Below are 57671 nucleotides of genomic sequence, written 5' to 3'. Positions count from 1 at the left end.
TAACCTAATGCCATTTGTCTCTCAAGTAGCCGTGGGCCGCCGTGAATTCCTATCGGTATTTGGTAGCGATTATCCAACAAAAGATGGGACTGGTGTTCGTGATTACATTCACGTCATGGATCTGTCTGATGGCCATATTGCAGCGCTTGAGAAAGTAGGGCGTAAAGACGGTCTTCATATCTACAACCTTGGCACTGGTAACGGTTCGAGTGTATTAGATATGGTTAAAGCGTTCGAGAAAGCGAGCGGTAAACAAGTCCCTTATAAACTGGTCGATCGTCGCCCTGGTGATATCGCAGAATGTTGGGCAGACCCTGCTAAAGCTCAGAAAGAGCTGGGCTGGAATGCGACGCGTACATTGACTGAAATGACGGAAGATACATGGCGCTGGCAGTCAACGAACCCTAATGGTTTCCCTGGTTGATCTAGTAGTTTCATGAATGATTAATATACAAAAAGATGCTTTAGGGCATCTTTTTTGATCTAAATCGAATAAAAAGTGAATTAGTGGTTAAAAAGTATCATTCTGTATCGGTTGTTGTTATCATGCTCGCGAATTATATGTTTAATGTTAATTTTCTTTGGAGTTAATCATGGAACTAGGCCTAATTATCACTTTCATCATTGCTGCTGCAGTAATGGTTAAGAAAGAGATGGCAGAGAAGTAATTTCACTTTATCCCTTTTCTATACAATTTTTAGTGAAATAATAAAAGCCAGCGTTTAGCTGGCTTTTTAGTATCTGCTGTATACGTTTCTGTGGTTCAGCTTTCTAACGAATTAGAATTCGTATTTAGCGGTGACTGACCAGTTACGACCAGCTTGCGTGTAATCTTTATCTTCTTGTGAGAATCCACGAACATCATTCCATGAATAGTACTCTTCATCCGTAACGTTGAAAAGACCAGCTCTAAGCGTAAGGTCCTTCATCGGCAAGTAGTATGCAGTTAGGTCAACTACTGTTGCAGAATCAGTCGGTAGAATTTCGTCTTTAAGACCCGCGCTATTTATATCACTAGACTTCTTGCCAGCTGTATAACTAATGTTAAGTGATGTACCCCATAACGCTGAAGGAGCATCATAGTTAAATCCAACTACAGCATTCCAAGGATTCACACTGTTAAGAGGGTTACCTTCACCGTCTTCACCTTCTGTGTACGTAGCTGCAACACGGGTACTCACACCTTGTACCGGCATGAAGCTATTCCAAGACAACGTGTTTGAAGCCTCGATACCTTTGATTACTGCTTCATCAATGTTGATATTCTTATAGACTGTCGGATCCATAGGAGAGCCAGAACCACTAACAGGCTGAGTATCAATAAAGTTATCATAGTCGCTGTAGAAGATAGCGATTTCACTTGATGAATAATTTGTGTTGTGGCGCCAACCTAGCTCGTATGAAATACTTTCTTCAGCTTCTAAATCTGGGTTAGGGGCATTAACATAACCGTGAGCTGGATTACCAAATGAATAGTAAAGCTCTTGGAAATCAGGAGCTCTGAATCCTTGGCTAATTTGACCGAAGATCTTATTTTCGTCATTAAGCGTGTAAGTTGTACCTAAGCGTCCAGTTACAGCTGAGTCTGAATATTTTGCATAAGCTTCTTCAGGGTTTCCACTTGGGTTTTGGCTTGTATCACCAGGATCCGTTTCAAAGCCGTCAAAACGAACCCCCGGAGTAATCATCCAATTTCCGATCGTCATTTCATTTTGTGCAAAAAATCCATACTTTCTTTCTGATGCTGAAGGAATATAGAAGATAACTTGGTCTGCACTGATTGAGTTATATTCGTTATTAACGTTTTTAATATCTTTGTCCGAATATGAAGCACCATAGATAAAGTAATTTTCTACATTACCTGTCATGAAGAACTTATCGAATTGCACATCAAGCTGGTAACCTTTATCTTCGTAGATATAGTCCTTTTTCTGAACGTTGCCAGCTGGCGGTAAGAACATACTACCACCCTTAGATGTACGATTAGTTACGCCATTTTCTTCTTTGCTCAACCAGTCAGCTTGCCAAGTCACGGTGTCGGCAAACGCTAAGTTAGCATCCCAAATATGTTTGATACCAATTTGTTGTTGACTAGTCGAATCTTCGCCAGTGTAACCGGTGTAGCTTGAGCTATTTAAATCGGTATCACCTGAATTCTCGATAAAATTACCTGAGAATTCTAAACGATGTTGTTCATTTAATTGATATTGAAGCTTAACCAGTAAGTTGTTGTTTTGAGTGTCTTGCTCATTAGGTGTACCGAAGTTTTCAGTTTGCTCACCATCCCTGCGAGTATAAGCAACTAGCGTTTCAAGATCTCCAATACGATTCGCTAAGGCAACAGATTCGCTAAATGTGTTATCAGATGAAGAGTAGTTGAACTTCGCGTGCCCCCCGAAATCTTTGCCTTTTAAAAAGTCACTTGGGTCTTTTGTTTCAAACGCAGCAATACCACCAATAGCGTCTGAACCGTAAAGAGAAGAAGCCGCACCTTTAACTATCTCTACAGACTTCAACATGTCCGTATCAATATCAACGCGCGAAGAGTTGATGAAGTTATATGACTGAGTACCACTCGGGGTAAATTGGCTAGTTTGTGATACTCCATCAACGATAACCTTTACTCGGTTACCTTCCATACCACGAATATTAATACCTTGAATCCCCTGACGAGAATTCGTAGTGACGGTGACACCTGGTGTGTACTTAAATAAATCGTTTACATCCGTTACCATGTTTTTTTCGATATCTTTATCGTTAATCACAGTTACCGATGCAGCAACATCTTCAAGTTGTTGATTAGTACGAGTCGAAGATACAACAACCTCATCAAATAGGGCATAATCGTCAGCAAAGGCTGATGTTGATGAAAGCGCTAAAACGATTGAAGCAGAGAGTAGGGATTGCTTATACATCTGATAGTTACCTTAGTTCCATAGTATTATCTTGATTTGCGAAAGATAATATTGGATCTAAATGATAATTACTATTATTTGCATTTAAATAATTTTCAATATTATCAACTAATTCATAATTAACAATCTTAAATATCTGTATTAAAAAGACTTTTACAGTTCCATTCATAGCCTGAATGCTTCTGTTTTTGTGATTCAAGTCTCATTTATAAAATAGGAAAGCTATGCATAGTCCAATAACACTTGAAGCATTACACATATTAGATGCCATTGATCGTCGTGGGAGTTTCGCAGCTGCAGCGAATGAACTGGACCGAGCGCCTTCTTCATTGAGTTATCAAATCCAGAAGTTAGAGCAAGACTTAGATATCATGATTTTTGATCGCTCAGGCCACCGTGCAAATTTCACGGAAGCGGGGCAGTTAATATTAGAGCAAGGTAGAATCATTCTTGGTGCCACTGAACAACTCGTTAACGATGCGAGTATTCTTGCTAATGGCTGGGAGCTAGATTTAACCATTGCCTTTGATGGCATCATTCCTATTGCCAATTTCTTCCCGTTGGTCGACGAACTAGGGAAAATCAGCAAAACACGTGTTCGCTTACAAGAAGAGATCTTAGCCGGATGTTGGGAATCCCTGACAGATGGCCGAGCCGATCTATTGGTATGTCCCAAGCTCGACACGATTCCAAACGATATGAAAAGTGACATCATTGGTAAGATGGAAATGGTATGGGTCGCTGCAACAAACCACTACGTGCATAAGCGCTCTGGCGATTTCGATCAAAAAGCGAGGGAAAGTTACAGGGTTATTGCAATTGCGGATACTGCACGCGATCAACCAGCGTTAAGTCGCAACATTCTAGAGAAACAACCTCGTTTAACCGTAACAAGCTTCCCTGCAAAGGTGGAGGCTCTAACAACTGGATTAGGGATTGGCACCTTGCCGAGTAGTATTGCTAAGCCGCTGATTGAATCTGGCGTTCTACAGCAGATTTCGGGTACAGAACCACAGCCGATCGATATCGTCATGGCTTGGCGACGCAACAAAATGGGCGACGCCAAGTCTTGGTGTATCCAACATCTTAAAAAGACATGGGCGTTAAAGTAACGGTAACACCATATCTGCAGTACCATCTTCAAAACTGATATCTAGCTCGAAGCCGAGCTTTTGAGCTAGTGTCAGCATCCCTCTATTCGTTGGCATCGTCATGCCCGACATCTGTTTAGTCTGCTTCGCACGGCAGTAATCAATAACCTTAGTCATAAGAATACGACCTAAGCCGACACCTTTCAGATCGGAACGTATCAGAATCGCGAACTCGGCATCGGTGTTCTCTGGGTTAATTAGCGCTCTCGATACACCAATAATCGCAGGCACACCTTGTTCCTTACGAACCACCACAAACGCGATTTCTCTATCAAAATCAATCTGAGTAAAGTTCGCCAACGCCTCATGATTGAATTCACCAACATCACTAAAGAAACGCTTATACAGATCCTCTTTAGATACGCGATTAATAAAGTCAGCATGAAGCGGTTCATCTTCAGGAAGAATAGGGCGTAGCAACACTTCGGTGCCGTCCTTGAGTACGATATTCTCTTCAAGCTCGACCGGATAAGGGCGAATCGCAAGACGTTCTTGTGGATCGCCTTCGTACGCTTTCAAGATGATATCGGCATCTAATATCGTGAACTTGTCACCATTGGCTAGTACTGGGTGGATATCCAAATCATGTATTTCAGGGCAATCCACTACCATTTGCGATATACGAACCAGCAACTCAGAGAGCCCTTCAATGTCGATCGGGTTAGGCAGTTTTTGCAGGCGAATCTTGCCACTTTTTATCGCCCTAATGATCAAGTAACGCGCCAGTGTCATGTTAAGCGGTGGGAAAGCAGCCGCGGCATCAATCGATTCATCCCACTCAGAGCCACCTTGGCCAAGTAAAATGATAGGGCCAAAGGTTTCGTCCGTTGTAACCTTAACTCGCAGTTCTTGGCCACCTGCAAGTTTAGCCATACCTTGAATCAACAAGCCATGGATATGAGCGGTGGGGAACGACAATTGAGAGCGATCGAGAATTGCCTGAGCGGCATTCGCGACTTCACTACTGTTTCGTAAATTGAGCATCACACCTTGAACGTCCGACTTATGCGCAATGTCTGGCGAGCGAAGTTTTACGGCGACCGGGTAACCGATCGTTTCAGCAATGTGCACCGCTTCACTTGGGTCGGAAGCAATCCAAGTCGGCAACACATCAAGATTGAAGTGCTTGAAAAACTGACTGTTTTGATGGGTATCAAGACTAACTGTTTCTTTATCCAGTAGTTGACGTTCTATCCAATTTTTTGCATCTGCCAAGTCTTCAATGTGCACTTTTTCTGCCGTGGTCGGCGTTTCCATTAACTGACGTTGGTTGCGTCTGTACTCGACCAAGTGCATGAATGCGACCACTGAACTTTCAGGCGTTCGATAGGTTGGGAAACCCGCTTCCGTAAACAGCTTTCTCGCTGGCCTTGCGGTTAACTCACCAGACCAATTCGTTAAGATATTAAAGCGCTTGTGGCGAGGATGCTTTTTAATCGCCTCAATAATTCGCTCTGCTGTTTTGGCTGAATGTGCGACCGCAGAAGGGCTGTGCATGATAAGAATGGCATCCGCTTCATCGCCATCGAGCAAGATGTTTATGGTGTCGATATAGCGTTGATCGCCGGCATCGCCAACAATGTCGATAGGGTTGCTATGAGACCAACTCGATGGCAAAACCTTACTGAGTTTATCGAGCGTATCTTCAGATAACTCTGCGAGCTTACCGCCGCGGTCAAATAGGGTGTCCACGGCCATAATTGCAGGGCCGCCACCATTGGTAACAATAGCCAAGCGCTCGCCACGCAAGGGCACTGAATGAGTCAGTGTCTCTACCGCAGCAAACAGTTCATGTAAGTTCTTAACTCGCAACATACCGCTGCGTCGGATCGCAGAGTCATAGATAATGTCTAAGGTATCGGCACCACCAGTATGTGCCATGGCCGCTGCTCGGCCTTTCGCTGTTCGTCCGCCTTTGAGCACTAGAATTCGTCGGTTGCGTGACGCTGCACGCGCTGCAGAGATAAAGCGCCTCGCATCAGTAATGCTATCGACATAAAGCAATATCGCTTCGGTGTGAGAATCGGTGCTCAGATAATCCAAGAGTTCCGAGAATTCAATGTCACTGCCATTGCCTATCGAGATAAACGCTGAGAAGCCAATCTCTTTGTCGTTCGCCCAATCGAGAATCGTGGTACACACTGCAGCCGACTGAGAAACAAAGGCGATTTTACCTGGCAGCGCAGTTACCGGAGAAAAAGAGGCATTCAAATTTAACCAAGGGACAATAATCCCCAAGCTATTGGAGCCAAGCACCCGAATGTTGTGTTTTTTAGCAATCGCTAGGCATCGTGCATCATACGTTTCGCCATTATCGCTTTGTTGCTGCATGTCGGAAGAAAGCACAATGACAGAGGCTATGCCTTTCTCGGCCAGCTCTTCAAAAATGGCCACATTACGGGTCGCATTGGTACAGAGAATCGCAAGGTCAGGCACGATAGGCAGTGACAAAATGTTCTTGTATGAGAGTACGCCTGCCACCGAGTCATATTTTGGCGTAACGGGCATCACCGCACCTTTAAAATCCCCGTGCAACAAATTGTTCATGACGATATATCCCGCGCGCGTTTCTCGTTGAGAAGCACCAACAACAGCGATTGAACGGGGTTTAAGGAGGGGATCAAGATGATTCATAGACATATCCTAGCAATGCACGTAAGTTCATCGTAACTTACTTTTCACTCGCGGGTTGATGGCAAATTCACCGAATTCAGATGAATAAGCAAACACTGCATAAAGTTTGTGAAATAGGTCACCCACTAATGGTGTATAATCTCAAAGTTAACTTGATTCTAAACCGACGTATCGGCATGATTTATAGTAATTATTATTAAGGATATAGAGCTTTCCATGAAAAAATTTGCAATTGTGACTTTGCCACTGCTCTTGGCTGCATGTGTATCTGACGACTACGTTACAAATGTAACTTCAGATAGTTATCAAGAAGAGTACAAAACGGCAAAAGTTGAAGCTCCAGTTGTATCTCAATCTGAGCAAACAGGCGTTGTTGAAGAAAACGTTGTCAACGTGATCAGAACCGAACCTGTTGAGCAGAAAGTCACTCAAACGACTAAAGCTAAGCCAGTTGCAGTAGTGACAGGCCCAACGAAGAAACAACAAGATATGAACCAGCGTTTTGGTTACACGGTTCAAGTTGTTGCTGTTGGCAGCCAGAGTAAAGTCGATTCTTTCGTGAAAATGCTACCTACGACTTCTCAACCAGTTTGGGAAAACTACAAAATGGTTAACGGCACTAAGTGGTTCACCGTACTTTACGGTGATTACGCAACACGCTTAGAAGCTAAAAAGGCAATCTCAACGCTGCCAACCACTTTCCAAAACTTGAAGCCGTTTGTTAAGAGTATTGATGACATCAAGAACTCTGAATACCCAACGCTTAACAAGTTGAACTAAGTTTTAATTCAGAAAGAGGGAGCAAATGCTCCTTCTTTTGTTTTAAGACCAGCAGTTTTGTTTAATAGTTAATCGCTCGTTCTTTCGAACACAATTTTAACGTTCAAAACACTGTACCTATTTCGACTTTTGTTTATCATTGAAGTCAGTATTCCTAGTTTCAAGGACCGAATTTACCCATGAACACCATTAACATCCTTCTACTTTGTGGCGGTGGATCTTCAGAGCATGAAGTCTCTTTAGTTTCAGCCAATTACCTTTTTGAACAACTGAATAGCGTTGCAGATTTTAACGTTGTCAGAGTTGAAATTAAAAACGAAGGCTGGTGTCTTGATTCAGGTGAATTGGTTTATCTAGATATCAATAATCAAACCTTACGTGGCGACAACCTAGAGTCTAAAGTCGATTTCATTGCGCCTTGTATTCACGGCTTCCCGGGTGAAACAGGTGACATTCAATCATTATTTGAAATGGCTAAGATTCCGTACTTAGGTTGTGGTTCTGAAGCGAGCAACAACAGCTTCAACAAAATCACTTCAAAGCTTTGGTACGATGCACTTGGCATCCCAAACACGCCGTATTTGTTTTTATCAGACAACAACGACCAAGCTCATTCACAAGCGACTCAAGCTTTTGAAAATTGGGGTAAAGTGTTCGTGAAGGCGGCTCGTCAAGGTTCTTCTGTAGGTTGTTACCAAGTTAACCAAGTGGAAGACTTAAGCGAAGCGATCAATAAGGCGTTTACCTTCTCTGATCAAGTGCTGGTTGAGAAATCAGTTGTGCCTAGAGAGCTAGAAGTTGCCGCTTATGAAATCGATGGTGAGCTACACATCAGCAAACCGGGTGAGGTGATTGCACCTAATGGCGCATTTTACTCTTACGAAGAGAAATACAGCTCAGACAGCCACTCAATTACCGAAGTTGAAGCAAATAACTTAACAGATGAACAACTAGAGTTAATTGCAGACAGTGCTCGTAAAGTATTCACCCAAATGAAGCTTCGTCACTTGTCTCGTATCGATTTCTTCTTAACACAAGACAACGAGATCTACCTGAATGAAGTCAACACCTTCCCAGGTATGACACCAATTTCCATGTTCCCTAAAATGGTTGAACATGATGGCCACAAATTCAGCCAGTTCCTAGAGAACTGTGTGAGAACAAGCATTTCTTAGTTGTTCCAAAATATCTTAGCGAGTCTTACACCACTGGCTAAAGAACATAATAGTGCCTTGAGCTTATTGCCAAGGCACTAGTGTTTTAAACTTCATCTTCTCACTCTCAGCCGTCCCCGAATAACCCACATATTGCGCAGGCATTGCAGGGCTGAGCCAACGACCAAAATCCTGAATCTCCCTCACCTTAAGACCTTGTTTTGACAACTCTTGTGCGGCACCCACACGAATCGAATTCCCTGAAAAATGGTGGTTTTCTGCGAGTTGAAGTAAGTCGCTTGCACTTCTTAATATCCTATAGATCGACGAATCATCTAAAGGTTGCAGACTAATGTTCTCATGCTTGTCTATAGCACGAAACACGGGTAACTCGTCTTGTGTCCCAGTAAACGCAAACCAACGCTGAAGTGCAGCACTTGCTACTTGCGACAGCCGATACACTGAATCTTTTATTGTAATCTGGTAATCGTTTTCAACGCACTCGACATTACCCATTGATAACGCCTTAAGTTCTGACCGTTTTAAAGCACACTCAAACATCACATTATAAATGGCGATATCTCTGATCTCTTTTAAGCTCGATTTCTCATTTGAAAGTAACGTGTTTAACTCAGCGAGGTGTGTAGATGTCATGGCATTGGTTTGCTTAGCGTCGCCGGCCATTTGAGCTTGCAAGTGGAGCAGGGCAAAACGAACTTGTCTATGCTTGATTGGGTTGGCAAAGCTCAACACAGTATGCAACAAGCTAAGCGTTGCAGTGTAACGTTTTAAAGATGCGTATTTTCTGTCACTGGATTCCGTCTCAAGAAAACGACGAACAGCAGTAATAGAGGCTGGGAGTGTGTTGATACGGTTTTTAGTACAGAACGCATGGTAGCGATTCCAATCACTGTAGATACCCAGCAGTGAGTTACGAGAGTACTGATATCCTGTTAACTCATCTATAATTTCAATTGTCGCGTGCCTGTTCAATTTTTCAACAAATGAATTAATTGTCACAGAGTCGGTTAAAATAGGGACTTTTTTTCGCAAATTACCGTACCTCGACAGGTGTTTTTACCATATTATGCTTGATATCATTATAAGTATACTTATGATTAATACAGTGAAAACAAAAAGATGATTAATAGATATGGCTAATTCAATTTACCGTAGCGTCCATCTGCAATCGATGGATGCGAATAACACCATTTGGCGTGCTAAGTTAAAAAACAATGTTATTCAGGGCAACCTAGCTGCCGTGAAGAAGAGTATTGATTGGTGGATTGACACGGCGTCTATTATTGACCCTAAAGAGTTCACTGCATTAAATAAGTCGAGAGGAACTGGTGGCCTAACTGAAAACTTCAACGGCTATCAGATCAAAAATGACACCGGTGAGCCTAACGCGTGGTATTGCATGTTTAACGGGCGTCTTATCAAAGGCGGCAAGATTGCAATCCAACGTCATATAGAAGCTTACTTACTCGCAAAACAAAAAGCAGAGCAACAAAAGAAGTAATTTATGAGCCTAGTATATTCAACAGAAACAGGTCGCATTAAACCTGAAGAAGAGAAAGTCCAACGTCCTAAAGGCGATGGTATCGTTCGAATCCAAAAAGAAACCAAAGGCCGTAAAGGCAAAGGCGTTTCTATCGTAACGGGCTTAGACCTAGATGACGCACCATTAAAACTAATGGCAGCGGAACTCAAAAAAGTGTGTGGCTGCGGCGGCTCAGTAAAAGATGGCAACATCGAGATTCAAGGCGACGCTCGTGACAAGCTCAAAGCGCATCTTGAAAAGAAAGGCTACAAAGTTAAATTTGCTGGCGGTTAAGCTCTAACTAATGCCAGGGGTAAAATCGAAGATTATTATCACTGGTTATTAGGTATTTTATGGTAAATAGCTAATATGGTTAAATACACAGTATAAATCAGAGAATAACGACACCAAATAAAGGCAGGGCATCACACAAAGATACCTGCCTTATAAACACCAAAATCAATTTAACATAACGTACATAATACGCACTGAGCTAGGGCTTCTTGAGTAGGCACCATCCATAACGCCAAACCACCACAAGCCATTGATACACCTGACATATTAAGCCCGTTAAACTTTTTTGCGATGTTCTGCCAAGCCACCTGAGCCTTATGATTTTTGCTGCGGTCAGCGGCTAAGTACACTAAGACTTCTTCTTCAGACAAACCAATCCTTTCAGCAATAAAAAGTGCTTCAGTTTCAGTTAGATAGCGAGCTCCGCTTCTAATTGCACTTATCTTCTGACGACTTAACGCTAAGTCATGAGCAATCTGCTTATCTTGTACGTAGTTTTGAGCCTCTTTATAGGCATCTAACAGTTTATTTTGGTACATGGTTGTCCCTCCATTTCCTTCAATTGTATACCGTCAGTCCACAAAAAGCGGTCTTTACAGTCCTGATTTCTGTGTCTTATAGTACACACAAATCAGGACTCACTTGATTTGGCTGTCTAGGTTTGGGCTGTTTGCCCTTGACGCTTATAGCTCGGCTTAGATGGTCACTCCAATTCTCAATAATCAGTCAAGGTGGTTGTTATGTTTAATGTTCTTTTAGTTTCCGGGTGTTTTCCTCGTTACTTTGCAGGTTTTGGAACTTCAGCTTCTGGTAAGCCTTTTGTGATCACTACTGGTCAACATTTTCACAGTAAGTTTCTTTCTGTATCTGATGCTCACAGCATTGTTGAACGTCTCAAAGACTCTTGGCCTTTGGCTCAAGCCTCTTATGTTGTGAGCGATTAGTTATGGATTCAATCTACTTCGACAACGAACCCAATCACGGTATCAACGCCTATTTTCCTTGGGGTCATAACTTCTTCAAGACTCCGCGTGATTTCTTCCAGTTCATGGAAGCTCACTACGGCATGGTGTCATTTCAGGTTGTTGAAATCACAGATGAGAACTACCAAGAGCTTTTAGTTAAGGGTGTGTTCCATGCCATCTAAAAAGCCTCATAAGTTCCATGATGAAATTCGTCCGGTTCAAGTGGATCACTTAGCGTTTTCATTTTCTTACGGTTCGCTTAGACACTTAGATAGTTCTAACGAACAAGACTTTATCAACATGCAGTTTCCTGAGTTTAAAAAGCAAAGCGTCAACGGCCGCCTTAACTCACCAGAAGCTATAGAGAAATCAATCGAGTTACACCGTAACAAGTGTCGGAAGGTTTTGGCTGATAGGTTTGATGAGTTCATGTCTAGAGTCTTTAACTTCCGTATCTCTCCTATGCGTGGCCGAGGCTTACATGGTTATGAAGATTCTATGGTGATTTACGATTCTACTGGAACGGTTGAATGTGGCTTGGTGGGTGTTGGCGGTAATAACGATACGGTTTACGTGCAAATCAATGGTACGGGTTGCGCTAAGTTGTTCGACTTCACCACACACAAACAGGTGCATTGGTGGTTGTCACTGTTGGGTATCACTCGCCTAGCCCGCTTAGATCTCTGCGTGGATGACTACACCGGAATCTTTGACTGTAAGTATGCTGAGAAATGTTTTTATGAGGGAGCATTTCGCACTGCTTCTCGTGGTCGTGGTCCGACAATGGTTCCTCATAAGCGCGTTTCACAATCCGGTGAATTATCAGAGGAAGCCGTTCTTGTTGGCTCTCGTACCTCTGCAATCTATTGGCGTGTGTACAACAAGAAGTTTGAGCAAAACATCGCTGACCCTGAAGTGATTTGGTACCGCAATGAAGTGGAATTGAAGAAGTGCGATTTGGCACTACTCGCCTCGCCTGCTTCGGCCTTTGCTGGTCTCTGTGACTTCTCGGCAAGTATCGACCCTGCCGAACCAATGAAGATTGAGCTTAACAAAAAGAAAGCGGGTCTTGAGTTCTTTGCTCGTATCGCTTGGGTTCGTCGTCAATGTGGTAAGGCACTATCTGAAGTGATTGCAATGACAGATGGTGACTTGGGTGAAGCCTTTGGAATGCTCATTCCTACGCATCATAGACGTGCAAACTTTGAAACCTCGTTGGGTATTCCTGACGAATACACTAAACAGAAAATCGAAATTTTGGAGTCAAGAATATGCCTACAATAACTGGTATTGCTATCAAGCGTTTCCCTAAATCCAACATGGAATTTGCGGAATTGTCTGTCCTTCGCGCCGTTGAAGAAGTCGATAACGAGAAGTTTCAGCAAACGGGTATCGGTTATTCGACTGACATCCCTTACAACAAACAAGCGTTGAAAATTGATGTGGCCTACGCTCGTCAGCTTATCCAAACGCGTGCTTTCGTTGCTAACCGTGACTACGAACTGAGCTTTGGTGCTAACCCAAATGATCCTCTAGATATCTTGGTTACCAAGCTTGTTCCTGTCGATGAAGAAATTAAAAAGCACTTCGATAACTTCATGAAAGCTAAGTAGTTAGGTCTAAGTGCTATGTCTATTTGCGTGACTGTTATTGATGGGATTTTGCAACAATCATCGGGGGATGTTTGTGAGTATGTCTTGGTCTCTAAAGAACAGTTAACGCACTTGGTTGATGGTCAATTTGATTGGTCATTACTTGAATTCGACAAATCATTGTATGAATTCGTTGTCGGTCAGAGCTTGGCAACCTTTGTTGGTGGTCATGTTCTAGGCCGTGTATTAAAACACTTTCGTTAATCCATTTAGGAAAATTATTATGTTGAAATTACGTCAATTGGTTAGCAATAAAATTCTTGTTGCTTCTGTCGCTGTTACTTCTGGCTCTGCGTTCGCTGATGGTAATGCAAATCAAGACGCTATTACTGCTGCCGTTACTTCTGGTAAAGGTATGGTTGAGTTAACTACTTCAGGGGTGATTGGTGTTGCTGCACTTGGTTTCGGTCTAGGTATGGTTATTTCTTGGCTCCGTAAGTAATGATTATCTCCGTTGTTCTTGGCTCTCTAACGTGTGCCTCATTTCTTTATGGGGTTTATACCGGAGTCATAGCAGGTTGATTGATTGGGAGCTTCGGCTCCCTTTTTTATTGGGTATTTTTATGATTAATAAGAAAAGTAAATTTGTTTTATTTTTAACCCTATTTTTTTGTTTTTCTTTTAATTCTATTGCCGAAACTTTCCGTGTAACGTCTGTTAACACTCCGAAATTTGAATGTATCAGTGTCGGTATGGTTATTGATATTAATACTATTTCTTCTTCTTGTTCCGGTTCGGAGTCTTCTTCAAACCGTGGATATACATTGCTCGGTCTTTCATATAACGGTAGATATCTTAAAGCGAGAATCAAAAGTGTTTCGGGTAAGACTTATTACTCAAACACTTATGCGTCTATTTCGGCTTCTTCTTGCGTTCCACCTAAAGAAATAAATGAATCAACTGGTGTTTGTGAGGAACGATGTAAAAAAATGGACGGTAAAAAATTAGGTTCTGTTACTTTTCCCGAAGGTACTCGGGACGTTGCTTCCCTTTGTCGAAATTCTTGCCGCGCTAATTCAGACATTTTTTTCCCTGCGGCTAATCCTCCCTATGGCGTGTTTACCTACACGGGTGATGCTTGTAATGGCGGTGATGGCTCTACTGGCGGTGATGGCTCTACTGGCGGTGATGGCTCTACTGGCGGTGATGGTTCTACTGGTGGTGATGGTTCTACTGGTGGTGATGGTTCTACTGGTGGTGATGGTTCTACTGGTGGTGATGGTTCTACTGGTGGTGACGGTTCTACTGGTGGTGACGGTTCTACTGGTGGTGACGGTTCTACTGGTGGTGATGGTTCTACTGGTGGTGATGGTTCTACTGGTGGTGACGGTTCTACTGGCGGTGATGGCTCTACTGGCGGTGGCGGTTCTACTGGTGGTGGCGGTTCTACTGGTGGTGGCGGTTCTACTGGTGGTAATAACGGCTCAGGCTCTGGTAGTAACAATGGCGGCTCTGGTGATGGCCTTACCAAAGGAGATATCAAAGACGTTCTTGAAGATGTCTTTGGAAAATCAGGGACATTCAACGCTCCAGGACAAGGTGACGGATACGCTACTAATACGGTACTCACCACAGCAGTTGATGATCTAAAAACTGAAATTGATGACCTTGAAAAAACACTTGAAGACAAGCTCAAACAATCCCCTCTGAAACTCGGTCAAATGTCTTTTTCTGACGGTTCATATGATGGTACAAGCTTCTTCCTAAGTCGATGGGATGTTGATGTGGGTTTCAATCTTTTCAGCACTTTAGGATCTAACAATAGCAATATGATTCGAACCGTTATCTTATTCATCGCCACTCTATTAGCTGGCTTTATCTTGCTTTCTTCTGGTCGCTCTAAGGTATAAATCATGGAATATTTCTACAGCGCACTTGATTACATTGTTTCTGTCTTTGGCAGTATTTACGACTTCTTCGCCACCATACCGGACTTGTTTCTGGACGTGTTCACATACGCATGGTTTTGGTTCATTAAGCTCTATATCTACCTAAAAATCCAAATGCTAGAAATGGCCTATAACGTTGCCTCTTTGTTGCTTTCTGAATATGAGGTCTACACGGTGTTGAACATGGCTTTTAACAAGCTTCCCTCAGACTTACGCTTTGCCTGTTACCAGTTCGGCATTGTTGATTCAGTTCGAATTGTTGTTGATGCATTTGCTACGGCATTTGTGCTTAGAATTATGGGTTGGTGATATGGCTGTTTCCTTTCGTCATGGCTCTAACGGGGCTTATAAAACCGCTTACGTAACATGGTTCGAAATCCTCCCTGCCTTGCGTGAGGGTCGTATCGTTGTCACGAATATTGAGGGCTTGAAACCTAAAGAATCTATCGAAGAATTGTTAGGTGAAAAGTTTCCAGATTCAGCACGCTTGATTAGGATCTTTACACGATCTTCTGAGGGGGTAATGCTTTGGCAAAACTGGTTTAACTGGATGCCTCTTGGTGCATTCGTTGTGATTGATGAGTGTCAGGATTTGTATTGTCCCGAAGCAGGATTTAAGCGTGAGAAGTTCTTGCAAAAGCCCTTTTCTGAGTTCGTAGATTACCTACCTAAAGACTTTTCAGAACTGTTCTATTCTCGTTGGCTTCCGGTTGACCCTGATTCTTTTGAAGTGGGTGACGTTGATGATTGTGAACGAACCCAACTTGATGAAAATAACAGACTGCTCTACCCGTTCGATTTCTACGGTGCATTCATGCGACATAGAAAATACCAATGGGATATTGTCATGCTTACACCTGATTACACTGCAATCCCCACTTGGTTAAAAGGGTGTGCCGGTGAAGCTTATTCTCACCGCTCAACGGATACTTTCTTTCGAAGTCGTAAGCCTAGGATTTTTAACCACCCTCCAAAATCCACGAAGACAGCTCCCTCCACTAAAGCCGACATGGCGAGTAGTACCACAAAGAAAGTTCCTGTTGATGTATTCGCGCTTTATCAGTCCACCGGAACTGGAGGCTTTAACGCAACTAAATCCGACATCTCGGTTTTGAAGTCACCAAAATTCATTCTTGCGATCATTATTGGGGTCGTGGCCATTGGCAAATTTCTATGGGATTTATCTTATGTACTATCTGATTCTGATGTGGGTGAAGTTCAAACGGTTGATGCGCCAGCTGCCTCTACCAACTCACCTACTCTATCTACTCCGGCTCACGTTCCAGTATCTGAAAATGTTTCTATCCAAGATGGGGAAAGTTCTGTTCGGGTGGGTTCTAGCAATGTTACTTCTCAAGCTTCTGCTGAAAGTCTTCCTGATGCTGTGAATCCTTTCTTTGATGCTTTTCCAGTATTCAACGGCTCTACAGCGGTCTATCTTACGTCAGTAAGTAGAACGGTTTATCCAAAGGGCTTTGGTGAGTACTCGGACTTTGTCTTTAGAATAGATAAAGGTGTAGACACCTTTTATATACGCTCTGCTGTATTGAATCGCTACGGCTACCGCTTCGAATTGATTGATGATTGCTTGATTCAAGTGCGCTCTAAATCAGTGTCGAGGGTTTTAACGTGTCCACCTACATCGAGTGGCGTTGCTATCGCTTCTGAAAGTAACGATTTGATGAGTGGTAGAGTTGAGGATGTTCAAAGGTCTGTCGATATCTTCAGCATGTGACGAATGACACACTTGAACGGAGGTATGTCAAAAAATGACATACTCGCCCCGCAGGGATAAGGGCACTCGATACAGTTATTGGGTATGACTTCCCCAAATGCCCGAAAAGCAGCGAAGCGTAGCTGACTTGATGAAACCACATCACCGCCCTTCACATTGCCAAGATCACCCTAGCAGAGCCTCACAGCATTAGTGGGGCTTTTTGCTACTGCAACCCATCTAACTAACAACTCTTTCTATTCTGCTCACAGCTTCGCGTGAGTCGTGAGAGCTGAACAGCGAGCGCGACGCTGTGGGCAGCAACCCCCGTGTTGTATCACGGGGGTAAATTCGACGAGACTATCAAGCTCACAGGTCATTCATTTCTCTTCGAGCTCCTTTATCATCTGATTTTTCTCGAAATTAATTCGAAAACTACTTTTAAAGATTTGGTTTGAAGATATGATATCTAATATTTTTTTCCATTGTCATATAGCTGTGACCAATTGCCATCGTCACGTACTACCCACAAATCACAACCTAACCTACATTGGGTTGTCTATTATGTACTGAGAATATAATGAAAAATAACCTAATAGATTGGTATATAGATAACCAACCAGTGTACAAGCGGTTATCAAACAAAGTTGAATCTTTATTATCTGAAGTTTTCGAAACAAGTGGTCTCTCGTATCATCAAATTAGTTCTCGAACTAAAACTTTAGACAGTGTCAGGGAGAAAGGTAGTAATGACAAGTACGATGACCCAATCAACCAGATTCAAGATTTTAGCGGCGTAAGAATAATCACTTACGTCGAAAGTGAGAACGATTCGATTTGTAAAGTAATTGAAGATAATTTCTCAATTGACACTCAAAACAGTTCCAACAAAAGTGACGATTTAGGTATTGATAAAGTTGGTTATAAATCTGTTCATTATGTCGCAAAATTAAAAAAAGACAGGCTAAAGCTCCCTGAGTATAAACAGTTTGAGAATAGACATTTCGAGATTCAGGTTAGGACTATTTTACAACACGCTTGGGCAGAAATTGAACATGACCGAAACTATAAATTTTCAGGGAAACTGCCACCTGATATCAGCCGACGTTTCAAAATACTTGCAGGTGTACTTGAAATGTCTGATAGGGAGTTCAACCAAATATCACAAGAAATAGACACCATTTCAGAAAAATCAAAAATTGCTACTAAGGAAGGTAATTTAAACATTCCGATTACATCTGTTTCAATTGCGCAATACTTACAATCTAAATTCGAGTCTTTCTTGGCCTCTGGATATGAGCTGATACTAGACCACAGCGCGAAAGGGATAGCCGAATTAGAAAGATTAGGGATCACGACATTAGAAGATTTCGACAAATTGATAACAAGTGATGTATTGATGATGATTCCTTTAAAGAACGTTGGCGGTACGAATTCAATTTCCGAGCTCGGAATCATAAGGCTAGCTTTGATCTTGGGCGACTATGAGAAATATTTCTCAACTTTATACCCTCTTGACTACGCCGTATTTACTTATAACTCAGATCATGAAGCCGAAGTGATGGAATATTTTGAGAAGCGGGAAATGGATTGGCATTATATTTCGGAACAATATGGCGTTAGCTTAATGGCACTAGGTTAATTGTTAAAAAGCCGAACCCTCTCGATAAAGGTTCGGCTTCTTTCTCCTTGATATGACCAAAAAGGAGGACTGGATTATTCAAAACAGGACAGTTCTTCGTACCAGTCAAGGTCACCTTATCAACTAGAGTCACATCATGTTAGTTAATGTAATTTAGACTTTGAACTCTCATCGAGAAAATCATACTTTTCTAATCCCTTTTCTTAATTTTGGCTATCGCTCTAGCTAACCCAAGTAAGTGAGTTGAAGTCTTAATCTCTAATTCAGACTGAATTCCCAATAGAGCAATCCCTGCCAAAATTTGTTGTGGCCTCACCACTTGGCCTGTCGGCAGCTCCATACTGTCATATAACATTTTGAACTGTTCCCAATCCTCACTTACGCTGAGTTCCCGACCTTTTGCCATACGCATAAGCCTTTTACATTCGGGTGGCATCGGTTTTCCTTCATCCCAACCCGTGACAGTCCTCACAGTTTTAAAACACAGTTCAGCGACCTCTTCCTTAGTCATTTGGCACTCTAACTCTCGAAAAATGTAATTCTTACTCATTTCGCGATACTTCAATGATAAAACCTCTAAATACAAGAGGTTGCACTGATTCAAGTAGATATGCACGATTGAACATAAGCAGACATAATACGCAGTTGGCTTGTTAGAGCAATTTAGTAATGTCCTCCTAAGCTTACCTATATTGGTCTGCTTAGGAGTTATCCGGATGCTTATTACTATGAGTGAAAAAGATATTCAGCGATTCAAGGTGCTTACTGACGTACGTGAAAAACAACTACGCCAAGTTGACGCTACTATCATTTTGAATCTGTCTGCGCGTCATATCCGACGTTTGGTAAACAAACTTGTATCTCTTGGCGCTCAAAGTCTTACACACGCAGCGCGTGGACGCCCAAGTAATCGACGCTACTCAGAACATTTCAGAATTGAAATACTGAAACTTATCCGTGAGCATTACTCTGACTTCTCACCAACGTTCGCTCTGGAAAAACTGACTGAACGACACAATCTATCCGTCTCTAAAGAAACACTCCGTCAATGGATGATCGCCGACGGACTGTGGCTTCCACATTCACAACGCAAACCTCGAGTCTATCAGCCTCGTTACCGTCGTGATTGCTTGGGCGAACTTATCCAAATTGACGGCTCCCATCATGACTGGTTTGAAGGCCGCAGCGACAAATGTTGCCTATTGGTGTTCATTGATGATGCGACTGGCCGTACGGGCGCGTGCTGAAAGAACTGGCCATAGAACTCATCTGTGCCAACAGCTCCCAAGCCAAAGGCCGCGTTGAGCGAGCCAACCTCACGCTGCAAGGCCGGCTGGTTAAAGAGATGCGCTTACAAGGTATCGACACCATCGAACAAGCCAACGCCTGGCTTCCCTACTTCACCGCCGATTTTAACCATCGCTTTGCTAAGCCCGCTCAATACCCAAAAGACATGCATCGTCCGGTTCGAGAGTCCAAGCAAGAACTCGACGATATTTTCAGTTGGCAAGAAACCCGCAAGCTCTCAAAGTCGCTGACATTTCAATACGATAAAGTGATTTATCTCATTGAACCTACTGAAGAAAACAGCCGACTCGCGCACGAACATGTCAAGATACTCGACTACCCAAACGGTGAAATCGCCATCCAATACGGGCATCGAAAACTCGAATTCAAACCTGCAACAAACCCAAATCGTTGAAAACAAGCGTCTCGAGCCATCAACACAGTGCTCACCGAACCATTAAAGCCTCCATTCGAAAGACTTAACAAGGGGACATTCCTATTGAGTACAAATAAGGACATTTTAAAATGGAATTGACATGATTTGACTACTTTAGCTTTAGTCCTTGAATTTACATAATGTCCTAATTCTCTATCAAAAGTATCTTTAAAATGCTCTAAGTTTTCCCGGATAAGTTGATTAGATTTAGTGATTAATATTTTAGTCATCACAATTCCTGTAACAATCGCGACAACCCTTAAGAAGTTATTTGTCCGAGCTAAAGCCCCGATAGCGACCATAACCCCTGATAACGCGAAAGCTTTCGTTTGTGAAGAAGTAATTAAACCCTGAAGCTTCGCCAAAAAGCTTGAAGGAACGCCATCACTTCGTTTTCCATCGATATGCGTAGTATTCAAGTTGGTATCGCACCATAGCTCGTAATTAGGAATGAAAGACAAAATGAGTGTTACGAATGCTCTCATAGACAATAAAGTGTTTCGATAAAATTAAGCTTGCAAAGTGACACTGCAACATAACTGCCCTCCACTTTAATTGATGAACAGTAACTTTGGTCTTGTGACTCGTTATCACAGCAAGCCATAAAACTTGCACACACCGCTCTGATTACAACAAGACGAGCCACTTTAAATTTAACTGTATAAATATACAGTTAAATTATAACCCCCGTAACAACCGTACTTTTTGAGAAAATAACATTCAGAATCAAGAGTCTGCGTTCAATTTTTAAACTTGAATTTGGTCTAATGGTGCGCTTTCCTGTATAACCGTCAATTCTGGATAAGTTCTGGGTGTAGCAATTTTATCAATGCTAATACTCTAATCTCCGATTGCGCCAACTCTAAGGCATTGCGCATTACATTCGAATCACGTGTACGGGTTAGTATCATGAGCGACAAAGCATTCCGAAAACTCAACATATTCCTTTCGATTTTTTGCCTAACAATCACGCTAGTGTCGTTGAGCTCTTTTAATACGCTCATGAATAAGAGCTACGTTATTACACCTGACAAATACCCTACACGCGTTAACACAGACAGAGACCACGATGGTGGCACCGTAGGCTTATTACATAAGACAGAAGATGGAATTGAGTTACAGTGTGACTTTGAACGAACCTATAGCTTGCCCTTCTGTGAAATTGAATTCGTTATATCGACACAAGGTAAAGGGCTCGATCTCTCTACGTTCGATTCGGTCACCATTAATATGGATTACCAAGGCCAAGAAGACCCAAGGTTTCGCTTCTACATTCGTAATTACGACAAGAATTACAGCGTGAAAGGCGATGCTATGTCGAATAAGTTCAATCGCTTAGACTTCTCGTTACCAGATAAAAACAACATCGACTTAAACTACTTCAACGTCCCTTTTTGGTGGATTGACCATTACAACCAACCTATTACTAGTAGCGCGGTAGACATTACAAACGCGGTGTCTGTTGAGCTCGGGCTTGGAGCCAGCACGCTAGATGGACACCATTCACTTAAGATCTCGAGCATTGTTTTCTACGGTAAAATCATCAGCAAAGCTTTGTTAGGCGAACTCTTAATTGGATTATGGGTGACCTATGCCATCTGTTATGTAGGTTGTGCGTTACACATCGCACAGCGAAGCAAAACGCGTGCAGCAGAGCAACAACACCATTTGACCGAAGAAATTGAAGAGCTCAAGGTAAAGGCCACAACCGATCCGTTAACCGGATGTAGAAACCGAACCGAAGCGTTAGATACCTTCTATGACTTCGAATGGTTGGCGCAACAAGGAAAAACGATTCACATCGCGTTGTTTGATTTAGACCATTTTAAGCAAATCAACGATCAACATGGCCATGAAGTGGGTGACAAAGTACTTATTCAGTTTGTCGCAACGGCGAACGAGAGCCTTGGTGACCAGTACTTGCTTTATCGCTGGGGTGGTGAGGAGTTTCTACTCGTTTGCCTGGAACAAACTGCGCTACAGTGTAACGAATCTATCGATAGTTTTTACCGAGCAATGGACCAAAGCCCTTGGCCTAAAGCGCTTAAAGTAACGGCTTCGACTGGAGTAACGCAGCTTAAGGAGCATGAATCGATACGTACTGCCATCAAACGTGCAGACAAAGCGCTCTACCAAGCGAAAGACAACGGACGAAACCAAGTCGTTACGTTTTATTAAGGCTCGCTAGACTGGGCTGCAGCTACACATTCAACTCAGGCCACTACTCAATCAACACGCCATTAATACCCTGTCGATATCTACTCTCCACTTAAGCACCTGTTAGATTCTTAAGTGCTGACCAAACAAGCCCATAAGCTTTGCTGTCTCGTCAGAACTCAAATCGATTCGTATTCCTATAAGCGCGCTCTCGCCATCGGCTATAACACCGTTTGCTAGAAAACCGTTTGCTATAACACCACCTGTAATAACGCCATCAATAGCATTATCAGGTTGATACTTATCGTTCCTGAATCGCTCTATAAACAGCTCTTCAGTACACCTCTAAGCTTCCTAACCACTTGTTTTAAAAATCCACATATTTGGCTAGTAAAGCGTGCTCTATCCAGTGGTAAGTCACTCGCGGTATCGGTTTTGAACATTACCGTCGCTACTTATCTCGCACTGTTTTTAGATGAAATCCTCATTTGTCTACTTGTGAACATTCATACACTCGCATCCGCTAAAAATAGAAGTCACAACGTCACGAGCCTCAAAAAACGCAATATATTTAACCACTTAGATATGGTGACATAAATGCTGACACCTAAAATGGCAATTGTTTTACTTTCAGATTCAACTGTAATTTAATTACAAATAGAAGCCAGAAAAAGCCTGACAAGTGGATTACTCCGACGCAACTCACTGAATAAAAAGAATTTCAGGGTTTTGGGTAGGTTGGGATTTAGGGTGACTAAAGAGTTGGGATGTACGAGATAATATACTAGAGGGTAATATGTTTAGTTATAGTGCACTAAAGTGTTAAAAAAGAAGGGCTGATGCCCTACTCTTCTTTATTACTCATTTCTTCACGAATTTGCTCAGCAACGATTTTGATAGCTTGTGCTGTGCTGATGCCCTGAGTCATCATTTCTTGAATTCGTTCAACAGCTTTCTGTTGTTCTTCGTGAGAAAGGGTTGGTAAGTCGTTTAGCATGCTCTGCTCCTTTATTTAGGAGCAGAACTATATAAGGACTGTTAGTAACTAGCAAGGAAATTGATTGAAGCACCCATTGCATTTTCGTTTGTGTAGTTTGCACTTAGATCTAACTGGAACAAGTTGAGTGGCGAAATACCAATACCGGCTGTGACTGTTCCTTCTGAATCAGAGTAAGCCAGGTTCTTGTAGTACCCTCCCCTTAACTTAAGCTGACGTAAAAGATCGACTTCAGTACCAACACGAATCATCTGTTCGTTATCAGCAAACGAAGTAAACTTCTCAGTCTCGTTTAGGTCGTAATCAACACTGAAAGAAAAGTAATCCGATACGATGCCGGCACCCACTGTGTATACCGGTTCAAGTTGGTAAGTATATTTACCGCCAACTTGGTGTGTCGCACTACTTGTGCTGCTGTTTAGCGTTCTCGTCGTATCTTTGGTTTCGATATCTCGAGAGATTAAGTTAGTTGCTGCAACACCCACTCGGAACGGGCCGAAGAACCAAAGCGCACCAGCATCCATGTTAAATGCTGTTTCACCATCACTGTTTTCTCTTACATCAGACAAATCGTAATCATCAACCGATGCAACATAGTTGTACGTGTAAATACGTTGGATTTTAGGTGTGATACCAAATGAGATGTGTTGGCCCATAAAGGTTTGGTATTTTGCTAAAGAAAGGCCGACTTCTGCGACACCGATTGAAACCGCTTCAACGGTAGACAGTTCCACTTTATCTGCATCTGAACCTGTTGTGTAAACGTTAGGTGTTGCAAATGATTCTGTGTAGGCTTTAGCGAAAAGGTTTGCCGCGATAAACTGATTAGGAAGAGCAAAGGCGACTACACCACCCAGTTCAACATTGGCTTGGTTGCCATCCAATTTATTCAGCGCCGCATCGAGTTCTGCGGTGTTTTCTGCATCAACAACACTATCGATGTTCGATTTCATGTCGTTGGGGTCGTTATAGCTACCACCAAAACTTGGCGTGATCATTCCCATATCATCATTACGACGATAAATGGCAACAAGTGCTGGGTTATAGAATGGAGCGGTTAAGAAGTTTGCTGAAACAACACCAACACCACCCATCGCATCACCACGCGCTTCAATGGCGTAGTTTGCTGCTGAAAGAGGAAGACTGGCGAATGCAATTGATGCTGCGAGTAGTTTAGTCGTATTTTTCATGCCGTTTATCTTTGTTAGATCCCTTACATAGTTAACGGCTCAATTTTAAATTACTTTAACTCTTCTTCGCTAGAAATATCATAAGTTTTACTGATAGTTTGTGCTTGTTCTATCGCTATGTCACCTTGCCAGCGTGAATGCACCATTGAAACCGCCAAAACGTAGCGATCATTTGGAAGTTCTTCGCCAGTTAGGTTCATTGGATAATCAGATTCATAGCTCTTGCCCCACACCTGCTCATAGTGTTCATCGACGTAATCGTACAAACCAATTTCGAGCTTAGGAAGCGGACAATAAGGATTCAGCAGTTCTTTTTTATCGATGCGCCACGTGTCTTTTGATGCCCAACGAACTTGCTGGCGAAAAGAAACGTCACCAAGAATAATCCAAGTACTCCATGAATTACCGCCATCGCCTTTCACACTTAAACGATACAGGCCTGACTCAAGTTGAGATGCTAAATTGTAACGCTTGCGGTATAGGCTCACCGATGCGTTGTTTACCACTTCACTGTCTTTGGTTAGCTCACTGTCCGATGAAACAATCTTATCGACCCACTTCTCGAAGGTAATATCTTGAATGTTGTTTTCGGATTCAACATCAATTGATACGCGAAAAGTATCTCGGCCAGGGCTTTGAATGATGTGTCTTTTAACGACGACTGAACTGATCCAATCTGGGAGTGTTTTTCTGGTGAGGGTTTTACCACAATCTTTGTTCAATGCTTGATCGAACAGCTCATTGAGGTGGTCTTCTCGTGATTGAGAAGAGTTGATTTGCCAAACTTCCACTAGTGAATCAAACATCTGAGGTAAGTCATTATCCAACAGGTGTTTATGAACTTGAGTTAGAGTATCGCTACTCTTAAACCAATCTGCAGCTTGCGCGGTATTCACCACGCAAGACAACATTAATAGTGGAAGTAAGGCTTTTTTCATTACGCTTTCATCTTGTAACCAACGCCACGCAGCGTTTCGATTTCTAGACCCGGCAGTTTCTGTCTTAGTTGCAGAACGTGCGTGTCTACCGTACGTGTTGTTGGGAAATGGTTGTAACCCCATACATGGTCAAGCAGCTCATCACGTGTGAAAACACGGCCAAGGTTGCTTGCCAAAAATAGCAGTAGGTCGAACTCAGTACGCGTTAGCGTGACTTCCAGTTCATTGAAAAACACTTCACGTGTCGCTTTATCGATAACCAGATTTTGAGCCATCACTTTTGATGCGTCTTGATCTTCAGCATCAGGCAGGCGTAACTGCGCGCGAATTCGAGCAAACAATTCAGCTTCTGCGAAAGGCTTAGTTAGGTAGTCGTTTGCACCTGAATCTAGGCCCGCAACTTTGTCTTTTACTGTTACGAGAGCCGTTAGCAAAATAACTGGGATGTCTTTCTTTTTCTTCCAACCTGGAAGTGAATCTACTGAGTCACCATCAGGAAGTTGACGGTCTAGAATCACTAGGTCCGCTTGTTCCCAGTAGCCTTCAACTTCAGAGATCAGTTCTGCATGCAAACATTCATATCCAGCTTGCTCAAGGCTAACTAATAAACCGTCAGCTAAATTTTTATCATCTTCAACGAGAAGCAATGTCTGTTTCACAAGGTATCTCCAAAATAAATGTTGTTGGGGGGCCTATCAGCGTCATGTGACCGCCCATTTTTCCGACCATAGATTCCACTATCGTCAGACCTAAACCGAGTCCACTCTTACTTACGAATGGCTTTCTTAGTTGCCCCCAATCTTTGCGGGACAAGTCTCCATTATCTATAACTTTGAATGTCAGCTTCTTGTCAGAAGTATTCAGTTCTAGTATCACTGGTGCGACACCGTATTTCACGGCGTTCCTGATCAGGTTGTCGATGCACGTTCCTAACCAATATACGTTTATTTTTGCAGCAATATCTTTGTTTACACGGAGTTCAATGCCCGGTGCAAATTCTTCTTCAACTTTGTATTGAAGCCACTCTTCTACGCTTGGTACCCACTCTGTTGCGAGCGGTTGGTTGTCTGATTGCAAATAGTCTTTACTTGCTTCTGCCAACTGTCTTAAACGGCGTGTATCTTCACACAGCCTACGAAACTCATCATATACCGATTCTGGTAAGTGTTCGAACTCACGTCTGAACCCTTCAACCGTCAATGACAAACTTGCAATCGGCGTTCTTAATTCGTGCGTTAGGATTTGAAGCACCAGCATGCGGCTCTTCATCTCTTGTTTCTTACTGTTCCAACGGTAAACCGCCCACCCCAAAACAAGCATGATGTTGGCGAGCACCAAGATAAACATGGCGACTTGCAGAAGCTCTGAATGATCTTCTATTTCCCAACATACATTACCGCGCTGAACAAAACAGCTTTTGCCTTCTGAAGATAAACTGAACGATAAGCCGGCAAGTGTCGCGTTTTCATTCCAGTCTGATTCTTTGTACAGGTAATATCTGTCGCCGCGTTTTACCCACATTTCGTCAAGCTCGACAAACATGCTCGAACCGGCTAACAGTGCCGTGATGGCCTCACTGTCCATGTTTTGTAAACGAGATAACAGTTCATCATGTTCAGTGTTTGGACGCTCTTGAATATGCATAAAGCGTTTCAAAGAGTCGAACTTGTCAGGATACTTCTCTACGTATCGCGCCGCATAAGAACCACCACCAGGGTGAATCAAGCCACTACGGCTAAACCAACGATCAGAAAGCTTGGTTCCTTTACACATTGCACGAGTAAAGACCAATGGTTCAGTGATCAACGGGCTTAACGGTAATTTCCCGCTACAGGTTTTTGATAACTGGTATAAGCGCTGTATGTCTTTTAATGGGTACTCTGCGGTTTGTGGCAGCATAGAAGACGGCATGATCAAACGTGTTGGATAATCAGCCTGCAACAATCGAATATCATAAGATTCGATTGCGGTTTCATGATCAAAGAGTTTGGTGAAATTATCGATACGCTCAGGTAAAGAGTCAGCAAGCGCGTTTGCAGACACAGATAACGTAGCGATAAGAAGAGTAAATGTTCTTTTGATGATCACAAACCAACGCAAATTCATATAGATCAAACAAATATATACCATTCGCTATCAAAGATAAATTTTTAACCGCATGAAAAACAGTGGGAATGGTGAGTTATAGCGATAAATTCCATCATATTAGGATTGTGTTGCACAGGCGTACTCGCTAGCTGATTGATGAATCCAGCCATCATTCGAATGGGTTTTGCTTTGGTTTCTTTACCCTATTCGTTGTGGGTTTGGGTTAAGGCTAGTTCTGAGGATCAAAAAAAGGAGCTCAAATGAGCTCCTAGTCTAGATGTTACATGGTGCTTAGAAAACACTTAGAAAACTATTAGAAAACCCCTCAGAAAACTCTTAGAAATCTCTTAGCAAGAGATTAGAAAATGCTTTCTATAGATGTTCTAGAATGCCTAAACAGCTCTGTTTAGCATCACCAAACAACATCTGCGTATTCTCTTTGAAGAACAGTGGGTTTTGCACACCGGCGTAACCTGTGTTCATCGAACGTTTGAATACGATAACATTCTGAGCATTCCAAACTTCAAGTACTGGCATACCAGCAATTGGGCTGTTCGGATCTTCAAGTGCTGCAGGGTTCACGGTATCATTTGCACCAATAACCAATACAGTATCGGTCTCATCGAAGTCATCATTGATTTCGTCCATTTCAAGAACGATATCGTAAGGCACTTTTGCTTCAGCAAGTAGTACATTCATGTGACCCGGTAACCTACCAGCAACTGGGTGGATACCAAATCGAACTTTGATACCCTGCGCTCTTAGCTTGTCAGTGATTTCATGCACTGGGTATTGAGCTTGAGCTACTGCCATGCCGTACCCTGGAGTGATGATCACTGACTTAGAGTTTTTCAGCATGTCTGCCACATCTTCAGCTGATGTTTCGCGGTGTTCACCCTGCTCTTCATCGCCATCAGATACAACGACGTCTTGGCCGAATCCACCAGCGATAACACTAATGAACGAACGGTTCATCGCCTTACACATGATGTAAGACAGAATCGCACCTGATGAACCTACTAACGCACCAGTTACGATAAGCAGATCGTTCGCAAGCATGAAGCCTGCTGCCGCTGCTGCCCAACCAGAGTAAGAGTTCAGCATAGAAACAACCACTGGCATATCTGCGCCGCCAATCGATGCCACTAGGTGGTAACCGAATGCGAATGCGATAAGAGTCATCACCATTAATGCGAACATACTGCCGTCAGCTTTAACGAACATAATCATGAGCAATGTAGAAGCAACGATAGCCGCTAGGTTCCACTTATGCTTATGAGGGATGTTAAGTGCCGACGAAGAGATAACGCCGCGAAGCTTACCAAATGCAACAATAGAACCGGTGAAGGTTACCGCACCGATAAACACGCCTAGGAACACTTCCACTAAGTGGATAACGTGTTCTGCATGCGTTGCCGCTTCTGGTGCATCAATGTAGCTGTTGTAACCAACAAGCACTGCCGCCATACCTACGAAGCTGTGCAGAATTGCCACCAGCTCTGGCATTTCAGTCATTTCTACTTTCTTCGCGAAGTGGATACCAATACCACCACCGATCACCATAGCAATGATGATCCACACAATTCCAGCAGAATGAGGGCCAAAGATCGTCGCGATCAACGCGATTGCCATACCCGTGATACCGTAATAGTTACCTGCACGTGCAGATTCCTGTTTCGATAACCCGGCCAAGCTCATTATAAAGAATACAGCAGCAACAATATAAGCTGCTTGTACTAATCCTTCAGACATCTGTTACTCCTTAGTCTTTACGGAACATTTCAAGCATACGTTTGGTCACGGTAAAGCCACCAAAGATATTGATACTTGCAATTAATACGGCAATAAATGATAAGAATGTGACGACGCCACTTCCTTGTCCTATCTGTAACAGTGCGCCTACTACAATGATCCCTGAAATCGCGTTAGTTACGGACATCAGAGGTGTATGCAGAGAATGGCTTACATTCCAAACTACGTAATAACCCACCACACAAGCGAGAACAAAAACGGTAAAGTGAGATAAGAACGCAGCAGGAGCAACCGAAGCTATCCAAGCAAAAGCACCTACAGCAACTGCCATACCCGCCGCTTTCTTAATTGGAGAGACAGGTTCTTGAACTTTTGGTTCAGGTCTCACCGCTTTAGGCTTAGCTTGTTGTTGTGGTTGAGCAGAAACTTGAATTGGTGGAGCTGGCCAAGTCACTTCGCCCTCTTTAACCACCGTTACACCACGTAAGACGACATCTTCAAAGTCGATATTGATGTTGCCATCTTTCTCTTTGCAAAGCAGTTTCAGCAGGTTAACTAAGTTAGTCGCGTATAGCTGAGATGATTGAGTCGGCAGTCGACCAACCATATCGGTGTAACCTACCACTTTCACGCCATTAGCAGTTGTGATCACTTGGTCTGCAACCGTGTATTCACAGTTACCGCCATTCGCAGCGGCAAGATCCACAATGACGCTACCTGCACTCATGCTGTCTACCATCTCTTTGGTAATCAGCTTAGGTGCCGGGCGACCTGGGATCAGTGCCGTTGTAATAATGATATCGACGTCTTTTGCTTGAGCCGCATAAAGCTCTTCAGCTTTCTTGTTGAATGCTTCAGACATCTCTTTTGCGTAGCCATCACCCGCGCTGGTATCTTCCTTGAAATCAACTTCCAAGAATTCAGCGCCCATAGATTCGACTTGCTCTTTTACTTCAGGACGAACATCGAACGAACGAACGATCGCACCCAAACTACCTGCAGCACCAATCGCCGCTAGGCCAGCAACACCCGCACCAGCAACCAGTACTTTCGCTGGTGGAACTTTACCTGCCGCCGTAATTTGACCCGTGAAGAATCGACCAAACTCATGTGCCGCTTCAACAACGGCACGATAACCGGCGATGTTTGCCATAGAACTCAATGCATCTAGCGCCTGAGCTCTCGAAATTCGTGGAACAGAATCCATCGCCATCACGTTGATGCTACGAGTGGACAATTGTTCCATTAATTCTGGATTTTGAGCAGGCCAAATAAAGCTGACCAATGTTGCGCCATCTTTAAGTAGATCGATTTCGTTTTTAGACTCGTCAACAATCGGAGCGTTAACTTTAAAGATAATATCGGATTTCCAAGCTTCATCTGCGGTAACAACTTTTGCTCCAGCTTGTTCATAAGCTGCATCTTCAAAACTTGCTAACGCACCTGCTTGTGATTCAACACAAACTTCAAATCCTAATTTTAGAAGCTGTTCTACCGATTTCGGCGAAGCAGCGACTCGCGTTTCACCTGCGAGTGTTTCTCTTGGTACACCAATTTGCATAGCTATTCCTTGACTATTGGCACGAATGACTTATTCGTTTGTATCTAACGACAACTAATACTTCAAGCGTTTTGTTCAAAGAACAGGAAAAGTTATTACTTATAACGATTTGGATGGAATTTGAGCGCTTCATTTGAAGAAATGACGACCGTCTCGAACTAAGAGGTCAAACCACTTGCAAATAATCCTTTAAATAACAACTTACTAGCTGTTCTTTGTCCCTAAAACTAAAAAGAGCTTTCAGCATATACACTGAAAGCTCTCTAAATTATGACCAACATCAATTCTAACCCTATTTGGTTAGCTAAATATATTGTCGCCCATTTGGTCGATGAACATCTGCGATTTTTTTAGCATCAATTCATCGGCATCTTGTTTGTTTGAAACAACATCTGAACGAATAAAACGATGAGTTTTGATTTCACCGTCGAATTCTTTCTCGATTCGCCCAGCAACACGGTATTGACCAGATTCTGCAATGGCATCTTGATAGATATTGAAACCTTTATATTCGACTGGCTCAATCTCTACTTTTTGTTCGGTTTTTTCTTTGCCACCAAATAATCTAGAAAAGAATCCCACGTTTTTTACTCCTTAAATGACCGTATTAACCCTAAACTATCACGACTGTTTACGGTTCAACAATGGCTTTTCATACCACTGCAATTCTACGTCATCATCAAAATTGTGTTGACTAAAGATAACGGGCACATTGTCGTCACGTTCGCGTCTTCTATCGTCAATGATCATACTTTCTGCATTCTTGACCGCGATCTCACTATTTCGTTTATAGAGTACCAATTTGTCTTCTGGCAATGCCGAAAGAAAATCGATATCGAAACGAATATAGATGGGCTTAAGTTGACCTAAAGCCAAACACGCGAGATCAGCCAACTGTTCGTTGTTATAACTAGACACATATTCCTCGGTAGCCAAGACCTGACCCACCAACGTTTCCATATAGTTGTGAACATCAACACTAATTTGCATACACACCTCCATTTGTAGCTATCACGACAGATCGAGTTCTAGCCTGATTGGCAACGACCTACATATTGTTACCTTACTATACCCTACTCATTACTACAGATTTACTAACTGCATGTTAACTAACTATAACGACTAATTAATTTCTCATATATACTGTGTAGTCGGTTCTATGGTTAATAGCAACTCAAATACATATAAAAATGGTTGCATCATTAGCGGCCTATGACTATGTTTTTGCTCTAATTTAAGTAAAAAGCTTGGCATTCGCTTGTTTAACCGTATCCTACGTATAAAATTAAATTATAAGATCATCAGTATAATTAGGCTCACCACGTAAATGGCATCTTCTTTTGTAACGTCGAGCATGTTTCGATTTTGCTTCCCTCTATTTTTATTGGCAATTTTACTCGCTGGTATGAACAACGTCATTCTTGTGACGGATTCAAACCTAGGGTTTGCTAGCAACCTTCCATATATCTTATTGAGCGTTGCCGTTTTGCTATGCCATACATTCAGACAAGGGCGCATGGCCATGGTGTCATTAACCATGCTAGTAGCCTATTTGATCATCCAAGTTCGCTTACAAACCCCTTTAAACACCGGAACCACCTTATTAGAGCTGTCGTTACTTGCGGCATTAGTACCGGTTACTTGCTTATTGGTGTATGCCTTCCCGGATAACGGTGTCAATTCAAAGTCGATGCTCCTCTACGCCATCGTTCTCGTGCTGTTTATGGTATGGGCGCAATTGATCGTTTCTCATTTCCATGCTGGCGGTTTTGAATCATGGAGTGAAGGCCTACTGTTCATTGTTAGAGACTTCTCCAAACTGCCTTTTGTTTTGGTGTTGTATAGCCTTTGCTTGCTTGGCCTTACAGCCATCCTAGTGCTGGTGTACAACCGTTCTATTGATGTTGTGGTTTATAGCACTATCTTGCTGTCCTCTTGTACGTTCATCTTCTTTGACGTGCAGTACATCTCTAGCACTATGTTCTCCTTATCAGGCACGTTGATCATCGTCTATGTGATGTCTGCTAGCCACGATATGGCTTTTAATGACCAACTGACTAACATTCCAGGTCGACACGCCTTAGAAGTCGATATGAAGCACTTAGGCCGTAAATATTCGATGGCGATGGTTGATATCGATCACTTCAAGAAATTTAACGATACCTATGGCCATGACATTGGCGACGATGTGCTGAAACTGGTGGCTCGTATTCTTAGAGAAACCACCGGTGGTGCGAAAGCGTATCGCTATGGTGGAGAAGAGTTCACGATTATTTTTAAAGGCAAATACACGGAACAGGTGAAAGAGCACCTTCAAGTTCTGATTTCAGAGATCCAAAACTACGACATGACCATTCGTAATAGCCACGAGCGTCCTGATGACCATGAAGTGGGTATCAAAAATCGTGGTCAGAACGGCAAACCATCGGAAGTGGTAAACGTGACGGTGAGCATTGGGCTGTCTGATAGCACAACCACCAAGCATCCTGAAGAAGTATTGAAGCTTGCTGACAAGGCACTCTACAAAGCGAAAGAAACCGGACGAAATAAGCTGTGTGTTGATAACTAAACGTAAGTGTCGATAGCTTAAGTGTCGATAACTCGACTAGAGGGAGCTTAATCTTGGTTAAAGAAAATGACTAAGCTCCCGCCTTTCAAACTGCTTCCGTAATTGATCGTAAACCCTATTCCCACATTATCGACCCAGTCATTAAACAGGTTTGGGTTAAGCAACCAACCTACGCTGCCCTCGTAGTAAGATGTTGTGCCCATAGAAGCCACGGTGTCACCTCCTATATCAATTCTTCTTATACTCGAGTACATCGATGTGATGTTTTTATCCCAACGAACTAGATCATAGAAAATCTTGGCTTCATTGGCGATATACCAACCTTCAGGGTGACCAATATCGCCGTTATTGGCTTCTCCCCATCCGAAGCCATTAAAGTAATGCCAACTGGTACTGAGTTTGTATCTTCCCCAATCATTTTTGTCTTCAAAGGTCAGCTTGATCTTGGGCTCAATTATGTATGCCCATGCATCGGTATTGTAATAGACCCCGTCCAACTGTTCTTGAATAGGTTCTAGTAGTGGAGACCGATATTCAAAGTCATTACGATAATAAGAAATATGATTACCAATTGCAGAGCTGAAACTCCAGTGTTCGTTGAGTTGAGACACATTGGCAAACGCCACGTAACCAGAAATCACTGACTCTTTTTGAAAGTCACTTTTGATTGTTGACGCATATTCCACATCATTCTCAATTCGTAACGCTGACAGGCGTAGCGTTACCTCTTGATGGTTGTCTTCTATGTAACTTGGTAGCTCAAATGTGTAAGGAAGACTGAGAGATGTGATGTTTTGTCGACGACTCACCGAATCGTTCGAACCAATGTCGTCATTGTCCAAACTCAGCACTTTGTTCGGATCGAAGTTATTGATACCAAAAGTGAAAACATCGTTATCGTTAAGTAATACACTGGTGGCAAAGCGCTGCTCTAGATCCTTACGGAAGAGATCAGATAGGGAGTTAGCATTAGCGGTGGTTGGCACTGCAGTTAAAAATAGAGGAGCTGCGGTTAAAAGTAGAGGAACCGCAAGCGTCCAACATGTGCTAGTCACATAAAATGACTTTGAATCTGGCATTTCTCTTATCACTTAAAGCACTTCCTAGCTAAAACGCCAGTAAAGTATAAATTCAAATATCTCAAAGAGCTCGCCAACTAACGAGCAAGCTCCAAAATGTTGCGTTGTATGAAGGTATTTCTGCCACTTTGTTTCGCTTGGTAAAGCGCTTGATCGACCTTTTCGTAAATAGAGGCGATAGATTCTCCCCCATCAGGCACAAATGATAGTACACCTTGTGACGCTGTCACTCTATCAGATACCGTTGAGTGCTCATGAGTGTAATCCATTTCATGCAACGCTTCTTTTATACGTGTCGCCTGCAACATAGCAGCATCGCTGTCTGTGTCACTTAGGATAAGAACAAACTCTTCACCGCCGTAGCGACCGACAAACTCTCCCGCACGCACAAAAAGCTGCTTCAAGGTACCGGCAAGCCCTTGCAAGCACTTATCCCCTTGAATATGACCGTAATTATCGTTGTAAGGCTTAAAGAAGTCTACATCAAGAAGTATGACAGTCATGGGTATCTTACGTCTTCCGTGCCACGCAATGCTCTCTTCAAGCTTAGTATCCATATATCGACGGTTGTACAATTTAGTCAGGCCATCTTCATTGGCTTGTTGCTGCAGGAGGATATTCAGTTCTTCGAGCTTGGCGGTACTCTGTTTTAACTCTCGTCTCATGTGTGCAATACGCTGCATCGCAATCAACTTAGAGTTCAAAACAACTTTGTTTACCGGTTTGATTAGATAATCATCACCACCAGCATCAATCGCTTTCGCGATCATCTCCGGCTCTTCGTGACCACTCAAAAAGATGATGGGAACCCATTCTGGGAATTGGCCACGAACCTCATTAGCCACTTCAAAACCATCCATGTCTGGCATGCTAATATCAAGTAATACGAGTTCAGGATCAAAATCAGAATAAACATTCAGGGCTTCTTTTCCGCTACCAACAGCTTCTACAACATGACCCAATTGCTTGAGTCGAATAGCGAGTTGCATCCTGTCTAGTTGAACGTCATCAACCAGCAATATGCGCATCGAAGATCCCTTTTCTATCATCACATCACCTTTATCTAGTGTTGAATATTCAAAGTAGCTCAAATTTGGGCTTAAATCATGCCCTAATCTCTATATTATATTGACTTTTTTACAGATCTTTTTAGCATTGTTTCTTTTTAAAGAGAAATACTATGTCAGACGCTACAAACAACGAAGTACAAGAAATCGATTTAACCACTATCTCACCAGAGCTTCGCCAAGTTATCGAATTTGATGAAGTGCCTAAAGAGATGCACAACATGGTTACTTCTATTCATGAGGTGTCTGAAGAAGCAGTGCGTGAAACTTGGAGCAGCCTTCCAGCAAGCGCACAAAATGTTTTAGACAACTTTGAGCAATTCCACGCTCTAATCTCTGTTAGCCAAGCTTTCGCTGGTGTAAACATGATGGAGGAGTTCCCTACTCTTAAACTTCCAGAAGGCATGTCTGATGAAGAAAAAGAAGAGTACCGAGCTCAACTGCTTGACCAAATTTTACATAACTGTGTAAAAGACATGGCTAAGCAAATCAAGAAAGCGCGCCGTGATGCTATCTTGAAGCGTGATTTCAAAGAAGTTTTCATCCGCTAAGCTATTCATCGCACCTAAATTTAGGTTGAATGTTTAACGAAAACTTAATGATTAAGCCGTATGTTATTTAAAACATGCGGCTTTTTTGTGCCTGCAGCTTTTTCTGTTCGTTGCTTGAGAGCTTCGCTCACAATATCTTTGTGTTTTTTGCCACTGAAGCTCTTGTCAGTGTCGCTTTTGACATTCTACAAATAAGTAATATGCCTTAACACTCATACAGTGTGGCGTAAAGCTGGCAGTTATACCGTAAAAAAATGACGCATGTATCCATTCATGGAATCAAGATCAATATTCATATCACGGACAAGTATTCATATTGCAGACAAACAGTAAGTATCGCAAACAAGCAGTAAGCATCACTGACAAACGTTAAACCCGCTGAAAAGCAGTAAACATAGAAAAGACAATGATCGAACTTATCTCACTCATTGCCTCAAAGGTCGCGCCTGAATCAGTGCGTGACGGCAATATCTCGCTGAGCGACACTCACGCCTTTAATTTGAGCGTAGACTTGCTGACCGATTTCCAAACTCAACTCGTCCAGAGCCCACAAGGTTATGGTCGCCCACAAGTAACAACCAGGCTCTAGCTCCAGCTCTACCGCAACACTCTGCTTATTTGAGCCTTGCTGGTGCGTCTCTACGCTTTTAATGGTCACAGGAAGGATATTACGTATCGAAGTGCCTTGCGGCTGTTCTAGCGTGATAGAGACATCATTTGCCCTAACTTGTAACCTTACTGCGGCCCCAATGTCGCTCGACACCTTCTGAACCCACAACGATGTCGATTTGCCAAGCTTCAGACGAGATAATGCATAATCGTCATTGTGTTCAACCAACGTCCCCTCAAACAATGAGCTTTGTTCTGAGAATGATTGCCACGGTTGCATGGCTCTTGAAGCCCACACTTCTTCTGTCACGCCCGACGAAATGACTTTGCCTTGCTCGATGATCACAAGATGATTGGCCAAGCGTAGAATCTCATTAAGGCTGTGCGTCACGTAGATGATTGGAATATTCACTGTTTCAGAAAGGTTTTCCAGAAACGGCATCACTTCACGCTTACGAGGTAAGTCGAGAGAGGCCAATGGCTCATCCATCAACAAAATACTCGGCTTAGACAGCAAAGCACGTCCAATCGCCACACGTTGCTTCTCACCGCCAGACAGGCGAGCTGGATAGCGATCAAGCAATGAGTCCAAAGACAACAGAGAAACTATTTGCTCAAAGTGCGCTTTGTCCGCACCTTTCATACCGTACTTAAGATTCGCCGCAACTTTCATGTGCGGGAACAATCGCGATTCTTGGAACACATAACCAACGTTGCGTTTATGGGTTGGCAAATTAATGCCATTACGACTATCAAACAGAGTGGTGCCAGATACGCTGATCAAGCCTTTGTCTGGCTGTTTAAGGCCACTGATCGCATTGATAAGGGAGGTTTTACCCGCACCAGAACGACCAAAAATCGCCGTAATTCCGCTACTCGGTAACTCTAAATCGATATCAAAAAAGGTTTCACCAAGCTGTTGCTGATATTGAAGGATCAAAGCACTCATGCATTCCCTCCCAAGCGTTTTGCTGACTTTTTGTTGAGCCACTCAGATAGCATTAATGAACCAAGCGCTATCACAATTGAAATGACACACAAACGCGCCGCTTCCATTTCCGCGCCAGGGGTTTCAATAAAGGTATACATGGCCAATGGAATGGTTTGAGTTTCACCGGGAATATTTGAAACGAAGCTGATGGTCGCACCAAACTCACCTAGGCTTCTTGCGAATGAAAGCATGGTGCCAGTAATGATCCCTGGGACCATTAAAGGTAAAGTGATGGTGAAAAACACACGAAGAGGTGAAGCGCCCAATGTGGCAGCGGCCTCTTCCAGTTTACTGTCTACGGTTTCTAGACTCAGACGAATAGAGCGAACCATCAATGGCAGCGCGACAACAACACACGCGAGTGCCGCGCCCTTCCAGCTAAAACTGAATACGATACCAAACACGTCATTAAGCCAAGAGCCAATAACGCCTTGTCTGCCCATCATCACTAGCAACAAATAACCGATGACCACAGGTGGAAGTACCAAAGGCAAATGGACAATACTTTCTACAATGCTTTTACCCACAAATTGTTTCTTAGCAAGCAACCATGCTAAGCCGATGCCGATAGGAATAAGCCACAAGATGGCAAAACCAGCGACTTTCAAGCTCAGCATTAAGGCTTGGTATTCGTATTCCGATAAATACATCATTTAACGCACTTCAAATCCAAAACTGTTCAAGGTGTCCTTCGCTTTTCCGCTATTTAGGAAAGTATAAAACTCTTCTGCGACGACTTTATCGCTCAATTTCGCTACAGGGTAACGTATTGGCGTATGTAAATTTGATGAGAACGTCGACACGAGGCTCACTTCTTTAGAAAGCAACGCATCGGTTTTGTAGACAATGCCAAGCTTAGCTTCACTACGCTCTACCAAGGCCAATGCCATACGAACATTGTTACTTGGTGCCAATCGAGTCTTCACATCATCCCATACACCTAACGTTTCTAGCGCTTCTTTCGCATAGATACCCGCAGGAACCGACATGGTGTTGCCAACCGCAAGTCTTTCATTCGTGAGTAGTTTAGCCCATTGGTCACCGTTTGAGAGATCCAACGATATTGGCGTCTCTTTCGGGGAAATCAGCACCAATTCGTTTTCGCACAAGTTTGTGACATTGTCACCAGAAACCAATTGACGATCCACTAAATGCGTCATCCATTTTTCGTTTGCCGAGATAAAGATGTCTGCTGGCGCCCCTCTTTCAATCTGTCTCACCAATGACGATGTGCTGGCATAAACAGGGACAATATCGACTGAATGTTCTTTCTCAAATTCTTCTATCAACAAATTAACCGCGTTAGTCATCGACGATGCGGCATAAACTCGTAGCTTTTCTGCCGCCAAAAGATGACTAGAACTCAATGCCGAAGTTAAGGCGATGGTTAAAAGGATGACTTGCTTTTTCATTGTGATCACTTATCTATTGTTCGTTTCAGTTCTTGAGCTCGCTTTTAAGTCAGACTCAACGGTTTAACGTAAGCTCAAGCTATTAACGCAAGCTAAAAGCTTTTAACTCTGACTGAAGCTTTTAACTCTGACTGAAGCTATTAAGTCAGACATAAGCTTTTGAATTCAGGCTAAAGCTTTTAAATTCAGACCTAAATTGTTAATTCCGGCCAAAGCAAATCAAGATTTAAATGCTCTTCGATGGCATCAGCGATTCGATTGATACCCAGCTCTTTAAGCTGTTCATGGTCAATCGCTGTTACATCGTTGGCTCCTGCCCATTCGCAAATAAGCGACAACGCATCGCTGTTATCGAATACGCCATGCAGGTAAGTACCAAAAATCGAGTTATCTTGATTCACAGCGCCATCAAGGCTGCCTGATTCTAACTGAACCGGTAATACTATTTCTTTGACATCAGTCCTACCTACATGGATCTCATACCCTTTTACTTGTGCTGTTTTACCATCAAGTGTCATGGTGCCGCGCACGTTTGTTAAGGTTTTCTGTTGTGTTAGCGTCGTTTCAGTATCGAGATATCCTAACCCTTCGCTGCTTCCTGGCTCACCTTCAACGCCATCTGGATCGTGGATGATATTTCCTAGCATCTGGTAACCACCACAAATACCCATCACTTTGCCGCCCAAGCGTAAATGACGCTGAATATCTTTATCCCAGCCTTGTTGTTTTAGGTAATCCAAATCTGCTCTTACCGATTTTGTACCCGGCAAGATAATCAAATCGGCATTGTTTACACGTTCACCTTTACCGACATAACGTAAATCAATGGAAGGATTAAGTCTTAACGCGTCGAAGTCCGTATGGTTGCTGATTCGGGTTAGCACTGGCACCACCACCTTAAGCTTAGCTTCTCCGTCAGACTCTTGGGCTGAGGTAATGGCATCTTCCGCTTCTAGGTTAAAACCATGAAGATATGGCAATACACCAATCACTGGCTTGCCGGTTTTCTCTTCTAGCCAATCAAGTCCAGATTGAAGTAGCGCGATATCACCTCTAAAGCGGTTTATCACAAAGCCTTTTACGCGAGCTTGTTCAGATTCAGATAACAACTCTAATGTGCCGTAGAGGTGCGCAAAAACGCCACCACGGTCAATATCGGCAACGATGATCACTGGGATGTCCGCTTTCTCAGCAAATCCCATGTTCGCAATATCATTTTCGCGGAGGTTAATTTCAGCTGGGCTACCCGCGCCTTCAATCATCACGCTTTCGTATTCTTCAGAAAGTCGGTCAAATGAGTCAATAACGGTATCCATCGCCACTTTCTTGTAATCATGATAGCCCGTAGCTTCCATATTACTGATCGCTCGGCCTTGCAGAATCACTTGCGCGCCAGTATCTGAATTGGGTTTTAGCAATACCGGGTTCATGTGAACAGTAGGTTCAATGTTACAAGCTTGCGCCTGAACCGCTTGAGCGCGACCAATTTCGCCGCCATCTTTTGTCACCGCACTGTTTAACGCCATGTTTTGTGGCTTAAAAGGTGCCACTTTGATTCCTTTCCTTGCCAAAACACGGCATAAACCTGCCACCAAAACACTTTTTCCGGCATCTGACGTTGTCCCTTGAACCATAAGGGCGTTTAACGGTGATCGCATCTGTACTTAAATCCTTAATTTCTTAATGTTCAATTTATAGCTGTACGCAATATTTCTCTGACTCCATCTTAACGTCATTGCCGAGTAGATGCTCAATAAAATGAATGGAAAATGAATGTGTTACTCACTCTGGATTCAACCCCAGTGTTGTTTAATAGCTCCATCGAAACGAAGCTTATGAACGATAAGCATCGCATCAACAAATAAAACGTACTAACGAAAAGAAACGTTTCAAATTCAGAAAAACGTTTCTACTAAAAACAACATTAAGGGATTCACCATGAAAAAAACTGTATTAGCTATCGCATCTACTATTATCCTTGCCCCTACTTTCGCAATGGCTAGTGACCACCACAGCGGCAACAGCAATACCCACAACAGCAATAGCAAGCACGAGAGCGCTATCGCTTACACAGGGCCGATTGAAACCGTTTCTGTTGCGACGCTACTTGCAGATACAAGCATGTTCGCAGAGCAAGAAGCGATTGTAGATGGCAAGATTGTTCGTCAGCTAAAGAATGATACATTTGTCTTCTCTGATGGGCAGAGTGAAATTCAAATCGAATTGGATGATGATATCCGCCTAGCACAACCGCTAACTGCTGATACTAAAGTACGTATCTTCGGCGAATATGAAGGCGGCAAGACACCGGAAATCGAAGTGGATCATATCCAAGTTCTATAGGCGATAAATACAAAACATACTGACTTCAAATAATTGGCCTGCATATTGCAGGCTTTTTTGTATTATACTGCCGAAAAATACAATTTATATGGAGTCACCATGCTAGGTTGCACGAATAAGACTGTCCTTTTAGGACTAGCTGCACTGTGTTCATTCTCTGCGTCTGCAAACAACTTTAACTACAACACATTCGAGCTACGCATGGGTACTAGCCCTAGTACTTTCGGTGGTGAAGTCACGACAATGTTCACCCAGAACTCACACTTCGTTGCACGTATCGATTCTGAATTTGAAAGCGATTGGGATGCGGCTGTAGGTATGGGATTTAACGGTCCAATTAGTCAATTTGCTGACATTACTGGCCAAATGCTACTGCACAACATTGAACGTAATGACGACAACCACATCAAAACTGAAGTCAATATTGGCTTGAGAGCTTGGTTAATGGCAAACGTGGAAGTTAACGCACGTCTAGGCCAACTGATCGATAATGACGATACGCGTTCAATTGTTGGTGTTGGTGCACGTTTCCACTCTACGGATCAACTTTCTGTTGGCCTTGATATGCGAAACAACGGCACTTACGGCCACCAAATCTTAATGTCTGCTCGATTCGGTTTCTAATCTAGACTTCGTATCTAGGTTTGGTTACTGAGTAATAAATAGCGACATGAGTTAAATAGAAAAGCCCCGAACACATTAATGTTCGGGGCTTTTTTGTTTATTAGTTTCGCTGGCTTTAAGTCGTTCACGCTCTAAGCCAGCGACTTACTTATAAATTAACCATCAGCATCTTTTTCTGGTGGTCTAAGTACTCTTCATACGTACCTTGGAAGCTTACTAGCTGTTGGTCTTTCACATCGATGATGTGGTTTGCTAGTGAAGAAACAAACTCACGGTCATGACTTACGAAGATAAGCGTGCCAGTGTAAACTTTCAACGCATCGTTAAGAGCTTGGATTGCTTCCATGTCCATGTGGTTCGTTGGTTCGTCCATAACAAGCACGTTGATGTCTTGCATCATTAGCTTGCCGAATAACAGACGGTTTTTCTCACCACCAGAACAGTTACGTGCTTTCTTGTTTGCATCATCAGCAGTAAACAATAGACGGCCCAAAATGCCACGTACCATTAGATCATCGTGCTTCGCCGTACGCCATTGTGAGATCCAATCGAAGATGCTCAAATCATTGTCGAAGTCTGTTGTACTGTCTTGTGGGCAGTAGCCTACAGATGCGTTTTCAGACCATTTAACGATGCCTTCGTTTTGCTCTAGCTCTTGAACTAGACAACGTAGCAGCGTGGTTTTACCCACACCGTTCTCACCGATAACAGCAAGACGTGTACCCGCTTCAAGCAGCAAGTTGCCACCAGCAAACAGTGTTTCGCCATCGAAGCCGTGACCAAGCTCTTTAAGTTCAAGCGCTTGACGGTGCAATTTCTTGCCTTCACCAAAATCAATTGATGGGCTCATACGGCTCGATGATTTCACTTCATCAAGCGTGATTTTGTCCATTTTCTTAGCACGTGAACTTGCTTGCTTCGCTTTAGATGCGTTTGCGCCAAAACGGTTAACGAAATCTTGAAGTTCGCTAATTTCAGCCGCTTTCTTAGCGTTGTTTGCTAGAAGTTGCTCACGAATCAAACCAGAAGCTTCTAGGAAATATTCGTAGTTACCAGGGTAAACACGCAGCTCACCGTAGTCGATGTCAGCCATGTGCGTACACACAGAGTTCAGGAAGTGTCTATCATGCGAAATGATGATCATTGTACATTTACGCTGGTTTAGCTCTTCAGCAAGCCAGTTGATCGTGTGAATGTCCAAGTTGTTGGTTGGTTCATCAAGAAGCAGAATATCTGGGTTTGCAAATAGAGCTTGCGCCAGAAGCACACGCAGTTTCCAACCTGGAGCAACTTGCTGCATCAGGCCGAAATGGAACTCTTCTTCGATGCCCGCTTGAATTAGGATGTCACCTGCACGGCTTTCTGCTGTGTAGCCATCCATCTCAGCGAATTCACTTTCAAGTTCAGCGACTTTCATACCATCGTCTTCGCTCATTTCTGGCAAAGAATAAATACGGTCACGTTCTTGTTTTACTTCCCACAGTTTTCTGTCACCCATGATCACAACGTCGATAACGCTGTATTGTTCAAAAGCGAACTGATCTTGGCTTAGCACACCCAGTTTCTCTCCTGGAGTGATAGAAACGTTGCCCGAGCTTGGCGTTAATGCACCACTTAGGATTTTCATGAACGTTGACTTGCCGCAACCATTGGCGCCGATCAAACCATAGCGGTTGCCGTTACCAAATTTAGCAGAGATGTTTTCAAACAGCGGCTCTGCGCCAAATTGCATTGTGATGTTCGCGGTAGATATCAAAGAACTAATTCCTAAGCGTGTACTGACAGATAATTATTAGGCTATTTCAAGAACCTAAATAAGAAGTACGAAAGTATGGATTAAACAAAAATCGAAGCGCGGATTATATAGAGATCTCGATCACGTTGTCGAGGCCAAACCGTAAACGAATGGTAAACATAGACCATTTAGATGCTTTTCATACGTTATTAACGTGTAAATAGAAAAATCCCCACCAGTTGAACTGACAGGGATTCAATTTATCGATACTAAAAATGTTCTAATCTGATCGCTTTTAAAGCTATCTCTCTTCAAGTCTAAAAGCCTTGATTATGAGAAGAACCGTTATTTAGTAATTTTCTTTTGAACGTACTTTTGACTTACATCCACTACCGCAACATCTCTAAAGAAGCTTCTACCCAATAGAATAGGGAAAGAAAGATGCGTTCGGTCTGCTAGCGTAAACTCAGTTTTGTCTTTCAGATCGCCGATTTGAATTGAAGCGACGACAACAGCACGTCGCTGTGTGCCTTCCGCGCTCGACTGCTTGATCTTAACCCAACGCTCTACCGGTAAACTGATCTCTTTGGTTGTGATACCGTCATGCTCAATTTTAAACTTAACCCAGTCTTTTCCGTCACGCTCAAAATCAACGATATCTACAGCACTGATCGAAGATGTTGTTGCGCCTGTATCAATACGAGCTTTAAATGCTTCTTTCAAACCAGGAACAAACACCCACTCTTCTTCACCAAGAATCAGTTTTCCATCATCCGTTTTTAACGGTTTTGCTGGTGGCTTTTCAACTGGCTCAGGTTTAACTTCTGGCTCAGTTGGTTTTACTTCTTCAGGCTTCTCTGTAGGTTCCGTTACTTTCTCGCCTTCAGTTGCTTCAGTCTTTGAAGAGTCATCCACAACAGGTTGTTCTACTTGAGGCTTTTGCTCTGGCTCGACAGGAACTTGAGTCGTCGTCGAACAAGCAAACAGGCCACCACTTAGCATTAAAACTACAATCGCTTTCCAATTATACATTCAGTCACCTTCTATTTCGAAACGTTAGCTATCGCTTTAGCTACATAAGGAATATGGGATTCAGAAAGGCCTGCAATATTGATGCGTCCATCACCAACACCATAGACTCCATATTCTTCACGTAATTGATTCATTTGAGTTTCTTTAAAGCCTAGTACACTAAACATACCTTTATGGCTTTCAATGAAGTCAAATTGTGACGTGTTATAAGTATTTCGCAATTCATCACACAAACTTTGGCGCAGATTTAACAAACGTTGCTGCATTTCACTCAACTCTTGCTTCCAAATCTTCGTTAGCTCTTGATTCTGAAGAATTGTTTTAACCAGAGCAGCACCGTGATCAGGCGGCATAGTGTAAGTTGAACGAGCCAGCGTAAGAAGCTTGCCTCTTGCGTTGCCAACGTGTTCGCTGTTCTTACCGATAACGATCGCAGCACCCGTTCTTTCACGATACAAACCGAAGTTCTTCGAGCAAGATGTTGTGATCAGCATTTCTTCAACGTTGTTAGCCATGTGTTGAAGACCTTTTGCATCTTCTTCTAGGCCGTCACCAAAGCCTTGATAGGCAATATCAACGAACGGTAAGAAACCATTTTTCTGAGATAGTTTGGTGATTTCCTGCCACGCTTCAAAGTTGATATCAGCACCCGTTGGGTTATGGCAGCAACCGTGAAGTAGTACAACGTCTGATGGACCCGCTGTTGATAGGTCTTCCATCATTCTTGCAACATCAACTTGCTTCGTTTCAGGACTGAAGTAATTGTAGTATCGAACTTTTAAGCCTGCCGCTTCCATTACCGGTTTGTGGTTAACGTAGCTTGGGTTTGAAATCCAAACCGTGGTGTCTGGTTGAGAAACTTTCATTAAGTCACCCAACATACGAAGTGCACCACTTGCACCCGGTGTTTGAATCGCGGCTACACGACCCATTGCAGAAGTCCCTTTAAGCAGCAGATCAACCATGCTCTGGTTAAACTCTTCACAGCCTGCTAGGCCAACGTAAGCTTTGGTTTTCTGAGTATCGACAACAATGTCTTGAGCCATAGAAACGGCTTTCATGATCGGTGTTTCGCCTTGGTCGTTTTTGTAAACGCCAATGCCTAAATCGACTTTGTCAGTACGAGGATCGCCGCGGTAAGCGACAGAAAGAGATAAAATTGGATCTAAAGTTGGTTTTGGTAGATGTGAAAACATGAAAGTCACAACCCTTTGAAATTCAAGTATTGAATTTCACGTTAACATTTTCGTACTAAAATCAGAAACATTTTTTAATAGAAGAGCTTAGTTACCATAAGTAATCAGAGATTGGTCATTTTAAGCCAAGATAATGTGAAAATTTCGGGCGTTTAATAACCAATCACAAAATAAACGGGCTTATTGTTAAGTCTTTTATTACGACTTCAATTAGGTGTTCTGTTTGAATTGCCTCGGTGTCACTCCCGACCAAGCCTTGAATCGAGTACTAAAGTTAGCCGCATTCGGGTAACCGACTATCTCGCCAATGTGTTGAATCGACCAATCACTCGACTTCAGCAAGCGTGCTGCGTACTCCATCCTCATACGCATAATATGAGTCATTGGGCTGTGTGAATAATAGCGCTGGCACAAACGATGGAAATGCGGCTCTGAACACGGGAATAAGCCTGCCAGCTCATGAACGTTCCATTCCTTGTGGAGCTGCTTTTGTACGTTGTCGAACACTCGTCTTAAACGAATCAAATTGCGTGATTGTTGCTGTGGGACCGGCGCATTAATCATGTATTCTATTTGAGCCACACTATAATTAGCAATTGCTCCACCCAAATCGATCGGTAAGGCAATGCTTCTCAATAGAGTATGAATGCACGATGAGACGACTTCTGCTGCGGGAGACTGCGTATAACTCACTTCATCACTGACGACATTTTCCCATTGTTTATCTGGCGAGAGAAAGATCCATGCAATTTGCCATGTTTCTTCTTCAATACCAAAGCCATTCTCTATCCCTGCTGGGACAGTAATGCACGAACCCGGTTCTAGAATGTAGCTACACGCCCCACTTTCTAACCAACCCTTTCCTCTCACGGTATACAGCAACATGTGTTTTTGTTGGTTTTTCCGATACACCGAAAAGAAATCACGACACGACGCCGTCCCACACTGAACGATACCTAGCTCTTCGAATGCCAATACATGGCTTTGGTCGACAAACTCTTGATGCGTGTTTTCAGAAATCTCATACCGTTCTTGCTTCTCACTCATTTATCTTTTCGCTCATTGGGTTTGCCTGCAACTCAGTCGCCACGTAAGTAGTTCGATAATTTTGGAAAATAGATAGTTTGGCAAAAGTTTGTGATGAACAGGAACAATACAGGCAAAACAAATGCCGATAAACTTCTCGCATATTAACCACAGGAGAAATGCGATGCTCTCGACATATCGTTATTTGGACAAAGAGTTTTGGCAAAAACTATTACACATTGGTTTACCTGTCTCATTGCAAACCATGTTGTTTTCATTACTAGGCGTGGTCGATATTTTTATGGTCAATCAGCTTGGTGATTCTGCAACCGCCGCTGTGGGCGTTGGCAACCGCATTTTCTTCTTCAACTTGATCATGGTATCGGGGATTAGCGGCGCCGTCAGCGTGCTAGCTTCGCAATATTTTGGTGCGGGTAATTTCAACGGGATTAGACGCACACTAGCGCAATCGTGGGCATTGTCGATTGTCGCCATTATCCCGTTTGTGTTGATTTATACATTGGCTCCTGAATCAGTGGTGTCTGTGGTGGCCTCAGACCCTGATTACGTCCGCTTGGCAACGGATTACCTTTGGATAACAGGAGCCAGCTTAATTGGTACCGCGATAGTAGTGCCACTAGAAAGCGCACTGCGATCGGTCGGCGAAGCTAGGCTGCCCACCAAGATCAGCATCTGGGCGATCATCGTCAATGCGATCCTCAATGCCTTATTGATCTTTGGCTTGTTTGGATTTCCAGAACTGGGTGTGGTTGGCGCGGCAATCGGTACTACGGTGTCTCGATTTTTTCAAACGATTGCCCTGTTTGTTATGGCAAAGAAACACTACACCCACCTATTCCCAACACGAAGCAATTGGCGCGATGCGATATTACCGAAGCATAGAAAGAAGTATTTCAAGATAGCGATTCCTATGTTGATTCATGACACGGCTTGGGCGGGTGGCATTCTGATTTATAACGTTATTGTTGGTCAGATGGGTGTTGGCGAGCTTGCGATAATCTCATTATTATCACCAGTAGAAAGCATCTTGATCTCGGCGTTCATGGGCTTTGCCGTCGCTGCTTCGATCATTTTAGGCAACGAGATCGGCGCAAAGAACTATCAACGTGTTGAGAATACCGCTTGGGGATATGTATTGGTCAGCTGTGGGCTTGCGGCTCTGTTAGCCTTGATGTGCTGGTTTGCTAAACCCGCGATCGTATACATGATCGGCCTTACTCACTTAGAGCTAAAAGACACGGCCGTAAACGTCACCTTAGTCATGGCACTCGGCATGATACTGAGAGTCTTCAATATGGTTGGTATCGGCGGTGTGCTGAAAAGTGGTGGAGACATCAACTACAGCATCTTCATCGATCTGTTTGGCCAATGGGCGATTGGTATTCCCCTTGCCTACTTTACTGCGCTGGTGTTGGGTTGGCCGCTAGAATGGGTTTTGATGATTGTGTTACTCGAAGAGCTAGCCAAAATAGTTCTGACCAGTCAGAGGATTCAATCCAAGAAATGGATAAACAACCTAATCGACGAGCCTGAGCACATTCCTATTTAAACAGACGCCAAACCGACACTTACGTATCGGGCGATAGATTCAAAAGAACTCACACCCAAGGGCTGATTTGTAGCATTGCGCTAACGATGAAGCCCTGTTTCTGTTTACGAGAATACTGAATCAGAACAAACCTTATAAGTTTATAAGTCAGTAAATCGATGAATAATTTGGTTTGAACTACCACGCCAATCTAACATTGGATCCGCTTTATCTTGCTCGAAGCGACCATCAATCAAAGTATCTACGTATTCAAGCACTTGCTTCTGTTTATCATCGAGTTCGTCGAGTTTGTAGCCAGTCCACATCCAGATGTCTTTACCTTCACATTTTGCTTTTACCCGCTGAACAAGCTTAAGCACTTCAGACACGTTTGCAGGATGCAGAGGATCGCCACCAGAAAGCGATAAACCACGACGCTTAATTCGCGGATCATTGAGGTCAGAGATAATTTGGTCTTGTAGCTCTTGAGTAAACAAATGCCCAGAGTCCAATCTTTGTGTCGACTGGTTATAGCACCCGCGACATTGGTGTACACAACCCGACACAAACAAAGTGCAGCGTGTTCCTGGGCCGTTTACAACGTCGATTGGGTGATATTGGTGATAATTCATAAGGCAGTATTGAGACTCGTTATTGCTTAATAGTTTGAAGGAAGTGCTGTAAGAACTGAAACGAAAGAATTGGTATCGACATAGCGCCGATACCAATCTTATGTCTTGAAACGTAGCTCTTCTAAGTGAGCTAGCTAAAGATCTCAGATCTTAACTAAGATCCTTCGTTAGATTAAAGATGCTTCACGCGACGTTTAACTTCTTCTTGCTTACCGAAGTTAAATGGTCGTGCATCTGGGCTACCAAGGTAACCACAAACGCGGCGCGTTACCGACACTTTGGTTGAGTCATGGTTACCACACTTAGGACACGTAAAGCCTTTACTTGTACAGTCGAACTCACCGTTGTAGCCACATTCGTAGCACTCATCAATTGGCGTGTTGGTGCCGTAGTAAGGAACACGTGTGTAGCTGTAGTCCCATACGTTTTCTAGTGCTTCGATGTTCTTCTGCATGTTCGGGAATTCACCGTAACAAATGAAACCGCCGCTAGAGATTTCAGGATAAGGCATCTCGAAATCGATCTTGTCGTATGGGTTCACTTTCTTCTGTACGTCTAAGTGGAAGCTGTTGGTGTAGTAACCACGGTCTGTTACGCCATCAATCACACCAAACTCTTTGGTATCGATGCTGCAGAAACGGCTACATAGGTTTTCACTCGGTGTGCCGTATAGGCTGAACGCGTAACCTGTTTCTTTGGTCCAAGATTCCACTTCACGCTTCATGTACTCCACCAGCTCAAGCGCTTTAGCACGCATTTCGCCATCGTCGTACAGATGAACGTCAGTACCGTAAAGTGCGGTCATCGCTTCATGGATACCAATGTAACCAAGAGAAACAGAAGCACGGCCGTTCTTGAAGATATCGGCAATAGAGTCATCTGCTTTCAAGCGAACGCCACAAGCGCCTTCCATGTATAGGATTGGAGCAACACGTGCTTTCACGTTTTCTAGACGAGAAATACGAGTTTCTAGAGCACGACGAGCCAGCTTCAATTTTTCGTCAAGCAGTTCGTAGAACTTAACCATATCTTGCTTCGCGTTAATCGCGATACGTGGCAAGTTCAAGCTAACTACACCTAGGTTGTTACGTCCTTCATGAATCAACTCACCGTTTTCTTCATAAGTATTCAAGAAGCTACGGCAACCCATAGGCGTTTTAAATGACCCTGTCACTTCTACTACTTTGTCGTAGTTAAGAATGTCTGGGTACATACGCTTAGAAGCACACTCAAGCGCTAATTGCTTGATGTCGTAGTTTGGATCTTGCTTCTGGTGGTTCAAGCCATCTTTGATTGCAAATACCAGTTTAGGGAACACGGCTGTTTTGCGGTTCTTACCCAAACCTGCAATGCGGTTTTTCAAGATAGATTGCTGGATAAGTTTTGAACCCCAGCTTTCGCCTAAACCAAAACCAAACGTAACAAATGGAGTTTGACCGTTAGCGGTGTGTAGCGTGTTTACTTCGTACTCCAGAGACTGGAACGCGTCGTAACACTCTTTCTCTGTACGAGAGATAGCAAAAGCTTCTGGGCTATGAATGTCCCATTCTTTCGCTAACGATAAATGCTTCTCGTAGCTCGCCATTACGTAAGGCTCTAAAACCTCATCGATGCGGTTAATCGTAGTACCGCCGTAGATGTGGCTCGCCACTTGCGCGATGATCTGCGCTGTTACCGCTGTTGCCGTAGAAATAGACTTAGGCGTGTCGATTTCTGCGTTACCCATCTTGAAGCCATGCGTTAACATGCCTTTCAGATCGATAAGCATACAGTTAAACATTGGGAAGAACGGTGCGTAGTCTAGATCGTGGTAATGAATGTCACCACACTCGTGAGCTTGTACGATGTCACGCGGCAAAATGTGAGTTTTTGCATAGTGTTTAGCCACGATACCCGCCAGCAAATCACGCTGAGTTGGGATAACTTTACCGTCTTTGTTGGCATTCTCATTGATCAGATCAACATTGCTTTCTTCGATCAAACCTTCGATCTCACGAGTTAAAGCGCTTTGCTTTTCACGTGCGATGTCTCGGTCATGACGATATTCAATGTAGGCACGAGCCAGAGACTTATACGGTCCCTGCATTAGCTCATTTTCGACCAAAGTCTGAATTTCAGAAATATGAACTTCATCGTAGTCTTCGAGCTTCAACTCAACTGCTAATGCCACATTCAGAGCATAAATAGCAATTTCCTTATCGGCTTTGTCTGATGCTGCTTCCACTGCAGCTTGGATACGATCTCTACTGAATGGAGCTCTTGAGCCATCACGCTTGATTACGATTGATTTCACCACTTCTCCTTACTCTTGAGGTATTCACAGACTTATCCACAAACACACTATATAGAGCGATTTATCGTTTAACTAACACTAGATATTGTGGCGTATTTAACGAGAACCACCAACTTTGAGTATTGATTTGGATCAATAAAACGCGCACGCTGAACAAGATAAATCCAATATTATTACGTGAGTTCTCAAGTCGAAAAGAAACAATGTAACAATAAAAAAACTGCTAAAAAGAGTTGAATTTTCGGTAAGTGTTGTAGGATAACGGCTCAACTATATTGGACGACAAAATTAGGGATATTTGGGATGAAACGACTTCGAAACTGGATAATGTTGGGTTGCTTACTCAGTAGCCACGCATTTGCTGAACCTTTGACCATATCCAGTTGGAATATCGAATGGTTATCAACCAACGAGGCTGTGAATAAGTTTTCTTCCAAACGAAACCAAGCAGATTTCGATAAACTCGAACAGTACTTCCAATCATTAAATGCGGATGTGGTCGCTTTTCAAGAAGTCGATGACATCAATGCCATTGAACGCATCGCCGGCGCTCAATACAAAATATTGATGTCTGACCGCGCATTGCCCAAAAACAGTAACCGACAATTCAAAGAAGTGAACCAATATACGGGCTTCGCGGTTCGTAAAGGAATCGCTCTCACTGACTACGCAGACTTTCCTCTGGAAACGAGTGCTAACAGCAAGCTTAGATTTGCCAGTTATATGGTTGTGGAAACAGATACAAAACCAATTCACATGTTGTCAGTACACTTAAAGGCGGGTTGCAGCGGCGCGTATAAGTCTAACCGAGACTGTTCAAGGCTCAAAGACCAAGCTAAACAGCTGAATAAGTGGATACAGCAAAGAGAACGTAAAGATGAAGACTACGCGATTCTGGGCGACTTTAACCACAACCTCTCATATTCAAGAGATTGGATGTGGAAAGATATAACGCAAAATACCGATGCCCAGTTGGCAACAAGAAAAACTCGAGCAGATTGTAAGGTGCGCTCAAACCGCAATAACCATCGCACGCATCAATTTCGTTCGGTGATTGACCATATTGTTGTGAGCAAGTCCTTGAATGCCTCTCCTGCGAAACAAAAGGTATTTGAAACGCAAGATGTTCTGGACTACAAACTCAGTGATCACTGCCCAGTTTCAACAACGATCAAATAGTAAGTTATAGATAACTGCAGATTGTAGATAAGTGCAAATAATAGAAAACAGTACATATAGAAAGAGGCTGACTGGCTTTTTACTTAAAGCGGGTCAGCCTCTCTGTTTGGTCAGATAAGAGCGAATCCTCTCAGCCATACATAAATGGTAGGCGTACTGCTAGCAGCTTTTATTGGTTCGACCCGCCAGCCACATCCCCACCAGCATACTTAAGACGAACAGCCATACCGTAGGGTTTCCGCCACTAAGGCTGGTTACTGCAGGCCCCGGGCAAAAGCCTGCAATCCCCCAGCCTAAACCAAAAGCAGTTGAACCTAAGATCAACTTTCTGTCGATTAGTGGATTATTACTGCTATCTAAAGGTTCACCATTCACGGCTTGAGAGCGCTTTTTAATGACCATATGATAAAACGGAGCGAAGACCAATAGCGCGCCACCCATAACGAATGCCAAACTAATGTCCCAGTTACCGGTAATGTCTAAGAAGCCGAGTACCTTGTTAGGATCAACCATGCCTGAAATGATCATGCCAAAGCCGAAAAGAATACCTGCGAGCAAGCCGATAACGATAGTAAATGAAGAGTTTTTCATTATGCCCCCAAGCCAATCAGGTTTTTAACCAACACTGTTGCCATCGCGACACCCATAAATACACAGGTCGCGACAATTGAACGTTTAGACAAGCGCGCCATGCCCACAATGCCATGACCGCTAGTACAACCGTTCGCCATCTTGGTACCGAAGCCCACCAATAGTCCGGCGATGATAACCGCTGCGAAGTTGATCTCTTCTAATTGCGGAAGTTGGTAGCCCGTTGGAATCAATAACCAGCCGCTCGCGACCATTCCGACAACAAAGGCTAGTCGCCAATGTTTCTCGGTTTTCTCAATGCTAGTTTCCGAGCTAGATTCAGATCCTGATTCTAATCTTTTGTTGTTTCTAGGCGGCAATAAGCGGCTAACGATTCCGCTGATCCCCGCAACTCGCCCGATCCCCAACATCAGAATAATTGCCGACGCACCTAGTAGCGTGCCACCGAAAAATGCATCCCAAGGTATTAAACTCATCACTGACCTCTCCCATCCACAAACTTAAATTTAACTTGTCGCAACTTTAAATTAGGTCTTACTAATAAACTTAGATTAGAGTTTACTAATAAATATAAATTAGTCAATGCTAATGTAATGGCGTTATGTTTCGATTTGTAAGTTTGGAATTTAAAAGCGTCCCACATGAAAAAAGCCCCTAGACGTTAACCTAAGGGCTTATGATTTGATTCGGTTTATTGTGTCAGTTACTTAGTCTTGTTCTTTTCAGCTATCCACTGCGACATGTACTTGGTACTCGCCATGCTGTGGTGCTTGAGCATCGAACCAAAGAAGTTATCCAGTCGATGAGATTCAAGTTCAGACTCTAACGCAGTTAATCGCTCAATCAATTTGTCACCCAGTTGATTCTGCTCGTAGTGCGCTTCAAGGATCGCATGACATTGGCTTTGTGCCTTCAGCCACTTCTCTTCATCTTTATAGAGGGCAACGGCAGCTTCAACAAACTCGTCGATATCGCCTGCAACTGCGCCAGGCCATTGCAACTCACCTTGCGGTAACATGCCTTCACTACCAATTTCGCTCGTCACATTCGGAGTTTGTAACTTCATCGCATCAAGCAACTTGCCTTTAATTCCCGCGCCAAATCGTAGAGGTGCAACACACACACGTGCCTGCTCCATCACTTCTTGAGCGTCTTTTGCCCAACCTTTGATATGGAAACCGGTTTTAGGGTTGTGTAATGCAGTCGCTTTTGGCGGCGGATACGATCCATAAATATGAAGTTCAGTGTCAGGTAGCTGTTTGCGAATCTTCGGCCAAATCTTCTGTAACTGAAGCACAGCATCCCAGTTAGGTGCGTGTCTAAAATTGCCTATCGTCATGAAATGCTTACGTTCTTCAAAGCTTTTTGTGCTTTCAGGTAGAGTATTCAGATCAACCATGAACGGCAAGTGATGAAGCAGTTTTGGATCGATATTGAACTCAGATTGAAGCAATTCCATCTCGTAACTTGAAATGATCAACGAAAGATCACAACGCAGAATCGCAGCAATTTCACGTTTCGCTAAGTCACTGTACAAATGCGCTTTGGTCAGTTCTGTCTCTTTCTTAACAGCTTCATGGCGCGCGTTACGTAGGAACTGCAAGTCTTCCGTATCCAGTAACTTAAAGGCGTTCGGGCATACTTTCTCAACACGCCAACCAAACTGCTCTTCCATCATGAAACGGTCAAACATCACGACATCGGGTTGCAGCTCTTCGATGTACTGGTCAAAGCTATCGCAATTTAACTGTATGGATTGACTCGAGATGCCCTCTTCAGAGAGGTCGATCATGTGCTCGGTTTCTTGAGCTGGCGTTGCAAATTCAACGGACCAACCTTGTCTCTTGAACAGGCGTAAAAGTGACATCATATGGCTGCCCGCCGCCGATGAATTCGGTTCTGGCCAAACGTAGCCAATTGCTAAAACTTTCTTCAAAACACTTCCTAAGAAATAACAAAAGGGACTGTAGAAGTCCCTAATTAAACGTAAGTCGATTTATACCGCTGATTATAATTAGTTCTAAAAACTCAGCGATCAGATTCGCTCACCTACATTGCGAGCTATCATAAGTACTTCATCCGCAGAGTACAGGTTTGAAATCGTGGTTTCGACTTCTGCACCCAACGTAGATTGATAAAGCTTTTGTGCAAAGTTGTCTGCTCTGGTGGTCACTAGCACGTGTTTGAGCGTCGAGCCTTGATCCGCCAAATGCTGTTTTACCTGCGGCAGGGAGTCTAGAATCAGCGTTTTACCCAATCCTTGCCCCTGCGCGCTTGGTAACACGGCAAGTTGCTCTAGCTCCAAAACAGCTTCTGGTCTAAACCCGCTTTTCTGAACCCAGATGATGTAACCCACGATCTCACCTTCACTCTCCGCAACAAAGTTAAGAAAACGCGGTGCAGCATTTAAGTTACATTGTAACCAACTTCTAGAGTGCTGTTGTCGAACAAATGTAGCTTGGTGAACTAAAGCCGCCTCATCAAGGTCGGCTTTAGCCATAAGACGTACTTTGACGACTGTACCCATCAGCGTTATTCGCTCGCTGAATTCGGGTGTGTTTTACAGTGTAAAATGGCTCTTTCTAGAAGCTCTAAAGCGGATTTATCAGCTTCTGGAAGCTTAGCATCTGATTGACCTAGCGGTTCAACACGGTTACCCCATTTAATGTGGCCAGCACCCCACGTTAAACCCGCACCAAACGCTGCAACAAGAATATTGTCGTTAGGCTTAACGAAACCTTGCTCTAGCGACTCACATAATGCAATTGGCACAGTAGCGGCCGATGTGTTGCCGTAGTTTTGGATGTTAACAAACGCTTTCTCGCGATCAATACCCGCCATATCACACAGAGTTTGGATGATTCGGATGTTTGCTTGGTGCGGGATCACAACGTCAATATTGTCGGTTGAGATACCTGTGCGGCTCAAGACTGTGTGTGCCGCTGCGCCCATGCCTTTCACTGCACGTTTGAAGATCTCTTTACCAACGAAATCAAAGTCCCAGTAACCGTTGTCAGCCGCAAAGCGGTCCATAGAAGTACCGAATTTTGGTACCGCTAGAATATCGCGGCCTTCGGCGTCACAACCGATTTGAGCTTCTTGTAAGCCGACTTGTTCTTCAGTGCGAGATAAAACCACAGCGCCAGCGCCGTCACCGAAAAGAACCGCGGTATCACGCTTGGTCCAATCAATGAAGAATGACAGACGTTCAGCACCCACAACGATGGCGTTGCGGTAATTACCCGCCTGAATCAGTCGAGTTGCGGTTTCAACGCCGTAGATGAAGCCTGTACACGCTGCGTTAAGGTCGAAAGCCGCTGCACTCTTAATGCCTAAGTTCTGTTGAACCTTAGATGCGGTATTTGGAATAAGGGAGTCTGGGCTGCACGTCGCGATAATCACGAGATCGATATCTTCGGCTGTTAGGCCAGCACACGCCATGGCATGTTTCGCTGCAACAGTCGCTAGCTCAGAGGTATTTACATGACTGATACGACGGTTTTCGATACCAGTTCGAGTTCGAATCCACTCGTCAGACGTATCAATGAAAGTGCTTAGATCATCATTGGACAGCACGGCTGGTGGTAGACACTTTCCCCAGCCAGTAATTTCGGCGTAAAATTTTGTCATCATTTACCTGTTTATTGTTTGTTTTTATTTAAGTATCGTATTCTAGTTTTAAACAGTATAAGCGCTCCGTGCGTGATTCGTAAATCGCGTTAGCAACGGAGTTACAATAAAAAGAGAAAGTTATGTCTACATTCAACACACGATGCCCTTCTTGTAATGGCGTAAACCGAGTTCCTTCAGAAAGAATTTCAGAAAGCCCAACTTGTGGTAAATGCAAAACAGCATTGCTCGATGGCGCTCCTATCGAGGGAACGTCACTTAATTTCCAATCTATATTGAACAGTTCACAGCCTGTGGTTGTCGATTTCTGGGCGACATGGTGTAACCCATGTGTGGGTTTTGCGCCAGTGTTCAGTGACGTTGCTAAAGAGCGCTCGGGAGATGTTCGATTCGTTAAGATTGATACTGAAGCTCAGCAGCAGCTTGCCGCGATGTACCAAATCAGAAGTATTCCGACGGTGATGGTGTTTAAAGATGGTAAACGTGTCGATACGATTAACGGTGCGTTACCAAAAGGCCAATTTGATCAATGGCTTAATCAAGCTCTAACCAAGTAACACTATTGTTTAAGCTATTGATTAAACTATTGAATTAGCTTTTGCTTTGTTCTAAGTAAACACACAAAAATAGGTTAGAGAGTCTTATCAAATCAAGACTATCTAACCTACTGTTTTATTTATGGTTATCACTTAACTTCTTGAATTAAACCACAGCTTCGCCTTTCGCTTGAATACTAGATTCTTGCTGACCTAACCCGTATTCCTCTTTGATTTGATCTGCGATTTTTTCAGCAATCATAATGGTTGGCGCGTTGGTGTTTGCCC

56 protein-coding genes and 1 pseudogene (2 of these 57 running past the window's edge) are annotated in these 57671 nt (G+C 43.3%); 25 read left to right on the top strand and 32 right to left on the bottom strand.

Annotated elements, in window-relative coordinates; all coding sequences use genetic code 11:
- Window positions 1-424 carry the 3' end of a UDP-glucose 4-epimerase GalE gene (gene galE, locus DUN60_RS21065; protein WP_017079232.1) on the top strand. It extends 590 nt beyond the left edge of the window, so only the last 424 of its 1014 coding nucleotides appear in the window; the start codon falls outside the window, past its left edge; its stop codon occupies window positions 422-424.
- Between the two features lie 355 nt (window positions 425-779).
- Here the strand turns inward: galE and DUN60_RS21060 are convergent, their stop codons facing one another.
- On the bottom strand, window positions 780-2915 hold the full coding sequence (locus DUN60_RS21060; RefSeq protein ID WP_114635339.1) for a TonB-dependent hemoglobin/transferrin/lactoferrin family receptor: 2136 nt from the start codon (window positions 2913-2915) through the stop codon (window positions 780-782).
- Window positions 2916-3139: 224 nt separating this feature from the next.
- Here DUN60_RS21060 and DUN60_RS21055 point away from each other — a divergent pair, with 224 nt between their 5' ends.
- A complete protein-coding gene (locus DUN60_RS21055) occupies window positions 3140-4027 on the top strand; it encodes a LysR family transcriptional regulator (RefSeq protein WP_114635338.1) in 888 nt (295 codons plus the stop codon).
- Here the strand turns inward: DUN60_RS21055 and DUN60_RS21050 are convergent.
- Window positions 4019-6700: a bifunctional acetate--CoA ligase family protein/GNAT family N-acetyltransferase gene (locus tag DUN60_RS21050; RefSeq protein WP_114635337.1), complete on the bottom strand. Its 2682-nt coding sequence runs from the start codon at window positions 6698-6700 to the stop codon at window positions 4019-4021. The two genes, DUN60_RS21055 and DUN60_RS21050, sit on opposite strands and share 9 nt — an antisense overlap.
- Window positions 6701-6916: 216 nt before the next feature.
- Here DUN60_RS21050 and DUN60_RS21045 point away from each other — a divergent pair, with 216 nt between their 5' ends.
- Entirely contained in the window at window positions 6917-7480 is a 564-nt protein-coding gene (locus DUN60_RS21045) for an SPOR domain-containing protein (RefSeq protein ID WP_004730988.1), read from the top strand.
- A 179-nt stretch (window positions 7481-7659) separates the two neighbouring features.
- Window positions 7660-8655: a D-alanine--D-alanine ligase gene (locus DUN60_RS21040; protein WP_054546869.1), complete on the top strand. Its 996-nt coding sequence runs from the start codon at window positions 7660-7662 to the stop codon at window positions 8653-8655.
- A gap of 63 nt (window positions 8656-8718) precedes the next feature.
- Here the strand turns inward: DUN60_RS21040 and DUN60_RS21035 are convergent, their stop codons facing one another.
- Window positions 8719-9687, bottom strand: a complete 969-nt coding sequence (locus DUN60_RS21035; protein ID WP_114635336.1) for a tyrosine-type recombinase/integrase — start codon at window positions 9685-9687, stop codon at window positions 8719-8721.
- A gap of 100 nt (window positions 9688-9787) precedes the next feature.
- Between DUN60_RS21035 and DUN60_RS21030 the strand changes: the two genes are divergently transcribed.
- Both DUN60_RS21030 and yciH read left to right on the top strand, forming a co-directional pair.
- Window positions 9788-10156, top strand: a complete 369-nt coding sequence (locus DUN60_RS21030) for a DUF3319 domain-containing protein (RefSeq protein WP_004730993.1) — start codon at window positions 9788-9790, stop codon at window positions 10154-10156.
- Window positions 10157-10159: 3 nt separating this feature from the next.
- Window positions 10160-10471 carry a stress response translation initiation inhibitor YciH gene (gene yciH, locus DUN60_RS21025; protein ID WP_009845368.1) on the top strand — a complete coding sequence of 104 codons (312 nt, stop codon included), beginning with the start codon at window positions 10160-10162 and terminating at the stop codon, window positions 10469-10471.
- A 170-nt stretch (window positions 10472-10641) separates the two neighbouring features.
- Here the strand turns inward: yciH and DUN60_RS21020 are convergent, their stop codons facing one another.
- On the bottom strand, window positions 10642-11010 hold the full coding sequence (locus DUN60_RS21020; protein WP_114635335.1) for a DUF3693 domain-containing protein: 369 nt from the start codon (window positions 11008-11010) through the stop codon (window positions 10642-10644).
- A gap of 201 nt (window positions 11011-11211) precedes the next feature.
- Here DUN60_RS21020 and DUN60_RS21015 point away from each other — a divergent pair, with 201 nt between their 5' ends.
- The 10 genes from DUN60_RS21015 (at window position 11212) to DUN60_RS20970 (ending at window position 18333) form a co-directional block, all read left to right on the top strand.
- Window positions 11212-11415, top strand: coding sequence for a hypothetical protein (locus tag DUN60_RS21015; protein ID WP_076670476.1), 204 nt, complete (start codon window positions 11212-11214; stop codon window positions 11413-11415).
- 2 nt (window positions 11416-11417) lie between these two features.
- Window positions 11418-11618 carry a hypothetical protein gene (locus DUN60_RS21010; RefSeq protein ID WP_016786329.1) on the top strand — a complete coding sequence of 67 codons (201 nt, stop codon included), beginning with the start codon at window positions 11418-11420 and terminating at the stop codon, window positions 11616-11618.
- Window positions 11608-12720 (top strand): replication initiation factor domain-containing protein, encoded by a 1113-nt coding sequence (locus DUN60_RS21005; RefSeq protein WP_114635334.1) that lies wholly within the window; start codon window positions 11608-11610, stop codon window positions 12718-12720. The genes DUN60_RS21010 and DUN60_RS21005 overlap by 11 nt, the downstream gene beginning before the upstream one ends.
- Window positions 12708-13049: a DUF1293 family protein gene (locus DUN60_RS21000; RefSeq protein ID WP_065099874.1), complete on the top strand. Its 342-nt coding sequence runs from the start codon at window positions 12708-12710 to the stop codon at window positions 13047-13049. Before DUN60_RS21005 ends, DUN60_RS21000 begins: the two co-directional genes overlap by 13 nt.
- A gap of 15 nt (window positions 13050-13064) precedes the next feature.
- Window positions 13065-13292, top strand: a complete 228-nt coding sequence (locus tag DUN60_RS20995; protein WP_019350627.1) for a hypothetical protein — start codon at window positions 13065-13067, stop codon at window positions 13290-13292.
- 19 nt (window positions 13293-13311) lie between these two features.
- Window positions 13312-13530, top strand: a complete 219-nt coding sequence (locus DUN60_RS20990; RefSeq protein ID WP_114635333.1) for a hypothetical protein — start codon at window positions 13312-13314, stop codon at window positions 13528-13530.
- A gap of 487 nt (window positions 13531-14017) precedes the next feature.
- A complete protein-coding gene (locus tag DUN60_RS24710) occupies window positions 14018-14938 on the top strand; it encodes a hypothetical protein (protein WP_208638362.1) in 921 nt (306 codons plus the stop codon).
- A gap of 3 nt (window positions 14939-14941) precedes the next feature.
- Window positions 14942-15286: a hypothetical protein gene (locus DUN60_RS20980; protein WP_019351056.1), complete on the top strand. Its 345-nt coding sequence runs from the start codon at window positions 14942-14944 to the stop codon at window positions 15284-15286.
- A gap of 1 nt (window position 15287) precedes the next feature.
- Complete coding sequence (locus DUN60_RS20975; RefSeq protein ID WP_114635332.1) at window positions 15288-16712, top strand: zonular occludens toxin domain-containing protein; 1425 nt, start codon at window positions 15288-15290, stop codon at window positions 16710-16712.
- Window positions 16713-17271: 559 nt separating this feature from the next.
- Window positions 17272-18333: a GTP pyrophosphokinase gene (locus tag DUN60_RS20970; protein ID WP_114635331.1), complete on the top strand. Its 1062-nt coding sequence runs from the start codon at window positions 17272-17274 to the stop codon at window positions 18331-18333.
- A gap of 190 nt (window positions 18334-18523) precedes the next feature.
- On the opposite strand, the gene DUN60_RS20965 is transcribed toward DUN60_RS20970, so the two are convergent.
- Window positions 18524-18898 carry a phage protein gene (locus tag DUN60_RS20965; RefSeq protein ID WP_114635330.1) on the bottom strand — a complete coding sequence of 125 codons (375 nt, stop codon included), beginning with the start codon at window positions 18896-18898 and terminating at the stop codon, window positions 18524-18526.
- A 151-nt stretch (window positions 18899-19049) separates the two neighbouring features.
- Here DUN60_RS20965 and DUN60_RS20960 point away from each other — a divergent pair.
- Together DUN60_RS20960 and DUN60_RS20955 are read left to right on the top strand one after the other, a co-directional pair.
- Window positions 19050-20048: pseudogene (locus tag DUN60_RS20960) on the top strand (transposase family protein); the annotation flags it as partial.
- A gap of 878 nt (window positions 20049-20926) precedes the next feature.
- Window positions 20927-22234, top strand: a complete 1308-nt coding sequence (locus DUN60_RS20955; RefSeq protein ID WP_114635329.1) for a GGDEF domain-containing protein — start codon at window positions 20927-20929, stop codon at window positions 22232-22234.
- An 823-nt stretch (window positions 22235-23057) separates the two neighbouring features.
- On the opposite strand, the gene DUN60_RS20950 is transcribed toward DUN60_RS20955, so the two are convergent.
- The 9 genes from DUN60_RS20950 to DUN60_RS20910 all read right to left on the bottom strand — a co-directional run bounded on the left by DUN60_RS20950 (window position 23058) and on the right by DUN60_RS20910 (window position 31729).
- Window positions 23058-23210: a YoaH family protein gene (locus tag DUN60_RS20950; RefSeq protein WP_004731009.1), complete on the bottom strand. Its 153-nt coding sequence runs from the start codon at window positions 23208-23210 to the stop codon at window positions 23058-23060.
- A gap of 41 nt (window positions 23211-23251) precedes the next feature.
- Window positions 23252-24400 (bottom strand): conjugal transfer protein TraF, encoded by a 1149-nt coding sequence (locus DUN60_RS20945; RefSeq protein WP_114635328.1) that lies wholly within the window; start codon window positions 24398-24400, stop codon window positions 23252-23254.
- A gap of 50 nt (window positions 24401-24450) precedes the next feature.
- A complete protein-coding gene (locus tag DUN60_RS20940) occupies window positions 24451-25338 on the bottom strand; it encodes a DUF2861 family protein (RefSeq protein ID WP_017081080.1) in 888 nt (295 codons plus the stop codon).
- The gene (gene vxrB / locus DUN60_RS20935) at window positions 25338-25997 is read right to left on the bottom strand and encodes a response regulator transcription factor VxrB (RefSeq protein ID WP_009845363.1); all 660 of its coding nucleotides are present in this window, start codon (window positions 25995-25997) and stop codon (window positions 25338-25340) included. The genes DUN60_RS20940 and vxrB overlap by 1 nt, the downstream gene beginning before the upstream one ends.
- Complete coding sequence (vxrA, locus tag DUN60_RS20930) at window positions 25972-27444, bottom strand: sensor histidine kinase VxrA (RefSeq protein WP_102462008.1); 1473 nt, start codon at window positions 27442-27444, stop codon at window positions 25972-25974. Before vxrA ends, vxrB begins: the two co-directional genes overlap by 26 nt.
- 354 nt (window positions 27445-27798) lie before the next feature.
- Entirely contained in the window at window positions 27799-29178 is a 1380-nt protein-coding gene (gene pntB / locus DUN60_RS20925) for a Re/Si-specific NAD(P)(+) transhydrogenase subunit beta (protein WP_017079246.1), read from the bottom strand.
- Between the two features lie 10 nt (window positions 29179-29188).
- Window positions 29189-30739: a Re/Si-specific NAD(P)(+) transhydrogenase subunit alpha gene (gene pntA / locus DUN60_RS20920; protein ID WP_004731020.1), complete on the bottom strand. Its 1551-nt coding sequence runs from the start codon at window positions 30737-30739 to the stop codon at window positions 29189-29191.
- 300 nt (window positions 30740-31039) lie between these two features.
- Window positions 31040-31321: an HlyU family transcriptional regulator gene (locus DUN60_RS20915; RefSeq protein WP_004731023.1), complete on the bottom strand. Its 282-nt coding sequence runs from the start codon at window positions 31319-31321 to the stop codon at window positions 31040-31042.
- Window positions 31322-31360: 39 nt separating this feature from the next.
- Window positions 31361-31729 (bottom strand): late competence development ComFB family protein, encoded by a 369-nt coding sequence (locus DUN60_RS20910; protein WP_004731025.1) that lies wholly within the window; start codon window positions 31727-31729, stop codon window positions 31361-31363.
- A 337-nt stretch (window positions 31730-32066) separates the two neighbouring features.
- Between DUN60_RS20910 and DUN60_RS20905 the strand changes: the two genes are divergently transcribed.
- Window positions 32067-33308 carry a GGDEF domain-containing protein gene (locus DUN60_RS20905; protein WP_017093590.1) on the top strand — a complete coding sequence of 414 codons (1242 nt, stop codon included), beginning with the start codon at window positions 32067-32069 and terminating at the stop codon, window positions 33306-33308.
- Between the two features lie 47 nt (window positions 33309-33355).
- On the opposite strand, the gene DUN60_RS20900 is transcribed toward DUN60_RS20905, so the two are convergent.
- The gene (locus tag DUN60_RS20900; RefSeq protein WP_065206138.1) at window positions 33356-34387 is read right to left on the bottom strand and encodes a Solitary outer membrane autotransporter beta-barrel domain; all 1032 of its coding nucleotides are present in this window, start codon (window positions 34385-34387) and stop codon (window positions 33356-33358) included.
- 77 nt (window positions 34388-34464) lie between these two features.
- On the bottom strand, window positions 34465-35436 hold the full coding sequence (locus tag DUN60_RS20895) for a diguanylate cyclase (RefSeq protein WP_200909004.1): 972 nt from the start codon (window positions 35434-35436) through the stop codon (window positions 34465-34467).
- Window positions 35437-35567: 131 nt separating this feature from the next.
- Here DUN60_RS20895 and DUN60_RS20890 point away from each other — a divergent pair, with 131 nt between their 5' ends.
- Window positions 35568-36005, top strand: a complete 438-nt coding sequence (locus DUN60_RS20890) for a DUF3069 domain-containing protein (RefSeq protein WP_004731036.1) — start codon at window positions 35568-35570, stop codon at window positions 36003-36005.
- 451 nt (window positions 36006-36456) lie between these two features.
- Here the strand turns inward: DUN60_RS20890 and modC are convergent, their stop codons facing one another.
- From modC to DUN60_RS20870, 4 genes are all read right to left on the bottom strand, one after another.
- Complete coding sequence (modC, locus tag DUN60_RS20885) at window positions 36457-37563, bottom strand: molybdenum ABC transporter ATP-binding protein ModC (protein WP_054546842.1); 1107 nt, start codon at window positions 37561-37563, stop codon at window positions 36457-36459.
- Entirely contained in the window at window positions 37560-38258 is a 699-nt protein-coding gene (gene modB, locus DUN60_RS20880; protein ID WP_114635327.1) for a molybdate ABC transporter permease subunit, read from the bottom strand. Before modB ends, modC begins: the two co-directional genes overlap by 4 nt.
- Window positions 38259-39017: a molybdate ABC transporter substrate-binding protein gene (gene modA, locus DUN60_RS20875; RefSeq protein ID WP_114635326.1), complete on the bottom strand. Its 759-nt coding sequence runs from the start codon at window positions 39015-39017 to the stop codon at window positions 38259-38261.
- 191 nt (window positions 39018-39208) lie between these two features.
- Complete coding sequence (locus DUN60_RS20870; protein WP_114635325.1) at window positions 39209-40675, bottom strand: cobyric acid synthase; 1467 nt, start codon at window positions 40673-40675, stop codon at window positions 39209-39211.
- Window positions 40676-40955: 280 nt separating this feature from the next.
- Between DUN60_RS20870 and DUN60_RS20865 the strand changes: the two genes are divergently transcribed.
- Together DUN60_RS20865 and DUN60_RS20860 are read left to right on the top strand one after the other, a co-directional pair.
- Complete coding sequence (locus DUN60_RS20865) at window positions 40956-41360, top strand: YgiW/YdeI family stress tolerance OB fold protein (protein ID WP_114635324.1); 405 nt, start codon at window positions 40956-40958, stop codon at window positions 41358-41360.
- Window positions 41361-41459: 99 nt separating this feature from the next.
- The gene (locus DUN60_RS20860) at window positions 41460-41984 is read left to right on the top strand and encodes a hypothetical protein (protein ID WP_114635323.1); all 525 of its coding nucleotides are present in this window, start codon (window positions 41460-41462) and stop codon (window positions 41982-41984) included.
- 148 nt (window positions 41985-42132) lie between these two features.
- Here DUN60_RS20860 and DUN60_RS20855 read toward each other — a convergent pair whose 3' ends face one another.
- From DUN60_RS20855 to DUN60_RS20840, 4 genes are all read right to left on the bottom strand, one after another.
- Window positions 42133-43740, bottom strand: a complete 1608-nt coding sequence (locus tag DUN60_RS20855) for an ABC-F family ATPase (protein ID WP_114635322.1) — start codon at window positions 43738-43740, stop codon at window positions 42133-42135.
- 324 nt (window positions 43741-44064) lie between these two features.
- Window positions 44065-44751 (bottom strand): putative ATP-dependent zinc protease, encoded by a 687-nt coding sequence (locus DUN60_RS20850; protein WP_054546836.1) that lies wholly within the window; start codon window positions 44749-44751, stop codon window positions 44065-44067.
- Between the two features lie 11 nt (window positions 44752-44762).
- Window positions 44763-45947, bottom strand: coding sequence for an amino acid aminotransferase (locus DUN60_RS20845; RefSeq protein WP_114635321.1), 1185 nt, complete (start codon window positions 45945-45947; stop codon window positions 44763-44765).
- 210 nt (window positions 45948-46157) lie between these two features.
- On the bottom strand, window positions 46158-46994 hold the full coding sequence (locus tag DUN60_RS20840) for an AraC family transcriptional regulator (protein WP_114635320.1): 837 nt from the start codon (window positions 46992-46994) through the stop codon (window positions 46158-46160).
- 121 nt (window positions 46995-47115) lie between these two features.
- Between DUN60_RS20840 and DUN60_RS20835 the strand changes: the two genes are divergently transcribed.
- A complete protein-coding gene (locus DUN60_RS20835; RefSeq protein ID WP_114635319.1) occupies window positions 47116-48543 on the top strand; it encodes an MATE family efflux transporter in 1428 nt (475 codons plus the stop codon).
- A 140-nt stretch (window positions 48544-48683) separates the two neighbouring features.
- On the opposite strand, the gene nrdG is transcribed toward DUN60_RS20835, so the two are convergent.
- Both nrdG and nrdD read right to left on the bottom strand, forming a co-directional pair.
- On the bottom strand, window positions 48684-49154 hold the full coding sequence (nrdG, locus tag DUN60_RS20830; protein WP_114635318.1) for an anaerobic ribonucleoside-triphosphate reductase-activating protein: 471 nt from the start codon (window positions 49152-49154) through the stop codon (window positions 48684-48686).
- A gap of 172 nt (window positions 49155-49326) precedes the next feature.
- Window positions 49327-51447: an anaerobic ribonucleoside-triphosphate reductase gene (gene nrdD / locus DUN60_RS20825; protein ID WP_017081069.1), complete on the bottom strand. Its 2121-nt coding sequence runs from the start codon at window positions 51445-51447 to the stop codon at window positions 49327-49329.
- Between the two features lie 303 nt (window positions 51448-51750).
- On the opposite strand from nrdD, the gene DUN60_RS20820 reads away from it, so the two are divergent.
- The gene (locus DUN60_RS20820) at window positions 51751-52626 is read left to right on the top strand and encodes an endonuclease/exonuclease/phosphatase family protein (RefSeq protein WP_114635317.1); all 876 of its coding nucleotides are present in this window, start codon (window positions 51751-51753) and stop codon (window positions 52624-52626) included.
- A gap of 159 nt (window positions 52627-52785) precedes the next feature.
- On the opposite strand, the gene DUN60_RS20815 is transcribed toward DUN60_RS20820, so the two are convergent.
- The 5 genes from DUN60_RS20815 to DUN60_RS20795 form a co-directional block, all read right to left on the bottom strand.
- On the bottom strand, window positions 52786-53217 hold the full coding sequence (locus tag DUN60_RS20815; RefSeq protein ID WP_114635316.1) for a YeeE/YedE family protein: 432 nt from the start codon (window positions 53215-53217) through the stop codon (window positions 52786-52788).
- Window positions 53217-53693, bottom strand: a complete 477-nt coding sequence (locus DUN60_RS20810; protein WP_114635315.1) for a YeeE/YedE family protein — start codon at window positions 53691-53693, stop codon at window positions 53217-53219. The genes DUN60_RS20815 and DUN60_RS20810 overlap by 1 nt, the downstream gene beginning before the upstream one ends.
- Window positions 53694-53920: 227 nt before the next feature.
- Entirely contained in the window at window positions 53921-55153 is a 1233-nt protein-coding gene (locus DUN60_RS20805; protein ID WP_114635314.1) for a glycosyltransferase, read from the bottom strand.
- Window positions 55154-55252: 99 nt separating this feature from the next.
- On the bottom strand, window positions 55253-55717 hold the full coding sequence (locus DUN60_RS20800; protein ID WP_114635313.1) for a GNAT family N-acetyltransferase: 465 nt from the start codon (window positions 55715-55717) through the stop codon (window positions 55253-55255).
- Window positions 55718-55749: 32 nt separating this feature from the next.
- Window positions 55750-56847, bottom strand: coding sequence for a ketoacyl-ACP synthase III (locus tag DUN60_RS20795; RefSeq protein ID WP_114635312.1), 1098 nt, complete (start codon window positions 56845-56847; stop codon window positions 55750-55752).
- 122 nt (window positions 56848-56969) lie between these two features.
- On the opposite strand from DUN60_RS20795, the gene trxC reads away from it, so the two are divergent.
- On the top strand, window positions 56970-57404 hold the full coding sequence (gene trxC, locus DUN60_RS20790) for a thioredoxin TrxC (RefSeq protein ID WP_004731082.1): 435 nt from the start codon (window positions 56970-56972) through the stop codon (window positions 57402-57404).
- Window positions 57405-57549: 145 nt separating this feature from the next.
- Here trxC and DUN60_RS20785 read toward each other — a convergent pair whose 3' ends face one another.
- A protein-coding gene (locus tag DUN60_RS20785) for a GMC family oxidoreductase (protein ID WP_114635311.1) crosses the window boundary here: on the bottom strand, window positions 57550-57671 show its final stretch. Its footprint extends 1528 nt past the window's final position; only the last 122 of its 1650 coding nucleotides appear in the window; the start codon falls outside the window, past its right edge; it ends in the stop codon at window positions 57550-57552.

Origin of the sequence: Vibrio splendidus (genome assembly GCF_003345295.1) — a bacterium.
Lineage (GTDB): Bacteria > Pseudomonadota > Gammaproteobacteria > Enterobacterales > Vibrionaceae > Vibrio > Vibrio splendidus_K.
Note: the sequence above shows the minus strand (reverse complement) of the source record. Positions and strands in the feature narration are given on the sequence as shown.

Excerpts from the sequence above, each read along its gene's own strand:
- DUN60_RS20910 (WP_004731025.1), bottom strand. The coding sequence starts at position 31,729 with ATGCAAATTAGTGTTGATGTTCACAACTATATGGAAACGTTGGTGGGT.
- DUN60_RS21000 (WP_065099874.1), top strand. The coding sequence starts at position 12,708 with ATGCCTACAATAACTGGTATTGCTATCAAGCGTTTCCCTAAATCCAAC.
- DUN60_RS20945 (WP_114635328.1), bottom strand. The coding sequence starts at position 24,400 with ATGAAAAATACGACTAAACTACTCGCAGCATCAATTGCATTCGCCAGT.
- modC (WP_054546842.1), bottom strand. The coding sequence starts at position 37,563 with ATGAGTGCTTTGATCCTTCAATATCAGCAACAGCTTGGTGAAACCTTT.
- DUN60_RS20900 (WP_065206138.1), bottom strand. The coding sequence starts at position 34,387 with ATGCCAGATTCAAAGTCATTTTATGTGACTAGCACATGTTGGACGCTT.
- DUN60_RS20990 (WP_114635333.1), top strand. The coding sequence starts at position 13,312 with ATGTTGAAATTACGTCAATTGGTTAGCAATAAAATTCTTGTTGCTTCT.
- DUN60_RS21050 (WP_114635337.1), bottom strand. The coding sequence starts at position 6,700 with ATGAATCATCTTGATCCCCTCCTTAAACCCCGTTCAATCGCTGTTGTT.
- DUN60_RS21040 (WP_054546869.1), top strand. The coding sequence starts at position 7,660 with ATGAACACCATTAACATCCTTCTACTTTGTGGCGGTGGATCTTCAGAG.
- modA (WP_114635326.1), bottom strand. The coding sequence starts at position 39,017 with ATGAAAAAGCAAGTCATCCTTTTAACCATCGCCTTAACTTCGGCATTG.
- DUN60_RS20870 (WP_114635325.1), bottom strand. The coding sequence starts at position 40,675 with ATGCGATCACCGTTAAACGCCCTTATGGTTCAAGGGACAACGTCAGAT.
- vxrA (WP_102462008.1), bottom strand. The coding sequence starts at position 27,444 with ATGAATTTGCGTTGGTTTGTGATCATCAAAAGAACATTTACTCTTCTT.
- DUN60_RS21030 (WP_004730993.1), top strand. The coding sequence starts at position 9,788 with ATGGCTAATTCAATTTACCGTAGCGTCCATCTGCAATCGATGGATGCG.
- DUN60_RS20940 (WP_017081080.1), bottom strand. The coding sequence starts at position 25,338 with ATGAAAAAAGCCTTACTTCCACTATTAATGTTGTCTTGCGTGGTGAAT.
- DUN60_RS21060 (WP_114635339.1), bottom strand. The coding sequence starts at position 2,915 with ATGTATAAGCAATCCCTACTCTCTGCTTCAATCGTTTTAGCGCTTTCA.
- DUN60_RS20815 (WP_114635316.1), bottom strand. The coding sequence starts at position 53,217 with ATGAAAAACTCTTCATTTACTATCGTTATCGGCTTGCTCGCAGGTATT.
- DUN60_RS20845 (WP_114635321.1), bottom strand. The coding sequence starts at position 45,947 with ATGTTTTCACATCTACCAAAACCAACTTTAGATCCAATTTTATCTCTT.
- DUN60_RS20850 (WP_054546836.1), bottom strand. The coding sequence starts at position 44,751 with ATGTATAATTGGAAAGCGATTGTAGTTTTAATGCTAAGTGGTGGCCTG.
- trxC (WP_004731082.1), top strand. The coding sequence starts at position 56,970 with ATGTCTACATTCAACACACGATGCCCTTCTTGTAATGGCGTAAACCGA.
- DUN60_RS21005 (WP_114635334.1), top strand. The coding sequence starts at position 11,608 with ATGCCATCTAAAAAGCCTCATAAGTTCCATGATGAAATTCGTCCGGTT.
- DUN60_RS20795 (WP_114635312.1), bottom strand. The coding sequence starts at position 56,847 with ATGACAAAATTTTACGCCGAAATTACTGGCTGGGGAAAGTGTCTACCA.
- DUN60_RS21045 (WP_004730988.1), top strand. The coding sequence starts at position 6,917 with ATGAAAAAATTTGCAATTGTGACTTTGCCACTGCTCTTGGCTGCATGT.
- DUN60_RS20820 (WP_114635317.1), top strand. The coding sequence starts at position 51,751 with ATGAAACGACTTCGAAACTGGATAATGTTGGGTTGCTTACTCAGTAGC.
- DUN60_RS20860 (WP_114635323.1), top strand. The coding sequence starts at position 41,460 with ATGCTAGGTTGCACGAATAAGACTGTCCTTTTAGGACTAGCTGCACTG.
- DUN60_RS20950 (WP_004731009.1), bottom strand. The coding sequence starts at position 23,210 with ATGCTAAACGACTTACCAACCCTTTCTCACGAAGAACAACAGAAAGCT.
- modB (WP_114635327.1), bottom strand. The coding sequence starts at position 38,258 with ATGATGTATTTATCGGAATACGAATACCAAGCCTTAATGCTGAGCTTG.
- DUN60_RS21020 (WP_114635335.1), bottom strand. The coding sequence starts at position 11,010 with ATGTACCAAAATAAACTGTTAGATGCCTATAAAGAGGCTCAAAACTAC.
- DUN60_RS20890 (WP_004731036.1), top strand. The coding sequence starts at position 35,568 with ATGTCAGACGCTACAAACAACGAAGTACAAGAAATCGATTTAACCACT.
- DUN60_RS20970 (WP_114635331.1), top strand. The coding sequence starts at position 17,272 with ATGAAAAATAACCTAATAGATTGGTATATAGATAACCAACCAGTGTAC.
- pntB (WP_017079246.1), bottom strand. The coding sequence starts at position 29,178 with ATGTCTGAAGGATTAGTACAAGCAGCTTATATTGTTGCTGCTGTATTC.
- DUN60_RS20835 (WP_114635319.1), top strand. The coding sequence starts at position 47,116 with ATGCCGATAAACTTCTCGCATATTAACCACAGGAGAAATGCGATGCTC.
- DUN60_RS20980 (WP_019351056.1), top strand. The coding sequence starts at position 14,942 with ATGGAATATTTCTACAGCGCACTTGATTACATTGTTTCTGTCTTTGGC.
- DUN60_RS20800 (WP_114635313.1), bottom strand. The coding sequence starts at position 55,717 with ATGGCTAAAGCCGACCTTGATGAGGCGGCTTTAGTTCACCAAGCTACA.
- DUN60_RS20975 (WP_114635332.1), top strand. The coding sequence starts at position 15,288 with ATGGCTGTTTCCTTTCGTCATGGCTCTAACGGGGCTTATAAAACCGCT.
- DUN60_RS21015 (WP_076670476.1), top strand. The coding sequence starts at position 11,212 with ATGTTTAATGTTCTTTTAGTTTCCGGGTGTTTTCCTCGTTACTTTGCA.
- nrdG (WP_114635318.1), bottom strand. The coding sequence starts at position 49,154 with ATGAATTATCACCAATATCACCCAATCGACGTTGTAAACGGCCCAGGA.
- DUN60_RS21055 (WP_114635338.1), top strand. The coding sequence starts at position 3,140 with ATGCATAGTCCAATAACACTTGAAGCATTACACATATTAGATGCCATT.
- DUN60_RS20995 (WP_019350627.1), top strand. The coding sequence starts at position 13,065 with ATGTCTATTTGCGTGACTGTTATTGATGGGATTTTGCAACAATCATCG.
- DUN60_RS20840 (WP_114635320.1), bottom strand. The coding sequence starts at position 46,994 with ATGAGTGAGAAGCAAGAACGGTATGAGATTTCTGAAAACACGCATCAA.
- yciH (WP_009845368.1), top strand. The coding sequence starts at position 10,160 with ATGAGCCTAGTATATTCAACAGAAACAGGTCGCATTAAACCTGAAGAA.
- DUN60_RS24710 (WP_208638362.1), top strand. The coding sequence starts at position 14,018 with ATGGACGGTAAAAAATTAGGTTCTGTTACTTTTCCCGAAGGTACTCGG.
- DUN60_RS20810 (WP_114635315.1), bottom strand. The coding sequence starts at position 53,693 with ATGAGTTTAATACCTTGGGATGCATTTTTCGGTGGCACGCTACTAGGT.
- pntA (WP_004731020.1), bottom strand. The coding sequence starts at position 30,739 with ATGCAAATTGGTGTACCAAGAGAAACACTCGCAGGTGAAACGCGAGTC.
- DUN60_RS20895 (WP_200909004.1), bottom strand. The coding sequence starts at position 35,436 with ATGATAGAAAAGGGATCTTCGATGCGCATATTGCTGGTTGATGACGTT.
- DUN60_RS20865 (WP_114635324.1), top strand. The coding sequence starts at position 40,956 with ATGAAAAAAACTGTATTAGCTATCGCATCTACTATTATCCTTGCCCCT.
- DUN60_RS20905 (WP_017093590.1), top strand. The coding sequence starts at position 32,067 with ATGGCATCTTCTTTTGTAACGTCGAGCATGTTTCGATTTTGCTTCCCT.
- DUN60_RS21010 (WP_016786329.1), top strand. The coding sequence starts at position 11,418 with ATGGATTCAATCTACTTCGACAACGAACCCAATCACGGTATCAACGCC.